This is a genomic window from Pseudogulbenkiania subflava DSM 22618, assembly GCF_900177275.1.
GTDB classification, from domain to species: domain Bacteria; phylum Pseudomonadota; class Gammaproteobacteria; order Burkholderiales; family Chromobacteriaceae; genus Pseudogulbenkiania; species Pseudogulbenkiania subflava.
Map to the genome: position 1 here is coordinate 260,936 of NZ_FXAG01000003.1, position 54,072 is coordinate 315,007.

At 61.6% G+C, this 54,072-nt stretch carries 60 protein-coding genes, 1 tRNA gene and 1 pseudogene (1 of these 62 running past the window's edge); 13 read left to right on the plus strand and 49 right to left on the minus strand.

Annotated features, from left to right (window positions below; translation table 11 throughout):
* Positions 1-262, minus strand: the 5' portion of a protein-coding gene (locus B9N72_RS04415; protein ID WP_085275217.1) for a hypothetical protein. The gene continues 179 nt to the left of window position 1, outside the view; the window shows 262 of its 441 coding nt (coding positions 1-262); the start codon lies at positions 260-262; its stop codon lies off the left edge, out of view.
* Positions 263-620: 358 nt separating this feature from the next.
* Between B9N72_RS04415 and B9N72_RS20605 the strand changes: the two genes are divergently transcribed.
* Positions 621-866: a hypothetical protein gene (locus tag B9N72_RS20605; RefSeq protein ID WP_143477744.1), complete on the plus strand. Its 246-nt coding sequence runs from the start codon at positions 621-623 to the stop codon at positions 864-866.
* Positions 867-988: 122 nt separating this feature from the next.
* Here the strand turns inward: B9N72_RS20605 and B9N72_RS04420 are convergent, their stop codons facing one another.
* From B9N72_RS04420 to mnmG, 22 genes are all read right to left on the minus strand, one after another.
* Entirely contained in the window at positions 989-1,357 is a 369-nt protein-coding gene (locus tag B9N72_RS04420; RefSeq protein ID WP_085275218.1) for a hypothetical protein, read from the minus strand.
* Between the two features lie 55 nt (positions 1,358-1,412).
* Entirely contained in the window at positions 1,413-4,514 is a 3,102-nt protein-coding gene (locus B9N72_RS04425) for an efflux RND transporter permease subunit (RefSeq protein ID WP_085275219.1), read from the minus strand.
* Between the two features lie 10 nt (positions 4,515-4,524).
* Entirely contained in the window at positions 4,525-5,625 is a 1,101-nt protein-coding gene (locus B9N72_RS04430; protein ID WP_085275220.1) for an efflux RND transporter periplasmic adaptor subunit, read from the minus strand.
* Between the two features lie 24 nt (positions 5,626-5,649).
* Complete coding sequence (locus B9N72_RS04435) at positions 5,650-6,177, minus strand: hypothetical protein (RefSeq protein WP_085275221.1); 528 nt, start codon at positions 6,175-6,177, stop codon at positions 5,650-5,652.
* Entirely contained in the window at positions 6,174-7,379 is a 1,206-nt protein-coding gene (locus B9N72_RS04440) for a TolC family protein (RefSeq protein ID WP_085275222.1), read from the minus strand. Before B9N72_RS04440 ends, B9N72_RS04435 begins: the two co-directional genes overlap by 4 nt.
* A gap of 99 nt (positions 7,380-7,478) precedes the next feature.
* Positions 7,479-7,841, minus strand: a complete 363-nt coding sequence (locus B9N72_RS04445; RefSeq protein ID WP_085275223.1) for a hypothetical protein — start codon at positions 7,839-7,841, stop codon at positions 7,479-7,481.
* Between the two features lie 559 nt (positions 7,842-8,400).
* Complete coding sequence (glmS, locus tag B9N72_RS04450) at positions 8,401-10,230, minus strand: glutamine--fructose-6-phosphate transaminase (isomerizing) (RefSeq protein ID WP_085275224.1); 1,830 nt, start codon at positions 10,228-10,230, stop codon at positions 8,401-8,403.
* Positions 10,230-11,021 carry a DeoR/GlpR family DNA-binding transcription regulator gene (locus B9N72_RS04455; RefSeq protein ID WP_085275225.1) on the minus strand — a complete coding sequence of 264 codons (792 nt, stop codon included), beginning with the start codon at positions 11,019-11,021 and terminating at the stop codon, positions 10,230-10,232. The genes glmS and B9N72_RS04455 overlap by 1 nt, the downstream gene beginning before the upstream one ends.
* Before the next feature lie 211 nt (positions 11,022-11,232).
* On the minus strand, positions 11,233-12,597 hold the full coding sequence (gene glmU / locus B9N72_RS04460; protein ID WP_085275226.1) for a bifunctional UDP-N-acetylglucosamine diphosphorylase/glucosamine-1-phosphate N-acetyltransferase GlmU: 1,365 nt from the start codon (positions 12,595-12,597) through the stop codon (positions 11,233-11,235).
* Between the two features lie 83 nt (positions 12,598-12,680).
* The gene (locus B9N72_RS04465) at positions 12,681-13,103 is read right to left on the minus strand and encodes a F0F1 ATP synthase subunit epsilon (protein ID WP_008952164.1); all 423 of its coding nucleotides are present in this window, start codon (positions 13,101-13,103) and stop codon (positions 12,681-12,683) included.
* A 15-nt stretch (positions 13,104-13,118) separates the two neighbouring features.
* Positions 13,119-14,513 (minus strand): F0F1 ATP synthase subunit beta, encoded by a 1,395-nt coding sequence (gene atpD / locus B9N72_RS04470; protein WP_085275227.1) that lies wholly within the window; start codon positions 14,511-14,513, stop codon positions 13,119-13,121.
* Positions 14,514-14,556: 43 nt separating this feature from the next.
* The gene (atpG, locus tag B9N72_RS04475) at positions 14,557-15,423 is read right to left on the minus strand and encodes a F0F1 ATP synthase subunit gamma (protein WP_085275228.1); all 867 of its coding nucleotides are present in this window, start codon (positions 15,421-15,423) and stop codon (positions 14,557-14,559) included.
* Positions 15,424-15,464: 41 nt separating this feature from the next.
* Positions 15,465-17,009, minus strand: a complete 1,545-nt coding sequence (gene atpA / locus B9N72_RS04480) for a F0F1 ATP synthase subunit alpha (protein WP_085275229.1) — start codon at positions 17,007-17,009, stop codon at positions 15,465-15,467.
* Positions 17,010-17,017: 8 nt separating this feature from the next.
* Positions 17,018-17,554, minus strand: a complete 537-nt coding sequence (locus tag B9N72_RS04485) for a F0F1 ATP synthase subunit delta (protein WP_085275230.1) — start codon at positions 17,552-17,554, stop codon at positions 17,018-17,020.
* 7 nt (positions 17,555-17,561) lie between these two features.
* Positions 17,562-18,032, minus strand: coding sequence for a F0F1 ATP synthase subunit B (locus B9N72_RS04490; RefSeq protein ID WP_085275231.1), 471 nt, complete (start codon positions 18,030-18,032; stop codon positions 17,562-17,564).
* 50 nt (positions 18,033-18,082) lie between these two features.
* Positions 18,083-18,370 carry a F0F1 ATP synthase subunit C gene (gene atpE, locus B9N72_RS04495; protein WP_008952158.1) on the minus strand — a complete coding sequence of 96 codons (288 nt, stop codon included), beginning with the start codon at positions 18,368-18,370 and terminating at the stop codon, positions 18,083-18,085.
* A gap of 58 nt (positions 18,371-18,428) precedes the next feature.
* Positions 18,429-19,238: a F0F1 ATP synthase subunit A gene (atpB, locus tag B9N72_RS04500; protein WP_085275232.1), complete on the minus strand. Its 810-nt coding sequence runs from the start codon at positions 19,236-19,238 to the stop codon at positions 18,429-18,431.
* 9 nt (positions 19,239-19,247) lie between these two features.
* Positions 19,248-19,610 carry an ATP synthase subunit I gene (locus B9N72_RS04505; protein ID WP_085275233.1) on the minus strand — a complete coding sequence of 121 codons (363 nt, stop codon included), beginning with the start codon at positions 19,608-19,610 and terminating at the stop codon, positions 19,248-19,250.
* Between the two features lie 91 nt (positions 19,611-19,701).
* Positions 19,702-20,556: a ParB/RepB/Spo0J family partition protein gene (locus B9N72_RS04510; RefSeq protein WP_085275234.1), complete on the minus strand. Its 855-nt coding sequence runs from the start codon at positions 20,554-20,556 to the stop codon at positions 19,702-19,704.
* A 3-nt stretch (positions 20,557-20,559) separates the two neighbouring features.
* Positions 20,560-21,351: a ParA family protein gene (locus B9N72_RS04515; RefSeq protein WP_085275235.1), complete on the minus strand. Its 792-nt coding sequence runs from the start codon at positions 21,349-21,351 to the stop codon at positions 20,560-20,562.
* A complete protein-coding gene (gene rsmG / locus B9N72_RS04520; protein WP_085275236.1) occupies positions 21,348-21,974 on the minus strand; it encodes a 16S rRNA (guanine(527)-N(7))-methyltransferase RsmG in 627 nt (208 codons plus the stop codon). The genes B9N72_RS04515 and rsmG overlap by 4 nt, the downstream gene beginning before the upstream one ends.
* Positions 21,971-23,863, minus strand: a complete 1,893-nt coding sequence (mnmG, locus tag B9N72_RS04525) for a tRNA uridine-5-carboxymethylaminomethyl(34) synthesis enzyme MnmG (protein WP_085275237.1) — start codon at positions 23,861-23,863, stop codon at positions 21,971-21,973. The genes rsmG and mnmG overlap by 4 nt, the downstream gene beginning before the upstream one ends.
* Positions 23,864-24,056: 193 nt before the next feature.
* On the opposite strand from mnmG, the gene B9N72_RS04530 reads away from it, so the two are divergent.
* The 4 genes from B9N72_RS04530 to B9N72_RS04545 all read left to right on the plus strand — a co-directional run bounded on the left by B9N72_RS04530 (position 24,057) and on the right by B9N72_RS04545 (position 27,900).
* Positions 24,057-24,806 carry a GNAT family N-acetyltransferase gene (locus tag B9N72_RS04530; RefSeq protein ID WP_085275238.1) on the plus strand — a complete coding sequence of 250 codons (750 nt, stop codon included), beginning with the start codon at positions 24,057-24,059 and terminating at the stop codon, positions 24,804-24,806.
* A 97-nt stretch (positions 24,807-24,903) separates the two neighbouring features.
* The gene (gene tsaA / locus B9N72_RS04535) at positions 24,904-25,605 is read left to right on the plus strand and encodes a tRNA (N6-threonylcarbamoyladenosine(37)-N6)-methyltransferase TrmO (RefSeq protein WP_085275278.1); all 702 of its coding nucleotides are present in this window, start codon (positions 24,904-24,906) and stop codon (positions 25,603-25,605) included.
* Positions 25,606-25,662: 57 nt separating this feature from the next.
* Positions 25,663-26,571: a Tim44 domain-containing protein gene (locus B9N72_RS04540; protein ID WP_085275239.1), complete on the plus strand. Its 909-nt coding sequence runs from the start codon at positions 25,663-25,665 to the stop codon at positions 26,569-26,571.
* A gap of 123 nt (positions 26,572-26,694) precedes the next feature.
* Positions 26,695-27,900 (plus strand): sensor domain-containing phosphodiesterase, encoded by a 1,206-nt coding sequence (locus B9N72_RS04545; RefSeq protein WP_085275240.1) that lies wholly within the window; start codon positions 26,695-26,697, stop codon positions 27,898-27,900.
* A 68-nt stretch (positions 27,901-27,968) separates the two neighbouring features.
* Here the strand turns inward: B9N72_RS04545 and B9N72_RS04550 are convergent, their stop codons facing one another.
* Genes B9N72_RS04550 through B9N72_RS04565 form a run of 4 tightly spaced genes read right to left on the minus strand, consistent with a single transcriptional unit; the run spans position 27,969 to position 30,607 of the window.
* A complete protein-coding gene (locus B9N72_RS04550; RefSeq protein WP_085275241.1) occupies positions 27,969-28,550 on the minus strand; it encodes a BON domain-containing protein in 582 nt (193 codons plus the stop codon).
* Between the two features lies 1 nt (position 28,551).
* Positions 28,552-29,142: a phosphoheptose isomerase gene (locus B9N72_RS04555; protein ID WP_008952146.1), complete on the minus strand. Its 591-nt coding sequence runs from the start codon at positions 29,140-29,142 to the stop codon at positions 28,552-28,554.
* A gap of 26 nt (positions 29,143-29,168) precedes the next feature.
* The gene (locus B9N72_RS04560; RefSeq protein WP_085275242.1) at positions 29,169-29,504 is read right to left on the minus strand and encodes a YraN family protein; all 336 of its coding nucleotides are present in this window, start codon (positions 29,502-29,504) and stop codon (positions 29,169-29,171) included.
* Positions 29,501-30,607, minus strand: a complete 1,107-nt coding sequence (locus B9N72_RS04565; protein WP_085275243.1) for a penicillin-binding protein activator — start codon at positions 30,605-30,607, stop codon at positions 29,501-29,503. Before B9N72_RS04565 ends, B9N72_RS04560 begins: the two co-directional genes overlap by 4 nt.
* Positions 30,608-30,667: 60 nt before the next feature.
* On the opposite strand from B9N72_RS04565, the gene rsmI reads away from it, so the two are divergent.
* The 5 genes from rsmI to B9N72_RS20615 all read left to right on the plus strand — a co-directional run bounded on the left by rsmI (position 30,668) and on the right by B9N72_RS20615 (position 33,356).
* Positions 30,668-31,501, plus strand: coding sequence for a 16S rRNA (cytidine(1402)-2'-O)-methyltransferase (gene rsmI / locus B9N72_RS04570; RefSeq protein ID WP_085275244.1), 834 nt, complete (start codon positions 30,668-30,670; stop codon positions 31,499-31,501).
* A 54-nt stretch (positions 31,502-31,555) separates the two neighbouring features.
* Positions 31,556-31,640, plus strand: a tRNA-Leu gene (locus B9N72_RS04575).
* Positions 31,641-31,858: 218 nt separating this feature from the next.
* Entirely contained in the window at positions 31,859-32,113 is a 255-nt protein-coding gene (locus tag B9N72_RS04580) for a hypothetical protein (protein WP_143477745.1), read from the plus strand.
* Positions 32,114-32,362: 249 nt separating this feature from the next.
* Positions 32,363-32,554, plus strand: a complete 192-nt coding sequence (locus B9N72_RS20610; protein ID WP_143477746.1) for a hypothetical protein — start codon at positions 32,363-32,365, stop codon at positions 32,552-32,554.
* Positions 32,555-32,558: 4 nt separating this feature from the next.
* Entirely contained in the window at positions 32,559-33,356 is a 798-nt protein-coding gene (locus B9N72_RS20615; protein WP_143477747.1) for a hypothetical protein, read from the plus strand.
* An 89-nt stretch (positions 33,357-33,445) separates the two neighbouring features.
* On the opposite strand, the gene B9N72_RS20620 is transcribed toward B9N72_RS20615, so the two are convergent.
* The 20 genes from B9N72_RS20620 to B9N72_RS04675 all read right to left on the minus strand — a co-directional run bounded on the left by B9N72_RS20620 (position 33,446) and on the right by B9N72_RS04675 (position 46,590).
* Positions 33,446-33,886: a hypothetical protein gene (locus B9N72_RS20620; protein ID WP_143477748.1), complete on the minus strand. Its 441-nt coding sequence runs from the start codon at positions 33,884-33,886 to the stop codon at positions 33,446-33,448.
* A 161-nt stretch (positions 33,887-34,047) separates the two neighbouring features.
* Complete coding sequence (locus tag B9N72_RS04590) at positions 34,048-34,341, minus strand: hypothetical protein (RefSeq protein WP_085275247.1); 294 nt, start codon at positions 34,339-34,341, stop codon at positions 34,048-34,050.
* 154 nt (positions 34,342-34,495) lie between these two features.
* Positions 34,496-34,687 carry a hypothetical protein gene (locus tag B9N72_RS20625; protein WP_143477749.1) on the minus strand — a complete coding sequence of 64 codons (192 nt, stop codon included), beginning with the start codon at positions 34,685-34,687 and terminating at the stop codon, positions 34,496-34,498.
* 45 nt (positions 34,688-34,732) lie between these two features.
* Positions 34,733-35,311, minus strand: a complete 579-nt coding sequence (locus B9N72_RS04595) for a hypothetical protein (RefSeq protein ID WP_085275248.1) — start codon at positions 35,309-35,311, stop codon at positions 34,733-34,735.
* Positions 35,308-35,517, minus strand: a complete 210-nt coding sequence (locus B9N72_RS04600; protein ID WP_085275249.1) for a hypothetical protein — start codon at positions 35,515-35,517, stop codon at positions 35,308-35,310. Before B9N72_RS04600 ends, B9N72_RS04595 begins: the two co-directional genes overlap by 4 nt.
* A 1-nt stretch (position 35,518) precedes the next feature.
* A complete protein-coding gene (locus B9N72_RS04605; RefSeq protein ID WP_085275250.1) occupies positions 35,519-35,989 on the minus strand; it encodes a hypothetical protein in 471 nt (156 codons plus the stop codon).
* A gap of 1 nt (position 35,990) precedes the next feature.
* A complete protein-coding gene (locus B9N72_RS04610; protein ID WP_085275251.1) occupies positions 35,991-36,299 on the minus strand; it encodes a hypothetical protein in 309 nt (102 codons plus the stop codon).
* A gap of 19 nt (positions 36,300-36,318) precedes the next feature.
* The gene (locus B9N72_RS04615) at positions 36,319-37,218 is read right to left on the minus strand and encodes a hypothetical protein (protein WP_085275252.1); all 900 of its coding nucleotides are present in this window, start codon (positions 37,216-37,218) and stop codon (positions 36,319-36,321) included.
* A complete protein-coding gene (locus B9N72_RS04620; RefSeq protein ID WP_085275253.1) occupies positions 37,215-37,451 on the minus strand; it encodes a hypothetical protein in 237 nt (78 codons plus the stop codon). The genes B9N72_RS04615 and B9N72_RS04620 overlap by 4 nt, the downstream gene beginning before the upstream one ends.
* A 2-nt stretch (positions 37,452-37,453) precedes the next feature.
* Positions 37,454-37,924: a hypothetical protein gene (locus B9N72_RS04625; RefSeq protein ID WP_085275254.1), complete on the minus strand. Its 471-nt coding sequence runs from the start codon at positions 37,922-37,924 to the stop codon at positions 37,454-37,456.
* A 3-nt stretch (positions 37,925-37,927) separates the two neighbouring features.
* The gene (locus tag B9N72_RS04630) at positions 37,928-38,413 is read right to left on the minus strand and encodes a hypothetical protein (protein WP_143477750.1); all 486 of its coding nucleotides are present in this window, start codon (positions 38,411-38,413) and stop codon (positions 37,928-37,930) included.
* 82 nt (positions 38,414-38,495) lie between these two features.
* Positions 38,496-38,909 carry a hypothetical protein gene (locus B9N72_RS04635; protein WP_085275256.1) on the minus strand — a complete coding sequence of 138 codons (414 nt, stop codon included), beginning with the start codon at positions 38,907-38,909 and terminating at the stop codon, positions 38,496-38,498.
* A gap of 176 nt (positions 38,910-39,085) precedes the next feature.
* Positions 39,086-39,382, minus strand: coding sequence for a hypothetical protein (locus B9N72_RS04640; protein ID WP_085275257.1), 297 nt, complete (start codon positions 39,380-39,382; stop codon positions 39,086-39,088).
* A gap of 270 nt (positions 39,383-39,652) precedes the next feature.
* Complete coding sequence (locus B9N72_RS04645) at positions 39,653-41,722, minus strand: AAA family ATPase (RefSeq protein WP_085275258.1); 2,070 nt, start codon at positions 41,720-41,722, stop codon at positions 39,653-39,655.
* A 3-nt stretch (positions 41,723-41,725) separates the two neighbouring features.
* The gene (locus B9N72_RS04650) at positions 41,726-41,938 is read right to left on the minus strand and encodes a helix-turn-helix domain-containing protein (protein ID WP_085275259.1); all 213 of its coding nucleotides are present in this window, start codon (positions 41,936-41,938) and stop codon (positions 41,726-41,728) included.
* A gap of 274 nt (positions 41,939-42,212) precedes the next feature.
* Complete coding sequence (locus tag B9N72_RS04655; protein ID WP_085275260.1) at positions 42,213-43,691, minus strand: site-specific integrase; 1,479 nt, start codon at positions 43,689-43,691, stop codon at positions 42,213-42,215.
* A 385-nt stretch (positions 43,692-44,076) separates the two neighbouring features.
* Positions 44,077-44,505 carry a YciI family protein gene (locus B9N72_RS04660; protein WP_085275261.1) on the minus strand — a complete coding sequence of 143 codons (429 nt, stop codon included), beginning with the start codon at positions 44,503-44,505 and terminating at the stop codon, positions 44,077-44,079.
* Positions 44,506-44,613: 108 nt separating this feature from the next.
* Entirely contained in the window at positions 44,614-45,027 is a 414-nt protein-coding gene (locus B9N72_RS04665) for a VOC family protein (RefSeq protein ID WP_085275262.1), read from the minus strand.
* A 301-nt stretch (positions 45,028-45,328) separates the two neighbouring features.
* Positions 45,329-46,075 carry an MgtC/SapB family protein gene (locus tag B9N72_RS04670; RefSeq protein WP_085275263.1) on the minus strand — a complete coding sequence of 249 codons (747 nt, stop codon included), beginning with the start codon at positions 46,073-46,075 and terminating at the stop codon, positions 45,329-45,331.
* A 137-nt stretch (positions 46,076-46,212) separates the two neighbouring features.
* Complete coding sequence (locus tag B9N72_RS04675) at positions 46,213-46,590, minus strand: hypothetical protein (RefSeq protein ID WP_085275264.1); 378 nt, start codon at positions 46,588-46,590, stop codon at positions 46,213-46,215.
* 117 nt (positions 46,591-46,707) lie between these two features.
* Here B9N72_RS04675 and B9N72_RS04680 point away from each other — a divergent pair, with 117 nt between their 5' ends.
* Positions 46,708-47,493 (plus strand): TatD family hydrolase, encoded by a 786-nt coding sequence (locus B9N72_RS04680; RefSeq protein WP_085275265.1) that lies wholly within the window; start codon positions 46,708-46,710, stop codon positions 47,491-47,493.
* A gap of 266 nt (positions 47,494-47,759) precedes the next feature.
* On the opposite strand, the gene B9N72_RS04685 is transcribed toward B9N72_RS04680, so the two are convergent.
* Complete coding sequence (locus B9N72_RS04685; protein ID WP_085275266.1) at positions 47,760-49,259, minus strand: TolC family outer membrane protein; 1,500 nt, start codon at positions 49,257-49,259, stop codon at positions 47,760-47,762.
* A gap of 81 nt (positions 49,260-49,340) precedes the next feature.
* On the opposite strand from B9N72_RS04685, the gene B9N72_RS04690 reads away from it, so the two are divergent.
* Together B9N72_RS04690 and B9N72_RS04695 are read left to right on the plus strand one after the other, a co-directional pair.
* Complete coding sequence (locus tag B9N72_RS04690) at positions 49,341-50,063, plus strand: transglutaminase-like cysteine peptidase (RefSeq protein WP_085275267.1); 723 nt, start codon at positions 49,341-49,343, stop codon at positions 50,061-50,063.
* 27 nt (positions 50,064-50,090) lie between these two features.
* Entirely contained in the window at positions 50,091-52,013 is a 1,923-nt protein-coding gene (locus tag B9N72_RS04695) for a bifunctional diguanylate cyclase/phosphodiesterase (RefSeq protein ID WP_085275268.1), read from the plus strand.
* Positions 52,014-52,084: 71 nt separating this feature from the next.
* Here the strand turns inward: B9N72_RS04695 and B9N72_RS21075 are convergent.
* Positions 52,085-54,072: pseudogene (locus B9N72_RS21075) on the minus strand (hypothetical protein); the annotation flags it as partial.

Consider the following 54,072-nt stretch of genomic DNA (forward strand, 5'->3'; position numbering starts at 1 on the left):
TGGCCATCGCATCGGTCATAGCCTGCATTTGCGCCTGCATCGCCTGTTGACGCTCGGCCGGAGTGTTGACTGAACGTGTCAGTTCTTTTGCGGCTTCAAGTTTGTGCAGTTGGTCCGAGACAGCGCTGTCGGATGGGGCTTGCGATTGGACACCAGTCGTCGCGGGTGTGGCTTTATCAACGTGGTGGGCTTCATTGGCCATGGCGATCGTAGCGACGCTGGCGAAGGCCAGTGCGTAGCCGTAAGTCAGTACCCGTTTCATAGAGGGACTCCTTGGGACGTAAAAAGGAACGGCAATGCTCAATCCCATAAGTGCTGGGATCGGAAATGGATGCAGGCACCGGCATACGCCAGTGTCCTGTCAGCAGGCGCTGCTAATTGTTGAGACGTAAAAACTGCAGGAAAACAGGGGGCTGTGAAGGAAAGAGCAAGGGCTGGCCAATGAGGATTGGCGTAAGAGGTAGCGAGATGAGGAACAGGATGATGGGTAGAATAGTCACTACTGCCGCATGGCCAAGGTCAAACGGAAGCAAGCTGCCTGATTGAGGCAGAGAGGTACTGGCCTGAGCACAGGACTGTACACACACCTCGTTATGCGGGGTGGTATCTGGACGAACGTTATGCTGCGTAACGGCAAGACCGAGAGGATCGGCCCTCCCCATTTCACTGGGCAGGCTCAAGCAGCCATGGATCGCACCCAGAACAAACGCAAACACCCACACCGCCAGAGTAAGGCGACAAAGCAGGCTGAGGTGTTTGCGGAATCTGTGCACAACGACACACCTGAAAATGGATACTTTCAATATAGCCGGCCCAATGTCGAGTGTTTTGATGCAGATCAAATATGGGGCAAGCTGACCGGATAGTGGACTAATATTATTTCTTAACGATAGCGAATGGCACGAGAGGCAGAGCATAATTCTTCGCCAAACAAGGCTGCTCTGCCCCCCTTGCCTTAACGCAACCTCAGCGCCATCCCGTCGGCACCTTATTTCAGTGTCAGGCGCACCTGCTCGGCGGCCTTGCCGGGCAGCGTCACCTTGACGATAGCCTTGGCACCGGCAGCCGCCTTGGCCTTAGCCGTCAGCTTGTTACCGCCAGCCGGCACCAGGGCTGCGGTAGTCTTGGCCGAGCCAACCAGCAGCGTGACTTCGCCGCTGGCACCCTTGCTGTCGACCGGCTTGCCGCCATGGTCGGTCAGATAGACGGCCAGCTGGTCCGCTTCGGCAACGAGTTCGACGCGATGACCCGACTGGGTCTCGGCCATTACACCCCCTTGTTGCGGCTTAAGATCGCCATCGGCGAAGGCCAAACCAGTGGAGAACGCGAGGGAGGCGGCGATCAGCAGGTGTTTCATGGTGTTTTCCTTTCCAGGGAATGATCCCCGGGCTATCGCCCGGGGCAGGTAAAAATCAGAACGCTTCGCTGCTATGGTCTTGCAGCAACTGACGTAGCGGCTTCTCGCCGAACAGCCAGAACATCAGCGGGGTCAGCAGCGTATCCAGCAGAGTCGAGCTGACCAACCCGCCGAAGATCACCACCGCCACTGGATGCAGAATTTCCTTGCCTGGCGCATCAGCGGCGAACAGCAGCGGCACCAGCGCCAGAGCGGCGGTGAGCGCCGTCATCAGCACCGGCGTAAGCCGCTCCAGCGAGCCGCGCACGATCAGACGCTGGCCGAAGGTCTCGCCCTCGAACTTGCACAGGTTGATGTAGTGGCTGATCTTGAGAATGCCGTTGCGCGTGGCGATACCGGTCAGCGTGATGAAGCCGACCAGCGACGCCACCGACAGCGTGATATCGGCCAGCCACATCGCGATCACGCTGCCGATCAGCGCCATCGGGATATTGCCCATGATCATCGCGCTGAGGGTGACCGACTTGTAACGGCTGTACAGGACCATGAAGATTAGCGCCAACGATACCAACGACAGCCCGGCGATCAGCTTGGTCGCCTGTTCCTGCGCCTGGAACTGCCCCTCCAGGCTCACGAAGTAACCTTCAGGCAGATGACTGTCGGCCAGTACTTGGCGAATATCCGCGATGATGCGGGCCATGTCCGAACCGTCGGTGTTGGCGGCGATGACGATGCGCCGCCGGCCGTTTTCGCGACCGATCTGATTCGGACCGTCAGACTCTTCAACGCTGGCGACCTGCGACAGCGGAATGCGCCCGTGCGGGGTGTCGATCAGGATACCCGCCAGCCCCGGCGTATCGCGCGCGCTATCCGGCAGGCGCACCACCAGGTTGAAGCGCTTGTTGCCGTCGACGATCTGCGCCACGGTGTCCCCCTCGGTCAGCGTCTCCAGCGTCTTCAACAAGGCTCCTGGCGAGACGCCATACTGCGCGGCCTTGCCATAGTCGAGTCGCACCTTGATCTGGGGGATCAGTACTTGCTTCTCGATCTGCAGATCGGTCAGCCCCGGAATGCGAGCCAGCTTGTCGCGCAGGCTCGCCGCCTGGCCGCGCAGCGTGTCGAGATCGTCGCCATAGATCTTCAGCGCGATCTGGGCACGCACACCGGACAGCAGGTGGTCGAGCCGGTGCGAGATGGGCTGACCGACGGTGGCCACCGCCGGCAGCGGGGCCAGCTTGGCACGAATGTCCGCCATCACCGCCTCGCGCCCACGCTCGGAGGGCTTGAGATCGACGTCCAGCTCGCTCGAGTGCACCCCCTCGGCGTGTTCGTCCAGTTCGGCACGACCGGTACGGCGGCCGACGCTCCTTACCTCGGGAACCTCCTTGATCAGGGCTTCGGCCAAGCTGCCAACCCGATTCGACTCGGCCAACGACGTGCCCGGGTTGAGCAGCAGCGATACGGTCAGCGTGCCCTCGTTGAAGGCCGGCAGGAAGGCGCGTGGGAACAGCGGCACCGTGGCGACCGTCGCCGCCAGCAGCACCACGGCAGCGGCCAGAATGAGCCTGGCACGGCTGAACGACGCTTCCAGCAGCTTTTTGTCCCAGCGCTTGAGCCATTGCACCAACCGCGAGTCGCCGTGCTCGATCTGCTTCATGCGCGGCAGCAGGAAGTAGCACATGACCGGGGTCACGGTGAGCGCCACCACCAGGCTCGACAGGATCGAGGTGATGTAGGCGACGCCAAGCGGTGCGAACAGCCGACCTTCGATACCCGGCAGCGCAAACAGCGGCACAAATACCAGCACCACCACCATGGTGGCGACCACGACACCCGACCGTACCTCGTTACATGCTACGGCGATCACCTTGATGATGCCGGTCACCCCCTTGGGCTTGTTTTGTTTCAGGCGGCGCAACACGTTTTCGACATCGACTAGCGCGTCGTCCACCAATTCGCCGATAGCGATCGCCAGACCACCCAGCGTCATCACGTTGATCGACAGCCCCATACTCTTGAACACCAGGGCGGTGATCGCCAACGACAGCGGGATCGCGGTCAGCGAGATCAAGGTGGTGCGTACGTTCATCAGGAACAGGAACAAGATGATCGCGACCATGATCGCGCCGTCGCGCAGCGCTTCCTGTACGTTGTCGATCGACGCCTCGATGAAGTCGGCTTGGCGGAATGAGATTTCAGGCTTGGAAACGCCGGGCGGCAAGGTCTTCGACATGCTGGCAAGCGCATCCTCAACTTGCTCGGTCAATTTGACCGAATCGGCGTTGGGCTGCTTCTGCACGCTGACGATGACCGCTGGCTTGGCACCGTAGCCAGCGTCGCCGCGTTTGAACGAGGGAGCGAACTTCACCTCGGCCAGTTGCTTCAACAGGATTGGTTGACCATTGACCAGCTTGACAGCGAGATTCTGCAAATCTTCCAGGCGCGTAGTGCGCCCCAGGTTGCGGATCAGGTATTCACGGGCGTTCTGCTCCAGGAAGCCGCCGCTGGTATTGCTCGAGAAAGCCTTCAGCGCAGTGTCAAGCTCCTCGAAGCTGACATCGAGCTGGCCCATCAACGCGGTATTCGGCTCGACACGGAATTGCCGCACCTCACCACCGATGGGGATCACCTGGGCAACGCCGGGAATCGACAACAGCCGCGGTCGCAACACGAAGTCGGCGTATTCACGCACCTGCATCGGACTGACCTTGGCCGGGTCGGCCGGCAGCGCAATCAGCATGATCTCGCCCATCACCGACGAGATCGGGCCCATATTGGGGCTGACCCCTTCCGGTAACTGTTCCTTGACCTCAGCCAGGCGCTCGGCCACCAACTGGCGGTTGCGGTAGATGTCCGAACCCCACTCGAACTCGGCATAGAGAATGGAAAGGCCGATGCCGGATACCGAGCGCACCCGGGTTACGCCCGGCATGCCATTCATCGCCGTTTCCAGCGGAAACGACACCAGTTGCTCAACTTCTTCCGGGGCCATGCCGCCGGCTTCGGTCATGATGGTAACGGTTGGCTTGTTCAGATCCGGGAACACATCCACCGGCATGTTCACAGCAGTAAGCCCGCCGTACACCATCAGGATGACGGCGAAGGCGAGCACGAACAGCCGGTTTCTCAGACTGGTATTGACGATCCAGCTAAACATGATCGTCTCCTCAGCGGATCTGGTTGATCAGCGTGGCACCGCTGGTCACCACTCGTGCACCAGGCTTCAGCCCTGCGGCCACCACGTTGGCACCGTCGAGCGGCGTCACCTGTACCGGCACGCCGCGGAATACTTCCGCCCGCTCGTGCACCCAGACGATGCTCTCGTTGGCCGAATTCCTGACCACGCTCGCCGCCGGCAGCGGCACACCCTTGACGCTGTCGCGGGTCTGCGCCACCACCTTGACCGCCTGGCCAAGCGCCAGTGGGTTTGCGCCTGCCTGCTTCAGTCGGAACAGCACCGGCAGCGCGCCATCGCGAAAGGCGGTGGCACCGCCGACGAAGGTCAGCGGCGTCTGCGTGCCGGAGAGGCTGGCATCGGTCAGCGAAGCAACGAGCTTGGCATCGTAGGCCAGCGCCTCGATCATCAGCCGGGCAGGGTCGACGATCTCGAACAGCACGTCGCGAGCCTCGACGACCTGGCCGCTGACGACGCTAGCCTGCGCAATCACGCCGCTCACCGGCGCGCGTAGCGCCTCGCGGCCGGTAGCCGCACCGAGCGCCGCCGCGCGCTGGCGCAGCCCAGCCAACTCGCTTTCCTGTGCTTCTACCTCCTTCTTCGGTACCGTACCGGACAGCTCCCGCAAACGGGCCAGCTGTTTCTCTGCCAGCCGGGCCTTGACCCCGAGATCCGCCAGCTCTGCGCTCTGGTTGGCGCGTTCGACGCTCGTCACCGCCGGCACCACATAACCCAGCACCTGACCCTTGACGACTTTCATGCCGGCTACCGGCAGCCCCTTCGGCCCGCCCTCGATACGGCCGGACTGAATCGCCTGCACGCGGCCGCCGGCGTTCGGGTCCATCACCACGTGGCCGTTGAGTTCGACGGTACGCGGCACGGCTTTTTCCTCACCGACCACGGTGCGGATGGCCAGCCGTCGTTGCGCATCCTTGGGCACGAACACGCTGCCGTCCGGCAGCCGTTGCGGTTTATCAGAAGCGATGGCGGCAGCCGGGTTGGCCGCCCCGCCGCTGTGATCTTCGCCACCGTGGGCGATGGCCTGACCCAGCCAGAGTGCCAGCAGGCACGCCAATAGTTTGTTCATTTTCATGTTCTGTTGTCCTTGTTCCGGCGGTCAGGCGGTATGACGAGTGGTGCGGCGCTTGAGCAGCACCGAGACAGCGCCCAGCGCGACCAGGGCGCCGCCGACCCACCACCACATCGTTCCCGAACCATGACTGGTTACGGCGGCCACCGGTTTGGTCGGCTCGGCCACCACCAGCGTGGTCTCGATCAGGTCGGTGTCGGCACCGGCCTGTACGGTAAGGACCAAGGGGTACTGGCCCGGCTTGGCGAACTGCGGTGCCTTGGCACGATAGCTGCCGTCCTCGGCCGCTTGCGCGACGGTCTTCCAGCTGCCGCTTTCGATTTCCACCTTGGCACCGGTCACCGGTTCGTTGCTGGCGTAGCGGTCGAGATAGACGGTGAGCTGACCACCCGCCGGTGTGACGAGTAATTCGAACAGTTCGGTGTGAGCCTCGGCACGCGGCGCCACGTTGGCCGAAACAGCCGGTTTGGCGCCATCGCCGTGATCTTCGCCGCCGTGGGCGAAAACAAGAACAGGGGCGAACAACAGCGTGAACAGCAGGGTTTGGCGGATCATGGCAGGGCTCCCACGGCCTGGTTGTAGCGGGAAACGGCACGCGCCGCCTCGGATCGGGTACGGGCGGCCTGGAGGCGAGCATCGGCGAGTTCGGTTTCGGCACGGATCAGCGCCGGCAACTCGAGTTGGCCGGCCTGGAACGCCTTGTCCACCCAGACGAAGCTCTGCTCCGCCAGTTGCAGGCGTTCCTGCTGCAGCGCCGCCGTTCCCCGGCTTTGCTCGAGTTCGGCCCGACTTGCCGCCACACTGGCCGCCAGTTTGCGCTGGGCGCTATCGCGCGCGAGCTGGGCCTCGATCAGTTCGGCGTTGGCGGCGGTGATGCGCGGCTGATTGCGTGCAGAGGATCCGAACGGAATCTTGATCGCGATCTTGGCGAGGTTCTGGTAGGCCTCTTCGCGGCTGTCGCGCTCGCGAGTCACGGTGAACGCCAGTTCCGGATTGTTGCGGGTATCCCCCGCCGCTTGCTGTAGCTTGGCTTGGGCTACCGAGGCCTTGGCGGCCAGCTCCTGCAGCTGCGGATGCTGTTCCGGTGCGATCTCGCCGGCCAGGATTTCATCCTGATCCGGCACCCGCGCCCCGCGCGACAAGGCAGCGAACTGCCCTTGGGCTCGGGTCAGCGCCGCCTGCGCGCGCAAGCGTTCACTCTTGGCCTGGCTCACCGTGCTGCGCGCCAGGTTCTGGTCCAGCGGTGCCAGATCGCCCGCCTTGACCCGGCGGGCGACGTCGGCCTCGAGCCGGCTGGCTTCCTTGAGCTTGAGGTCGGTGGCGTCCAGCTCGACTTGCGCGAGGCGGACTTCCCACCATGCTTCGCGCAGTTCACCAGCCAGCTGCCAGCGTTGCTGTGCCAAGCCTTGCATGCTGGCATCGCGCTCGCCTTGCGCCACGGCGCCAGCTCGGTCGCGCTGCCCCCATAGCCACAGTGGCACGCCGACTTCGGCTTCCCACTCGCGCCTGCCGGCGTTGCCATCAAGCTGGTCACTGCGGCCGGACAACGTCAGCGTGGGCGGTTCAGGCAGCCAAGCACGGGCGGCCGCGTCTTGCGCGTCGAATTGCGCCGTGCGGGCGGACTGGGCCGGCAAATAGGCAGCCCAGGCATGGTCGAGGGCGTCTTTGAGCGTGGCGGCGGACAGCGGGGCGGACAAGCCCAACCAGAGCGCGGCCACACCCAACGCCCCTCGATAAAACGGATGGGGGTAAGGCATGATGACCTCATCGAAATGGACAATGGCAATGCGTCACGACGACGCCGGCCGGCGCGATGAGGGCAGGAGAGGAAACTGGAGCTGCGTCAACGCGCCGGATCAGGCACGTTTTTTGGGAGGCCGCTCGGGAGGGGCCGGCGCATGGTCGTTGGGAAACTGATCCTCGCTGCCAGTCCACACAGAGGATGTCGGGACAATGGGATGAGGGAGGGACGGGAGGGACGGCACGCCCTTGGTAAAGCTGCAGGACTTGCAGCCGTCGAGCTTCACTTCGTCGCCGACCTTGTGAGTGTGCTGCTCGGAGTCACCGAAAATGCTGCGGTGCTCATGGATACTGACCTTCTCGACCACGGACGGATGGTCTCCCTCGCCTTCCTCCAACTGAGCGAAACCGGCCATCGCTGCGTTGAACGGCAGGGCGATGGCCAGTAACAGTAGCAGGAGGCAGCGCAGCAATTTCATGGGGGGTATTGTAGCGGGCTTGGTGAGCGGTGCAAAACGGCACGAAGGAATAAGAATGCTATACCTTGGTCGAATACGAAAAAGCGGCCTTGCGACCGCTCGATGTATCCGCAGCTATGGAAACCTTATTTCCTGCCACGGTAATTTTCAGGGTTGGCTTTGATGACACGGCCAGCATAGTCATCGAGTTCCTCTCGTGTCGCCTTCGGTGCTACCGCTCTGCACATGGTAACGGGACACCATCGAGATGATCGTCTCATCAGTCAGATATGGCATCACCAAACATGCTTCGGCATCGATAGCAGCGGGCGGGACGTTTTCTGGAAGGGAACGAGGGACGCGCTTGGAACTCACGGAAAACCTTACTTCAACCAAGAAGCTCTAGGCTTCAACACATCTTAAGCAACCGTGCCCCCAAGGATCCTTGAGGGCACTTTTGCATCACAGGCACTACTTGGCGGCAAACCAAGAGTGCAAACATATTTGTCACAGTGCAAACATAATTGTCACAGTGCAAACATTTTTGTCACTTATCATCATCAAGCAAAATATGTCAAAGTCATTCAACCGTCACGGATTTGGCCAAATTGCGTGGCTTGTCGACGTCGGTGCCACGCGCCAAGGCAGCGTGGTAGGCCAGCAGTTGCACCGGGATGGCGTGCACCACCGGGCTCAGCACGCCGACGTGGCGCGGGGTGCGGATCACGTGCACGCCTTCCGACTCGCTGAAGTGGCTGTCGAGGTCGGCGAAGACAAACAGCTCGCCGCCGCGCGCGCGCACTTCCTGCATGTTGGACTTCACCTTTTCCAGCAGGCTGTCGTTGGGCGCAATCACCACCACCGGCATGTTGCTGTCGACCAGCGCCAGCGGACCGTGCTTGAGCTCGCCCGCCGGGTAGGCTTCGGCGTGGATGTAGGAGATTTCCTTGAGCTTGAGCGCGCCTTCCAGGGCGATCGGGTAATGCAGGCCACGGCCAAGGAACAGCGCGTCGTTCTTGGCGGCGAACTTGTCGGCCCAGGCCTTGATCTGCGGCTCGAGGTTGAGGGCGTGCTGCACGCTGCCAGGCAGGTGACGCAGCTCGTCCAGGAACTGCGCCTGCTGCTCGTCGCTGACGCGGCCACGCACCTTGCCCAGCGTCACCGCCAGCGCGAACAGGGCGACCAGCTGGGTGGTGAAGGCCTTGGTCGAGGCGACGCCGATCTCGGCACCGGCGCGGGTGTAGAACACCAGTTCGGAGGCGCGCGGGATGGCCGATTCGCGCACGTTGCAAATCGACAGTGCGGCAGTGTGGCCCAGCGACTTGGCGTACTTCAGCGCTTCCATGGTGTCGAGCGTTTCGCCCGACTGCGAGATGGTGACGATCAGGTGCTTGGGGTTGGCCCAGGCGTCGCGGTAGCGGTATTCGCTGGCGATTTCGACGTCGCACGGCACGCCGGCAATGCTCTCGATCCAGTACTTGGCAGTCAGGCCAGCGTAGTAGCTGGTGCCGCAGGCGAGGATCTTGACGCCTTCCAGCGTCGGCAGCAGCGCGGCGGCGTTGGGGCCGAACAGCTCGGCCGAGAAACCGGCGTCGAGCACCGCTTCGATGGTGTCGGACAGCGCCTTGGGCTGCTCGTGGATTTCCTTCTGCATGAAGTGGCTGTACGGGCCCAATTCGAGCGAAGCCAGCGAGACGTCGGAGACGTGCAAGGCGCGCTCCACCGGCTGGTCGTCCTTGTCGATCAGCTTGACGCCGTCGCGGGTGATATAGCCCAGGTCGCCCTCTTCCAGGAAGATCACGCGGCGCGTGGCGGACAGGATAGCGGAGACGTCGGAGGCGATAAAGTTTTCGCCTTCGCCCAGGCCCACCAGCAGCGGGCAGCCCATGCGGGCGCAGATCAGTTCGTCAGGGCGGTCCAGCGCGATCACGCCGATGGCGTAGGCTCCGGTCAGCTCACGCACGGTACGGCGTACTGCCGCGAACAGGTCGGGCGACGTCTGGTAATAGTGATGCACCAGGTGGGCGATGACTTCGGTGTCGGTCTGCGACTCGAAGCGGTAGCCCAGGGCGCGCAGCCGCTCGCGCTGCTCTTCGTGGTTTTCGATGATGCCGTTGTGGACCACGGCGATCTGGCCGTGCGAGACGTGCGGGTGGGCATTGGGTTCGGTCACACCGCCGTGCGTTGCCCAGCGGGTGTGGCCGATACCGACCTGACCGTCGAGGCCTTCGGCCACGGTCGCGCTTTCCATTTCGGCGACACGGCCGACACGGCGCACGCGGCGGATCTCGTCGCCCGCCAGCACGGCCACGCCGGCCGAGTCGTAACCACGATATTCGAGGCGCTTGAGGCCATCGACCAAGACCGGAACCACATTACGCGATGCGATCGCGCCGACAATGCCACACATTATTTTCTCCTTGAACTGTCAATGGACGAAGGCGCGCAAATCAGCGCGATGCCTTTCGCCCGTATCTTTTCCCTGGCATCCATGGCGAGGGCATCGTCCGTGACCAGGGTATGAATCCGCTCCCACGGCAACTCCAGATTGGGGATGCGGCGGCCAATCTTTTCCGACTCGACCATGACGATCACTTCGCGTGCCACTTCGGCCATCACCCGAGAGAGGCCCACCAGTTCGTTGAAGGTGGTGGTGCCCCGTTCGAGATCGATGCCATCCGCACCGATGAAGAGTTGGTCGAAATCATAGGAACGCAACACCTGCTCCGCCACCTGTCCCTGAAAAGACTCGGAATGCGGATCCCAGGTGCCGCCGGTCATCAACAGCGTCGGTTCGTTTTCCAGCTCGCACAGCGCTCCCGCCACCTTGAGCGAATTAGTCATCACCACCAGCCCGCGCTTGTTGCCGAGCAAGGGAATCATGGCGCTGGTGGTGGTGCCGCTGTCGATGATGACACGGTTATGGTCGCGAATCCGCTCTGCAGCGGCGCGGGCAATAGCTATCTTTCGTTGTGAAACCTGTTCGGCATCCTCTTCGATCACCATTTCATTGGGCAGGGAGACGGCTCCGCCATAACGGCGCAGCAGCAGTCCTCCCGTTTCCAGCAAGGCCAGATCCTTACGGATGGTCACTTCGGATGTTGAGAAACGTTTCGTCAGCTCGTCGACACTCACCTCGCCACGCTCCTGAACCAGGGCGGCAATGGCATGGCGTCGCTGTTGAGTATTTCGTTTCGTCATTCACTTGTTTCGTTTCGAAAGTTTCGTGATGATAACAGCGTGGAATCTTGCCTGGCAAGATGGAGCAGGAGACGCTCGTCAGTCTTTATATGACACAACCACCTAGGTGTCGCACAGGAGTCAGTTATCCCAATGAAAACGGCGCCCGGCTTTCTCTTCCAACGGAGAAAACGGGGCGCCGCGTACTCGGTTGGGCACCGAGTGCTAGGGTTCAGCCTTTCTTCTGCGGCCGCTGCCAGCCGGCAACCGTGGTCTGGCGCGCGCGCGCCACGGTCAGCGCCTCGGCCGGCGCAGTTTTGCTGATCACCGAACCGGCGCCGATGGTGGCGCCATCCTCCACCGTCACCGGCGCCACCAGCATGGTGCCGGAGCCGACGAAGGCATTGTCGCCGATCACGGTCTTGAACTTGTTGACGCCATCGTAGTTACAGGTCACCGTGCCGGCGCCGATGTTGCTGCCACGACCGATCTCGGCGTCACCGATATAGGTCAGGTGATTGACCTTGCTGCCAAGGCCGATCTTGCTCTTCTTCACTTCGACAAAGTTGCCGATGTGTACCTGATCGGCCAGGTCGGCACCAGGTCGCAGACGGGCGTAAGGGCCGATCTTGCAGCCGGCACCGACCACCGCGTCTTCCAGGTGCGAGAACGGCGCGATCTTGCTGCCAGCCGCTACCTTGACGTTCTTCAGCACACAGTGGGCGCCGATGGAGACGCCCTCGCCCAGCTCGACCTCACCCTCGAACACGCAGCCGACGTCGATGCTGACGTCCTGCCCGTGACGCAGCACGCCACGGATGTCGATGCGCGCCGGGTCGGCCAGCGTGACGCCGGCTTCCAGCAGGGCACGCGCCTGGTTCTGCTGCAGGATGCGCTCCAGTTCGGCCAGCTGCACCTTGTTGTTGACGCCGGCGGCCTGCCACGAGGCAGGCACTTTCACACCATGCACGCGCACGCCGTCACGCACCGCCAGTTCGATCACGTCGGTCAGATAGTATTCGCCCTGGGCGTTGCCGTTGGACAACGCGCTGAGCCAGCCGGCCAGACGGGCATTCGGCAGCACCAGCATGCCGGTGTTGATCTCGCGGATGGCCTGCTGCTCGGGCGCACAGTCCTTGTCTTCGACGATAGCGCGGATGCTGCCGTCACCATCGCGCACGATGCGGCCGTAACCGGAAGGGTTGTCGAGAACGTCGGTCAGCAATGCGACTTCGTCGCCGGCGGCCGCCACCAGATCCAGCAGTGTCGACTGGGTAATCAACGGAACGTCGCCGTACAGTACCAGCGTCTTGCCGTCGGCCGGCAAAGCCGACAAGGCCATCTTCAGCGCGTGCCCGGTGCCCAACTGCTCGGCCTGCTCGGCCCAGCTCACCGCCGTTTCACCGATCACCGCCCGCACCTTGTCGCCGCCGTGGCCGTAGACCACCACCAGCGTTTCCGGATCGAGTGAGCGGGCGGTGCGGATCACCCGCGCCAGCATCGGTTCGCCCCCGATCGGGTGCAGCACCTTGGGCAGGGAGGAGTACATGCGCTTGCCTTTGCCGGCAGCGAGAATGACGATACTGAGTCGGGCCATGAGCGTTGACTATGCGTTAAACAATGAAAAAAGGCTGCCACAATGTGGCAGCCTTGCACTATACACGATTTGCTCGCGTGCTTTTAGTGGACACGCTTTCTGAGGTAGTCGAGCGCCTTCAGCTCGGCAATCGCCACCGCCAGAGCGGCGTGGGCTTTTGCCGTGTCGAGGTCGTCGACCGACTTCTTCAACGTTTCCTCGGCGGCACGCTTGGCCTCGTTGGCACGAGCCTCGTCGATATCCTCACCGCGAATCGCCGTATCGGCCAGAACAGTGATGTGGGTCGGTTGCACTTCCATCATGCCACCCGACACCGCCACCAGTACCTCGTCCTTGGAGCCCGGCACTGTCAGACGCAGTACACCGGGCTTGATACGGGTCAGCAGCGGCACGTGTCGCGGATACACACCGATCTCGCCTTCCTGGGCCGGAGCCACGAGGAATTCTGCCTCACCCGAGTAGATGAGCTGTTCGGTGCTGACCACTTCCACATGCATCTTGGCCATGAGCCCTCTCCTTGGTTACAGGGACTTGGCTTTCTCAGCAGCTTCGTCGATGGAGCCAACCATGTAGAACGCTTGTTCCGGCAGGTGGTCGTACTCACCGCTGAGAATGGCCTTGAAGCCCTTGATGGTGTCACGCAGCGACACGTACTTGCCCGGCGAACCGGTAAATACTTCGGCCACGTGGAACGGCTGGGAGAGGAAGCGCTGGATCTTACGAGCACGCGCCACGACCAGCTTGTCCTCTTCGGACAGTTCATCCATACCCAGAATTGCGATGATGTCGCGCAGTTCCTTGTACTTCTGCAGGGTGGTCTGTACACCACGCGCCACAGAGTAGTGCTCTTCACCCACCACCAGCGGATCCAGCTGGCGGGAAGTGGAGTCGAGCGGATCCACCGCCGGGTAGATACCCAGCGAAGCGATGTCACGCGACAGTACCACGGTCGCATCCAGGTGGGCGAAGGTGGTGGCCGGGGACGGGTCGGTCAAGTCATCGGCAGGGACGTAAACGGCCTGGATGGAAGTAATCGAACCTTCCTTGGTCGAGGTAATACGTTCCTGCAGACGGCCCATTTCCTCGGCCAGCGTCGGCTGGTAACCCACCGCAGACGGCATACGACCCAGCAGGGCGGATACTTCGGTACCGGCCAGGGTGTAGCGGTAGATGTTGTCCACGAAGAACAGAACGTCGCGGCCCTTGCCGTTTTCGTCCTTCTCGTCGCGGAACTGTTCCGCCATGGTCAGACCGGTCAGCGCCACGCGCAGACGGTTGCCCGGCGGCTCGTTCATCTGGCCGTAAACCATCGCCACTTTGTCGAGGACGTTGGAGTCCTTCATTTCGTGGTAGAAGTCGTTACCTTCACGAGTGCGCTCACCCACGCCGGCAAACACGGACAGACCCGAGTGCGCCTTGGCGATGTTGTTGATGAGCTCCATCATGTTCACGGTCTTGCCCACACCGGCACCACCGAACAGACCCACTTTACCGCCCTTGGCGAACGGGCACAGCAGGTCGATCACCTTGATGCCGGTTTCCAGCAGTTCGGTTGCGCTCGACAGTTCGTCGAACTTCGGGGCCGGCTGGTGAATGGCACGACGGGTTTCGGTCGCTACCGGGCCGGCTTCGTCAACCGGGTTACCCAGCACGTCCATGATACGACCCAGGGTGACGGCACCTACCGGCACGGAGATCGCTGCGCCGGTGTTCACTACTGCCATGCCACGCTTCAGGCCGTCCGAGCTACCCATCGCAATGGTACGCACCACGCCGTCGCCCAGCTGCTGCTGGACTTCAAGCGTCAGATCGGTGTCGACCAGCTTCAGGGCATCATAAACCCTTGGCATGGCATCGCGCGGAAACTCCACGTCGAGTACCGGGCCAATGATTTGTACGATTTTGCCTTGGCTCATTATCGGTTCCTAACTCAATAAACTTTTACAGTCTGTTACCGGCTTACACCGCTGCGGCACCGGACACGATTTCGGACAATTCCTTGGTAATCGCTGCCTGGCGCGACTTGTTGTACACGAGTCGCAGCTGCTTGATGGCGTTACCCGCGTTGTCGGTGGCGGACTTCATCGCCACCATACGGGCAGCCTGTTCGGAAGCCATGTTTTCGGCTACCGACTGGTACACCACCGATTCGATATAACGCTTCACCAGGAACTCCATGACGTCGACCGCATTCGGCTCGTAGAGGTAATCCCACGAGTGCGTGTGCTCGACCACCATGTTGTCCGGGGACAGCGGAAGCAGCTGTTCCAGGGCCGGCTCCTGCTTCATCGTATTGATGAAACGGGAATACACGATGTAGACCGCGTCCAGTTCGCCATCGGCGTACTGCTTCAACATCACTGTAAGCGGGCCAATCAGTTTGTCCATCTTGGGCACATCGCCCAGATGGACCGCGCTCGCCGTCACGTTCAGGCGGGTGCGCTGGGCGGCAGAAAGACCTTTCTGACCGAGGCAGCACACGTCGACCTTGACGTCGGCATCTTGCAGTTCTTTCACCTTGGAGAAGAAGCGCTTGAGGATGTTGGCGTTCAAACCGCCACACAAGCCCTTGTCCGAGGTAACGACAATGATGCCGGCGCGCTTGATGACGTCGCGACGGGCAAGCAGTGGATGCTCAAGATCCGCATTAGCCTGAGCGAGGTGCGCCATGACGGTACGCACCTTCTCGGCGTAAGGACGGGCAGCGCGCATACGCTCTTGCGTTTTGCGCATCTTGGAGGTTGCCACCATTTGCATCGCGCGGGTGATCTTCTGCGTGTTCTGCACGCTTCGGATCTTGGTGAGAATCTCTTTTCCGACTGCCATTTCCTGAACCTTTCAGTTGACTACAACGTTGGCCGAAAGGCTCAGTTGAAGCTGTAGCCAGCCTTGAACGATTCGATCGCCTTGGCCAGTACCTTCTCGTGGTCGTCAGACAGGTTACCGGAGGCGTCGGTTGCCTTCAGAACGTCGGCGTGGTTAGCACGGACGTAGGCCAGGAACGCGGCTTCGAACGCCAGCGCCTTCTTGACCGGCACGTCTTCGTAGTAACCCTTGTTCACCGCCCACAGCGTCAGCGCCATTTCGGCGGTCGACAGGGTGGCGAACTGCTTCTGCTTCATCAGTTCGGTAACGATCTCGCCGTGCTGCAGCTGCTTGCGGGTGGCTTCGTCCAGATCGGAAGCAAACTGCGAGAACGCAGCCAGTTCGCGGTACTGGGCCAGCGCCAGACGGATACCGCCGCCGAGCTTCTTGATCACCTTGGTCTGAGCCGCACCACCGACGCGCGATACCGAGATACCGGCGTTGATGGCCGGACGGATACCCGCGTTGAACAGGTCGGTTTCCAGGAAGATCTGACCGTCGGTAATCGAAATCACGTTGGTCGGAACGAAGGCGGACACGTCACCAGCCTGGGTTTCGATGATCGGCAGAGCGGTCAGCGAGCCGGTCTTGCCTTTGACGGCGCCCTTGGTCAGCTTCTCGACTTCGTCTTCGTTGATGCGCGAGGCGCGTTCCAGCAGACGGGAGTGGAGATAGAACACGTCGCCCGGATAGGCTTCGCGGCCGGGCGGACGGCGCAGCAGCAGCGAGATCTGACGGTAGGCAACGGCCTGCTTGGACAGGTCGTCGTACACGATCAGCGCGTCTTCACCGCTGTCGCGGAAGTATTCGCCCATGGTGCACCCGGAGTACGGTGCAATGAACTGCAGCGCGGCAGCTTCGGAAGCGGCAGCGGCCACCACGATGGTGTGACCCATGGCGCCGTGTTCTTCCAGCTTGCGTACCACGTTGGCGATCGACGAAGCCTTCTGGCCGACGGCGACGTAGATACAAATGACGCCGGTGCCTTTCTGGTTGATGATCGCGTCCAGAGCCACGGCGGTCTTGCCGGTCTGGCGGTCGCCAATGATCAGCTCACGCTGGCCGCGGCCTACCGGAACCATCGAGTCGATCGACTTCAGGCCGGTCTGCATCGGCTGGTCAACCGATTTACGGGCGATCACACCCGGAGCGATCTTTTCGATCGGGGAGGACAGCTTGGCGTTCAGCGGGCCCTTGCCGTCGATCGGCTGACCCAGCGCGTTCACCACGCGACCTACCAGTTCCGGACCGACCGGAACTTCCAGAATGCGGCCGGTACACTTGACTTCGTCGCCCTCGGAGATGTGCTCGTATTCGCCGAGAATTACGGCGCCCACGGAGTCACGCTCCAGGTTCATGGCGAGGCCAAAGGTGTTGCCCGGGAATTCGAGCATTTCGCCCTGCATCACGTCTGCCAGGCCATGGACACGAACGATGCCGTCGGTCACGGAGATCACGGTACCTTTGGTACGGGTCTCGGAGCCTTCGGCCAGGTTCTGGATCTTGGCTTTGATCAGATCGCTGATCTCAGAGGGGTTCAACTGCATGATCTCTCCTAATTCTTGAGGCTTGCTGCCATGGTGTGCAGTTTGCCGCGCACGGACGCGTCGATGACGTCGTCGCCGATCAGCACCCGTACCCCGCCAATCAACTCGGGGGCCACATGCACGTCAAGACGCACGGACTTGCCGTACTTCCTGGAAAGCATGCTGGTGAGTTCGGCCGTTTGCTCGTCGCTGAGCGGGAAAGCGCTTTCGACAGTCGCGTCGATGGCACCTTCAGCCTCGGCCTTGAGCAGCTCGAACTGTTCGGCGATGAACGGCAGCAACGTCAGGCGACGGTTCTCGATCAGCGTGCCGACGAAGCGTTTGACGTCTTCGCTGGCGCGCTCGCCGAGTACGCCCAGCATCAGCGCCTCAACCTCTTGTGCGGTATGTTTCGGATTGGTAACCACGTCGGCTACGTCCGGGTTGCTCACCATGGCAGCCAGCCAACCGAGAGCCTCGGACCAGGCATCCAGTCGCTGCTGCTCGGTGGCAAGGCTGTATACCGCTTGGGCGTAGGGCCTTGCTACGGTAATGAGTTCTGCCATGAGTTAATTAAAACTCCGCTTTGATGGAGGCAAGCAGTTCAGCGTGCTTGGCCTTGTCGATCTCGTGGCGCAGGATCTTTTCCGCACCGGCTACTGCCAGCGAAGACACATGCTCGCGCAGGGTCTCCTTGGCACGCAGCACTTCCTGATCGATATCGGACTTGGCTTCAGCAACCAGACGGGCACCCTCGGTACGGGCCGTTTCTTTCGCTTCTTCCACGATCTGGGAGGCGCGCTTTTCGGCGGCCATCACGATTTCGGTCGCTTGCTGCTTGGCTTTGCGCAGCTCGTCGCCGGCACGCTTTTCAGCAGCTTCCAGATCCTGTTTGCCACGCTCTGCCGCGGCCAAGCCATCAGCGATACGCTTGGCACGCTCGTCCATCATGTTGGTCAGCGGAGGCCAAACAAACTTCATGGTGAACCATACCAGGATGGCGAAGGTAATCGCCTGGCCCAGTAGTGTCGCGTTGAATTCCACGCTTGTTTTCCTCCAGTGTGGTGACTACAACAACCGTTTACGCTTAGGAATTAAGCGCCAGCTTTCAGGGCAGCAACAGCAGCGGCCAGGAACGGGTTGTTGAAGGTGTACAGCATGGCAACGCCCACACCGATCATGGAGATCGCATCCAGCAGACCAGCGATGATGAACAGCTTGGTTTGCAGAACCGGGATCATTTCCGGCTGGCGAGCGGAGGACTCCAGGAACTTGCCGCCGAGGATGGCGAAGCCCAGAGCGGTGCCGATAGCGCCGAAGCCAATGATCAGGGCAGCTGCCAGAACGGTCATCGACTGGATCTGAGAAACGAGAGCTTCCATTTATATATCTCCTAAAAGGTATTGCAAGGATGGTTGGTAAAAGGGTTTGAAAAATCGTTTAGTGGGCTTCGACGGCCAGGCTCAGGTACACCGTGGTCAGCATCATGAACACGAAGGCCTGCAGCGTGATCACCAGGATGTGGAAGATGGCCCACGGTGCGCCGAGCAGCCACTGGGCGCCCCACGGCAGCAGCGCGATCAGGATGAAGATCAGTTCGCCGGCATACATGTTGCCGAACAGACGCAGAGAGAGCGAAATCGGCTTGGCGGCCAGTTCGACCATCTGGAAGGCGAAATTGATCGGGGCCAGCAGCAGCGCCAGCACCGGGTTGTGGGCATGGAACGGAGCGGTCAGCAATTCCTTGCCCCAGCCTCCCAGCCCCTTGGCCTTGATCGAGAAACCGATGATGTAGAGCACTACCGACAGCGACATGGCGAAGGTGGCGTTGACGTCGGCGGACGGCACCACGCGCAGGTAGACGTGATGTGGGTCGTGACCGAGGGCGGCGCCGATGTTGGCGGCGATCCACGGCAGCAGGTCGACCGGCAGCATGTCCATGGCGTTCATCAGGAACACCCAGCAGAAGATGGTCAGCGCCAGCGGGGCCACCACTTTGCTCTTGCCATGGAAGATTTCCTTGACCTGGGTATCGACCAGTTCAATCAGCGATTCGACGAACAACTGCAGACGGCCCGGGTTTTCCACCTTGGCGTTGCGGGCTACCGAGGCGAACACGCCAAGAAAAACGAAGCCGAGCAGCAGCGAGATGCTGAAGGTGTCGACGTGGATGCTCCAGAAGCCGCCTTCGTGTGACGAGTTCCAGAACGTCAGGTGGTGCTTGATGTACTCTGTAGCGTTGCTAGCCATTGCACTTTCTCAATTTTTGATTAGAAGCCCGAACCAGTAGCCGGAAGTGGCTGTCATATATCCACCAAACAGTCCGACTGCGGATAAATCCTTGAAAAATACCAGGGCCGCCCCAAACATCAGGAGAGTGGTGAAAAACTTCACCGCCTCGGCCTTGAAGTGCGCCCTCATCAGCACCGCCGGAGGCTCATGCCGGCGCGCGAAGGCGATCTTGCCGTAGAGCAGGGCCGGAATAATGGCACACAGCCCGCCAATCATGACCGAAACCGGGAGAATCGGGGTAAAACCGCCGATCACCGCCGCCACCAGTACCGCCACCAGGGTCAGCATCACCTGCAGGCGCACGACTCGTTTTACTTCCCGATTGATCATGTCAGCAATGCAAAAAAATCGACCGATTATAGGCTTGGGGCTTGATACCAGTCAACAAAATCCCCAATTGACATACCTGCGCCGTTGCGAATCAGGCGCTTGATTTTGCTTGCAGTTTTGCCAGCACGACATCCAGCTCGTCGAGACTGGAGTATTCGATCGTCAACTTGCCGTGGCCGCGTGCGCCGTGGCGGATGCTGACGGCGGCGCCGAGCGACTCGGACAGGGTTTCGGCGAGACGCTGGATGTCAGGGTCGAGACGGGGTTGTGGCTTGCCCTCGGGGCGGGGCGCGTTGAGGCGCTGGATGCGGCGCTCGACTTCGCGCACCGACCAGCCCTGCTCCACCACTTGCTGCGCCAGCGCGATCTGGTCGATCACCTCAAGCGGCAACAGGGCGCGGGCGTGCCCCATTTCCAGCTGCCCCTGATGCACCAGGGTCTGTACCGGTTCCGGCAGAGCCAGCAGGCGCAGCAGGTTGGAGACGGCGCTGCGCGAGCGGCCGACGGCATCGGCGGCGGCTTCGTGGGTCAGGCCGAATTCGTCGATCAGGCGCTGCAGGCCGCGCGCTTCCTCGATGGGGTCGAGCTCCTGACGCTGGATGTTCTCGATCAGCGCCATCGCCAGCGCGGCCTCGTCCGGCACCGACTTGATCACCGCCGGCACCTCGCTGAGGCCGGCCTTGCGCGAGGCACGCCAGCGCCGCTCGCCGGCGATCAGCTCGTAATCGCCGAGCCCGATCTCGCGCACCACTACCGGCTGGATCACGCCCTGCACGCGGATCGAGGCCGCCAGTTCGTCCAGCGCGTCTTCGCTCATGTGCGTGCGCGGCTGGTATTTGCCCGGGCGGATGCTGTCGATGGGCAGGGTTTGCAGGCGGTCGTCCGCGCCGTCAACGGTGGCTAGGAGCGCGTCCAGGCCGCGCCCGAGTCCTTTGAGTTTGGCCATGTGTCAGTGCGAGAGTGAAGGGGTTGCGGATTCTAGCCGAGCCGTCAGCTCGGCGGCCAGCGTCAGATAGGCCTGGGCGCCGCGCGAGTTGCGGTCGTAGATCAGCCCGGGCAGGCCGTGGCTGGGCGCTTCGGCCAACCTGACGTTGCGCGGGATGACGGTGTCGAACACCTTGTCGCCGAAATGGCGCGCCAGTTGTTGCGACACCTGCTGCGACAGGTTGCTGCGCGCGTCGAACATGGTGCGCAACAGGCCGAGGATCTCGATCTTGGGATTGACCGCGACGCGCACCTTGCGCAGCGTGGTGACCAGGTCGGACAGGCCTTCCAGCGCGTAGTATTCGCACACCATCGGAATCAGCACGCTCTCTGCGGCCACCAGGCCGTTCAGGGTGAGCAGGTTGAGCGACGGCGGGCAGTCGACGAAGATGTAGTCGTACTCGCCCAGCACCTCGCCCAGGGCGTTCTTCAGCCGCGCCTCGCGCGCCAGTTCGTGCACCAGCTCCAGCTCGGCACCGCCGACGTCGCGGTTGGCCGGCAGCACGTGGTAGCCGCCCTCCTTGGCCGGCTGGCGCGCCTCGGCGACGGAGGCGTCGCCCAGCAGCACTTGGTAGACCGAATTGGTCAGCGAGCCCTTGGCGATGCCGCTGCCCATGGTGGCGTTGCCCTGCGGGTCGAGGTCGACGATCAGCACGCGCCGCCCCATCTCCGCCAGGCCGGCGGCCAGGTTGACCACGGTGGTGGTCTTGCCGACGCCGCCTTTCTGGTTGGCGACTGCGATCACGCGGCAGGTCATTGCGCCACGATCCTCACCAGATGACGCTCGGCGTCGAGGCCCGGCACGGTGAGCGGCACCACTTCAGCAACACCGAAGCCTTCCGGCAGCATGGCGATTTCCTCGTAGGGGTAGACCCCTTTCATGGCGACGTACTGGCCGCCCGGCGCCAGCAGGTGGCGGGTGAGCTTGACGAACTCGGCCAACTCGGCGAAGGCTCGGCTGGTGATGCGATCGAATTTCTGTTCCGGCTGGTAGGCTTCGACGCGGTTGGTCACCACCTCGACATTGTCGAGCTTGAGCTCGATCACCGCCTGGCGCAGGAAGGTGGTCTTCTTGTGGTTGGAATCGAGCAGCACGACCTGGAGGTCGGGACGGGCGATCGCCGCCGGGATGCCAGGCATGCCGCCGCCGGAACCGACGTCCAGCAGGCGCGTGCCGCCGGCCAGCTGCGGCACCAGCGTCAGGCTGTCGAGCAGGTGGTAGCTGACCATGCGCTCTTCTTCGCGCACCGCGGTCAGGTTGTAGGTCTGGTTCCACTTGGCCAGCAGTGCGAGGTAGGACTCGAGCCGGGCGATTTGTTCTTGGGTCAGGTCGAGCTTCAGTTCGGCCAGACCGTGAGTCAGTTCTGCAATATGTGTCATGCGGTTTTTTTCGCGTCGGCAAAGCCGCGTTTAAGGTGAACCATGAGGAGGGCGACCGCGGCCGGGGTGATGCCCTGGATGCGCGAGGCCTGGCCCAGGGTTTCCGGGCGCTGGCTGTTGAGCTTCTGCTGCACCTCCTTCGACAGCCCCTTGACCAGGCTGTAGTCGATGTCGGCCGGCAGGCGCACGTCCTCGAGATTGTCGCGGCGGGCCAGCTCGTCGTTCTGGCGGTCGATATAGCCTTGGTATTTGACCTGAATTTCCACCTGCTCGGCAACCGCGCCGTCATCCACGCCGCCACCGGCTTCGGCCAACGTCATCAGCGCGGCGTAGCTGACGTCGGGGCGCTTGAGCAGGTCGTGCAGGTTGTATTCGCGTTCGATCGGCTTGCCGAGCAGCTGCGCCACGGCGGCCATGTCGACCTTGGCCGGGTGCAGGTAGGTGGTTTTCAGGCGTGTCTTTTCCGCCTCGACCGCGTCGCGCTTGCGGCAGAAGGTGTCCCATTGCGCGTCGCCGACCAGGCCCAGGCGACGGCCGGCCTCGGTCAGGCGCAGATCGGCGTTGTCCTCGCGCAGCTGCAGGCGGAATTCGGCGCGGCTGGTGAACATGCGGTAGGGCTCGGACACGCCCTTGGTGATGAGGTCGTCGACCAGCACGCCAAGGTAGGCTTCGTCGCGGCGCGGGCACCAGCCGTCCTGGTCGCGACTGTACAGCGCGGCGTTGAGGCCGGCCAGCAGGCCCTGCGCGGCAGCCTCTTCGTAGCCGGTGGTGCCGTTGATCTGGCCGGCGAAGAACAGGCCCTGGATGCTCTTGGTCTCGAGCGTCGATTTCAGTCCGCGCGGGTCGAAGTAGTCGTACTCGATGGCGTAGCCGGGGCGCAGGATGTGGGCGTTTTCCATGCCGCGGATCGAGCGCACCGCCGCCAGCTGAATGTCGAACGGCAGGCTGGTCGAGATGCCGTTGGGGTAGAACTCGTGGGTGGTCAGCCCTTCCGGCTCCAGGAACACCTGGTGGCTGTCCTTGTCGGCAAAGCGGTTGATCTTGTCTTCGATCGACGGGCAGTAGCGCGGGCCGACGCCTTCGATCACCCCGGTGAACATCGGGCTGCGCTCGAAGCCCGAGCGGATGATGTCGTGGGTGCGCTCGTTGGTATGGGTGATCCAGCACGGCAGCTGCTGCGGGTGCAGGCTGCGGCTGCCGCGGTAGGAGAACACTGGCTCCGGGGTATCGCCCGGCTGCTCTTCCATCACCGAGAAATCGACGGTGCGGCCGTCGATGCGCGGCGGGGTGCCGGTCTTGAGCCGGCCCACCGGCAGGTCGAGCTCGCGCAGGCGCGCGCCCAGCGTCGAGGCCGCGGCATCGCCGGCGCGGCCGCCGGTGTAGTTTTCCAGCCCGACGTGGATCTTGCCGGAGAGGAAGGTGCCGGCGGTGAGCACCACGGTCTTGGCGCGGAAGGTGATGCCGATGGCGGTGATGGCGCCGGCGACGCGGTCGCCTTCGATCAGCAGGTCGTCCACCGGCTGCTGGAACAGCGTCAGGTTGTCCTGGTTTTCCAGCACGTGGCGGATCGCCGCCTTGTACAGCACTCGGTCGGCCTGGGCGCGTGTGGCGCGCACCGCCGGGCCCTTGGAGGCGTTCAGGGTGCGGAACTGGATGCCGCCGATGTCGGTCGCCAGCGCCATGGCGCCACCCAGCGCGTCGACTTCCCTGACCAGGTGGCCCTTGCCGATGCCGCCGATCGACGGGTTGCACGACATCTGGCCCAGCGTCTCGATATTGTGGGTCAGCAGCAGCGTGCTGCACCCCATGCGGGCCGCCGCCAGGGCCGCCTCGGTACCGGCGTGGCCGCCGCCTACCACTATTACGTCGAAGGTTGTCGGATAAATCATGGCTGGTGAGCGCGCTGCGAACGAAAAACGGCGTATTTTACGTCAAAACCGCTGTTCTGATAAGTGATTGATTTGCTTGATTCTCCCTGTCACGGCGGCGACCACGCACCGTCACGCCACTGTCATCGCGACGACACGGTTTCGTCAAACAGGCGCTTTAGCATGGTCCTCACGTCACGAGGGAGACCACTCCATGCTGCTCAACGAAAGCCTCGCCCCCCGCAGCAAACCGCGCCTGAGCGTGCGGCTTGCCGATAACCCGCAGGATATCCGCCGCGCCCAGAAGCTGCGCTTCGACGTGTTCGCCGGCGAAATGGGCGCCCGGCTCGGCTCCAGCCACCTCGGCATCGACTGCGACGACTACGATGCGTTGTGCGACCACCTGATCGTCGAGGACGCCACCAGCGGCATGGTGGTCGGTACCTACCGCATGCTGCCGCCGGCGGCGGCGCGACGCGCACCCAGCCTCTACTCCGAACACGAGTTCGACCTCGGCCGGCTGGCGCACGTGCGCGACCGCCTGCTTGAGGTCGGCCGCTCCTGCGTGCACCAGGATTTCCGCTCCGGCGCGGTGATCGCGCTGCTGTGGGCCGGTCTGGCCGACTACGTGCAGCAGCAGGGCTGCGACTACCTGGCCGGCTGCGCCAGCGTCAGTCTGGCCGACGGCGGCCACCAGGCGGTCAGCCTGTATCGTCAGATCGAGGCCAAGCACCTGGCACCGGCGGAGTGGCGCGTCACACCGCACCTGGCGCTGCCGCTCGACCGCGTACGCGACGACGCCGCACCGGCGCCGCTGCCTCCGCTGATCAAGGGCTATTTGCGCGCCGGCGCCTTCGTCTGCGGCGAGCCGGCCTGGGACCCGGATTTCAACTGCGCCGACTTCTTCATGTTGCTGCCGATGGACCGTCTCAACGGCCGCCATAACCGTCACTTCGTCGGCTGACGGGAACGTAGCGAACACGGGGTTGGCCGAGGGCACATCGGCCAACCTTTTGCGCATCACCGGTGAAACGGCGCGCGACAGGGCCTACAATGGCGCCATGCAGCCCTACACCTTCACCCCCATCGGCCTGATCCGCTCGCCGTTCAAGGAAAAATTCGGCATCCCGCGCCAGCCGGCGCTGGCCAAGTCGGCCCGCATGACGCTCCAGCTGCTGCCGCCGTTCGACCAGCCCGACACTGTGCGCGGCCTCGAGGCGTTTTCCCACGTCTGGCTGCAGTTCGTGTTCCACGACACGCTGGCGCGCGGCTGGTCGCCGCTGGTGCGCCCGCCGCGCCTGGGCGGCAACGCCAAGGTCGGCGTCTTCGCCAGCCGCTCGACTCACCGCCCCAATCCGCTCGGGCTGTCGCTGGTGCCCTTGCTCGGCATCGACACCACGGCCGGTGTGACGCTGCAGCTGGCCGGCGCCGACCTGCTCGACGGCACGCCGGTGCTCGACATCAAGCCCTACATTCCCTTCGTCGAGGCGGTGCCCGACGCCCTGGGCGGCTTCGTCGACGGCCCGCCGCCGACGCTGACGGTGCGCTGGAGCGACACCGCACGGCAGCAGCTCGCCAGCCAGCCGGCCGCCACCGAACTGGCCTCCCTGATCGAGGACGTGCTGGCGCAGGACCCGCGCCCGGCCTACCAGGACGACCCGGAACGGGTCTACGGCGTGCGCCTCTATCACAGCAACGTGCGCTTCCGCATTGCCGCGGGCGTCGCCGAAGTACTTGAAATCGCCACCGTCGCCCCGAACTAACCGATGTTGCATTGGTCATATCCGGGCAACACACCCCCTCTCACTGGAGAAACAGACATGACACCGCGTGCGAAGACGACCGTACTCGCCTTCACCCTGGTTACCCTGCTGGCGGCCCCGTTCAGCGAAGCCGCCCGCCTCGGCAAGAGCCGTAGCTCCGGCATGATGCGCTCGGCGCCGACCCCGTCCTACCAAGCACCCGCCCCGCGCCCGCTGCCGAGCGCACCGGCGCCGGCACCGGTCAAGAAAGGCCCGGGCATCGGCACCGCCATCGCCGCCGGTGCGGCCGGCGCCGCCGCCGGCTACATGCTCGGCTCGGCCATGCACAACAACAACGCCCCCGCCTCGGCGCCGGCCACGCAACCGGCCGGCTCCAGCATTCCGTGGGGCACCATCGCCCTGCTCGGCCTGCTGCTGGTGGGGGGCCTGATGCTGTTCCGCCGCAAGGCCGGCAATCCGGCCGGCCAGGTGCCGCAAACCGCCGGCATGCCGAATGGCATGGCCCAGGAAGCGGCACGCTTCGAGCCGATTCCGAAGATCGGCTCCGGTTTCGGCACCACGCCGTCGTACGGGGGTGCGCCGATGGCAGCCTCCAGCCTTGCCCGCCTGCCGGACGGCACTGAAACGCCCAACTTCCTGCGCCAGGCCAAGGCCACCTTCCTGCACCTGCAGAGCCTGAACACGCCGGACAGCCTGGAGGAAATTCGCAAATACCTGACCCCGGACCTGTTCGAGGCCCTGCGCGCCGACATCGCCGGCAACGACGACGTGGCCGACTTCCCGCAACTCGATTGCCAACTGATCGAGGCGGTCGAAGAAGGCGGCCGCTACATCGCCAGCGTGCGCTTCTCCGGCAGCGTCAGCGAGACGGTCAACGCCGCCGCGGTGCCGTTCGGTGAAACCTGGCACTACATCAAGGACAAGAACGGCAGCCGCTGGCTGCTGGCCGGCATCCAGCAAGACTGAGCGGTCTGAATCGCCAAGCAAAACGGGCGCCATGCGGCGCCCGTTTTTCATTTGCCCCCCGACTGGGCTAGACTGGAATACCGTTTGCTTGATAGCGCAGACAGGAACCAAGGATAGTACTCGATGACCCTCTCTGCCCCCCCGACTCCCCGCTTTGCCGGCCTGACCCTCGGCAGCCACTTCCAGCCGATCTACAGTTTGCCGCACCGCCGCACCGTGGGCATGGAGGCGCTGCTGCGCGCCAGCCGCGACGACAAGCCGCTCGACCCGGTCGAAGCCTACCAGGGACTCGACTCGCTGGAGCAGCGCCACCAGCTGGACCTGGCCGTATGCCAGCACCACATCCGCGGCTTCAACACTTTCCCGCACGAAAACCGCTGGCTGTTCCTCAACATGGACGCCGCCTCGCTGGCGCAGCCGGCCCATGCCGAAGCGCTGGCCAGCAGCATCATCCAGGCCGGCCTGCCGCCCTCCAGCGTGGTGCTGGAAGTCCCTGAGCGCGCGCTGGAATCGCAGGAGCAGCTGATCGACTGCGTCAAGCTGCTGCGCCAGGCCGGCTTTTTGATCGCCATTGACGACTTCGGCGTCAACCACTCCAACCTGGACCGGGTGTGCATGCTCGAGCCCGACCTGGTGAAGTTCGACCGCAACCTGCTCAGGAGCGCGGTCAACCAGACACGCACGCGCAACCTGCTGCCCCGTCTGGTCCACTTGATGCACGAAATTGGTGCACTGGTGGTCGAGGAAGGCATCGAAACCGAGAAGGACGTGCTGATCGCGCTGGAATCCGGCTGCGATCTGGTCCAGGGCTACTACATCTCGCGCCCGCACGAACAGCCGGAAAATGATATCATCATCACCCCGCGCATCGATGCGCGCTGGGACGAACTGATGGTGCGCGAACTGCTCAAGCGCAAGCTGACGCGACGACAACTGGAACTGGCACGGCAATCCTTCGTGCAGACCGCCATCGCGCTGATGCAGGGCACGCCGTTTCTGCATGCCGCCACGCCGATGCTGAACATGCCGGACGTGATCCGCTGCTTCCTGCTCGACAGCGCGGGACGCCAGATCGGCCAGAATCTCAACTCGCTGCAGCCATCGGCGCCGGAAGACCCCAAGCTCGCCCCGCTGACCGACACCACCGGGGCGATCTGGTCTCGCCGTGCCTACTTCCAGCACGCCATCGACCAGCCCGGCGTGCTGTACATGAGCGACCCCTACCTGTCGATGACCGACACCCGCAGCTGTGTGACGTTGTCGATGGCGATCGAGATCGACGAGGCGATGCACGTGCTGTGCGCCGATGTGCTGGTGGCGCGCAACTGAACGAAGACGTCTGCCGACGCAAAAACGGACCGCGCTGCGGTCCGTTTTTCATGGTGAAACCGTGCGCCTCAGGGCTGCACTTCGCTGATGTATTCGAACAGCGTCACCACTTTCTGTACCCCGGAGGTCTGGCTCACCACCTTGGCAGCGGCCTCGCCCTCGGCCTGGGTGACCAGGCCCATCATGTAGACCACGCCGCGCTCGGTCACGATCTTGATAGTCTGCGGCGAGAAGCCCTTGCCGTCGAACAGACGGGTACGGACCTTGGTGGTGATCCAGGTGTCGTTGTTGCGCTCGGACAGCGCCGAGGAACCCGCCACCACGGTATGGTTGTAGACCTTGCGCACGTTGGGCGTGCCACGCACGATCAGCTCGGCCTGCTCGCGTGCCGCTTCCGAGGGTACTTCGCCGCTCATCAGCACGGCCCGGTTGTAGCTGGCGATGTTGATGTGGGCCGAAGGCAGCTTGGCGCTCACTTGGTCCGAGGCCTTCAGCTCGATGGCCTGGTCATCGATATAGGCCCCGCTGGTGCGGCGATCGGTCGCCACCGCCGCCCCCGCCGCCGCACCGCCCACCACGAGCGGCACGCAGGCGCTCATCCCTACGCTCAACAGGGCTACGCTGGCCAGCAGCACGAGTTTGCGTCGCATGTCATTCCCCTCCCAGCAGCATGTAATCGATGGCGTCACACAGGGCGTGGATCAGCAGGATGTGGACTTCCTGGATACGCGCGGTACGCGAAACCGGCACGTTGAGCTGGATGTCGTCGGCGCTGAGGATCTCGCCGATCTTGCCGCCGTCCTTGCCGGTCAGCGCGATCACACCCATGCCGCGCTCGTGGGCAGCGTAGATGGCTTCGATCACGTTGGCCGAATTGCCGGAAGTGGAAATCGCCAGCAGCAAGTCGTTGGTATGGCCCAGCGCGCGCACCTGCTTCGAGAACACCATGTCGAAGTCGTAATCGTTGCCGATGGCGGTCAACGCCGAGCTGTCGGTGGCCAGCGACAACGCCGCCAGACCCGGACGCTCCTTCTCGAAGCGGCCGACCATCTCGGCGGCGAAGTGCTGGGCGTCGGCGGCGGAACCGCCATTACCGCAGGCCAGAATCTTGCCTTCGTTCATCAGGCAGGCCACCATCCGTTCCGCCGCAGCCGCGACGGCCGGCGACAGCTGCTCCATCGTCTCCTGCTTGGCCGCGATGCTTTCCAGAAAGTGTCCGTTGACGCGTTCGATCAGGTCCATGTCCATCCTTTTGTATCCGACGTAGCTTACGCCAGTATGTTCTTGAGCCATTCGGGGGCTCCGTTACCGTGCGACAGCACGGCATCAAAGCGGCAGGGGGCGTCGATACCCCTGGAACTGAGGTAGACCCCTGCCGCCAGCGTGAGTTTCCGCAACTTGGCCGGCGTGATGCTGGCGGCGGCGCCGCCGAAGCGCTGATCGGCACGGTGGCGCACCTCGACGAATACCCAGTATTCGCGGTCGCGCATCACGAGGTCGATCTCGCCGCCCTTGCATTGCCAGTTGCGTTCGACCAGCCGCAACCCCTGCTGCTGCAGGAAAGCCAGCGCCCGGTCTTCAGCCTGCCGGCCCAGTTCGTTCATTGCAGGCCGTCCGCGCCGAGCACCGCCAGCGGCAGCTGGCGCGTGAACTGGCGGTCGCGCCCGAGCTGGAGGTCGCCGGTCACGCCGTCCAGACGCAGCGAAGCCGGGCTCGCCTTGGGATTGGCCAGCAGCAACGCCAGCCGGTAGGCATCGATACCCAGCGCGTAGAGGCGCTCGGTCTGCATCGTCAGTGCGCCCTCGGGACGCGGGTAGCGCCTGACCGCCTCATGCTGCGGCAACAGGAACCACGGCATGTCGATCAGACGCACATTGTTGAGCGCCGCCGGTGGGTGGCGGCTGTTCAGCTGCGAGGTAGCGTACGTTGGCAGATCGGCGGGCAAGGCCTGCTTGACCGCCGCCGCCTCGCTGTCGTCGACGGCGAGGAACACTGCGTCACCTTGCGCCGCAGCGGCCGACAGGGTGGCCGGGGCGGCACCGGCCAGTTCCACCACTCGGGGGCTCTTGCCTCCCAGCCCCTGCCAGCGCTCGACGAAGGCCTTGCGCAGGCGCGCCGACAGCGCATCTTGCGACGCCACCAGCAGCGGGTTGCGTCGCCCGTCGTCGTACATCATCCCGGCGATCTGTTGCGCCTCACCCTCGACGACCAAGGCCAGACTGTAGAGCTTGGGATTGGCCGGCACACCGGGATCCAGTGCGTTGAGCGCCAGCGTCGGCACTTTCACCAGCGGCGCCACGGCGGCAATGCCGGGCCGCGTCAGGGGGCCGATCACGACGTTCACGCCGGCGGCCAGTGCCGCCTGGTAGCGAGCCGCCACGTTATCCTCGTCGGCAGCCTCCACCACGACGTCGGCCTTGCCGTCGACTGCGGCGGCAGCTTCGATGCCCTGGCGCACCACCTCGGCGGCGTCGCCGAGACGGGCAGACCCTAGCGGCAGCAGCACGCCGATGCGCGGTTTGGCACGAGGCGCCGGCGCGACGACGGGCTTGCCCGCTGGAGCCGCCACCGTGTGCGGCGCGCTGGCAGCGGCCCTAGCCTTGAGCGGCGCCGCATTGAGTTGGATGATATAGTCCGGTACCTGTGCCTGGGCCGCGCCCAGCCAGGCCGTCAACACGCCAACCAACAGCGAGGCCATTCTTTGCATACGTCGTTTGCTCACTTGCTTGAATCTGCTCGGGAAAGTTTCACTCGCGGCACATTATATGTGGTGGCCACGCCCATTGGAAATCTGGCCGACATCACCGCGCGCGCGCTGGCAGCCTTCAGCGTGGCGGACGTGATCTGCGCCGAGGACACCCGCGTGACCGGCCACCTGCTGTCGGCCTACGGTATCAGCGCCAAGCTGGTGAGCCTGCGCGAGCACAACGAGCGCGCCATGGCAGAGCAGGTGATCCGCTGGCTCTCCGAGGACAAGATTGTGGTACAGGTGTCCGACGCCGGCACCCCGGCGGTGTCCGACCCCGGCGCCCGCCTGGCCGAAGCGGTGCATCGCGCCGGCCGACGGGTGTGCCCGATCCCCGGCCCGTCGGCCGTGGTGGCGGCGCTGTCCGCCAGTGGCCTATCAACAACTTCCTTCCTGTTCCACGGATTCCTGCCACCCAAATCGGGCGAGCGGCGCCGGGTGCTGGCCGGCTGGCGTGACGCGCCGTTCTGCGTGGCCTGCTACGAGGCCCCGCATCGACTGCTCGACACGCTGGAAGACATCGTCGCCGAACTGGGGCCGGAACGGCCGCTGATGCTGGCGCGCGAACTGACCAAGACCTTCGAAACCATACGCCATCTGCCGGCCGGGGCGATGCGGGACTGGGTGACGTCCGACAGTAACCAGCAGCGCGGCGAAATCGTGCTGATCATCGATGCCGCGCCTCCGCTGGATGAACCGGAAGCCCTGGACGAACAGACCCTGCACACACTGGCGGTGCTGGCTGCCGAGCTGCCCACCAAGCAGGCCGCCACGCTGGCGGCACAGATCACCGGCGCCAACCGCAAAGTGCTGTACGATCGCGCCCTTGCCATGAAGAATGCGGATAAGGACTGACGCGCCACGCATTTACAAGCGCGATGGCATTGGGTAAACTGCCTTCTCTTTCCTGCCCGGGTGGCGAAATTGGTAGACGCAGGGGACTCAAAATCCCCCGCCGCAAGGTGTGCCGGTTCGAGTCCGGCCCCGGGCACCAAGCCTTACCAGATAAGGCTCGCAGGGAAACACGATCAAGCGCCGCAAGGCGCTTTTTTGTTGCCTGTCGCCCGGCTCTGGTGTCTATTCGTTGTCTAGACGGCACCGCCTGGGGCGCGAGACTAGGCACCAGACACCAGCAGACACCGTTCTCCCCTCCTCCCAGCGTGCTAAACAAGAATGGCGACCATGTGGCCGAACCACGCAAAGGAGGAGATCATGCAGCACGCCAGCACGAATTTCGTTTGGCGGGGAACGTTCAGCGTTACCGGCGGCATCGCTGAATTCACCATCGACTATGGCACGAAAAGGGCAGAGATCAGGCTGGAAAATCTGGAAATTCCTGACGACCCGGCAACACCATGGAAGCCCTTCTATCAGGAGCGCATGAAGGAATTGTTCGAAGCGATCTTGGATAAAAACACGAGTTGGCAGGATCAGTTCCCACCGCCCACCACGGACGATACCGCATAACGAAAAAGCCCGGTCAATCACCGGGCTTTCTATTCCTGGCTGTCACATCGGTGCTACTAAAGCCAAGTGTCCACGCGGAGGGGCTACCGTGGGTGCACAGCATAGTCTAGGATTAGGTTGAGGAGCCCACAATGACATTGGAAAGGCTTTGCAAAGGCTAGACCTAAGCACATACAATGGCGTCGAGCAGTAGACTTCTACCGCGATAGCGACCAGAGAAGCAGGTGACGTAACCTGTGGAGGCCTGATATGTCGAATGCAAACAAAACACCTGAACTTTCGAAACTGGAAAGATTTGCTAAGCGACTACGTGAAAATTCCGATATTTACAAAATCGACCCGAAGTATGGAACTATACGTTTAGACGCTTCCAATCCAAAAACAGTAAAAGAAATTCAGCAGGTTGCAAAAAAATTCTTCAAAGCAATTCATAATAAATAAATGAATGGCAGCCCTTCTTATATTAATCATTTTTACAAGCGGGTACACGTTCATTCAACAGTACCCGCTTGCTCGCTATAAACAATCACGGTTATCTGGACAAGAAGCCTATTCCCACATTGGCATCTATGGCGTGCTCTTCGCTTTGTCTGCCTGGCTTATAGTTCTTTTTGCCGGGCGCACCCTTTCCGCCCATGGCTATTATTTACTACCACCAGGCAAAAATAGCGGAACAATATTTAGCCAACATTGGACTGAAAAAAATGTTTCCCTAGGCATTTGGGTTACCCTATCACATCTATTGCCATTCATCCTTGGGCGAGCCATTTCTTTCATACCCAACACGGGGATAAAACTAGTAGCGCTAGCTTATTCGGACAGCTTTAACTCACTACTTTTAGAATCCACAGCAGATTTTAGACCAATACAAGTTACTCTCAGCTCTCGAAAAACCTATGTTGGCATAGCAATGTCGCAAATCATGAGAGATGATTTTACAAAGGATGAATATTTCGAGGTACTCCCTCTTCTCAGTGGGTATAGAGATAAAGACACGCTTGAGTTGAAGATTATCAGCGACTACGAAAAGTTCTACCAATCATTGGCAGAAACTGGCAAGGAAGGTAAAGACGAAGAAAAAGGGGTGGAACTAGACACCTTCAAAGTGGTTGTTCCAGTTTCAGAGGTAAAGAGTGCGGCCTTTTTCCGACCCAAAGCTCACCAAGCAATATCACTCTCTGAAGAGGACAAGGAAGAAAAGATTCCTCATGTCCCTTTCAGAAAAAGGATGCATAAAAAATAGACCCCACTCGGGGTCTATTTTTTGTGCATAGTGTACTGCTGTACATGCCTACTTTCGGCCATCTTGCTGAGTTGATTAGTTAGGTATTTTTACTTTCCGATATTGGCATCATACCCGAGATATAGCATGGGCAAGTCCGGAAAATGAAAAAATTCATCGCCAGTCAATTTTTTTACGGAAATGCTCTCTAGAACCTCTAAACTTGTTGGGTGTGGCTTTGTGGGAGATATCGGGAAACCATCCATGTTGGTGAGTGCCATGGGGATATACTCTAGATGCCTACTGAGCAATAGTGTACGGTGCCTACCATTAATAAATCTTGCTACGCCATTAGTCAGATAAAACTCTGGTGCATGAAACTGATAGGACTCGTCAGCACATTGCTCAAACCAGTGTTCATGGTATGCATCTCTGATTATTTTAGATTTTCGCTTTTCTAGGTCCAATTCATCCACGACTCTCATGAACTGCTCTACACAGATCAGGAAGAATTCGTCTTTTGCATTTGGAGGCTGTAAAGTCACTCGCATTTATTTACCTAACTATTAGCATGAGGGGCTGGTAAAATGCGCTACTTTCCCCTAGCCCCTCTCAATGGAAATATTAGAGGACAAGCATAGCTTTCCCAAGCCTATACTTCGGCAAGGGTGCTCACAAATTCCGCTAAAGCGGACGCCCCTCTCCTCCTGTGCTACGGCTGCGCCTCATCAGCAAAATGAACCGCATGGGAAAATGGCAATTCGAATCGGCTGATTTTTTCCACCAACTCTACCTCGACGATTAACAGGTCGCCCTCTTCGTCGTTTTTTACACGCCAGCAGGTAGCAATTTCCTGGATAGAACCATCTTCGACTGTGGTTACATGAATCTTGCGCTTGTCGTTCGGATCAACTATTCGTGCCCTTTCAAGTTGAGCAAGGGCGGTACGGGTGTGCGGAGATGCATATTTCGGGATGAAGGTCAGCTCGTCGGAGGTATTCATCATGGGCACCTGTTCTGTTAATAGCGTTCAGGCTACTGCCTTCAGAATCAGGGAGCAACAAGAAAATATGGGGCAATAGAGTTTCACCTATCTTTTTAGATAAAACACTATATTACGCTCCTGTTGTTTATTTGGTCTTTGCCACCGTAGGGAGAAGTTATCCTCCCCATCGTTCCCGTTCCCCGCCGAGAATGGTTTTGACACGGAACGTCGAGGGTGACGTACCGAAGTCGCTGCCAGGTGAAACCGTTGGCGAGGCGGCGTCATGGATTGCGGCGGCAGCGAGGATGACGGCGGGCATGTTGGTCGAAGCGGTGGTGGCGGTGGCGGTGGCGAACGGATTGTTCATCGGATTCTCGCGGGTAGCTGGCCCTGGCCAATTAGGCCGGGGTTTCTATATCAGGTTGCGGCGTTTTTTGATGCCCTGTTCTGCCGCACTTCCATGGTATGTCGTCATGTCTTGCTCAATAGTGTTCGCCACCAGTTCACGCGCCGCCGCCTGTCTGGCCTGTTCTTCCAAGCTATCCGTGGATACGTCAATCGGCGCGGCGGCAGGCGGTTCGTAAGGCGGTGGTGGCACCGGCTTGGCCGGCTGATGCTCGATAGTGCGTGCTGGCAATGGGCTGTCCTGCGCGTGGATGGCTTGGGCCAGCATGAAAGCAACATAACGCGCTGCTTCAAAGTCGGAAAGGTTGTTCACATTGACGACGGTCGCCGGCACCGCCTCTTCGGGTTTGGGGACTGGTGGCGCTATCCGGCTGAAGCATTGAGACAGGAATGCCAGAGGATGTTCTTTGGCGATCTGTTCAAGCCATTTCACCCCGCCCATGGCGAGGTACGTTTGGAAAATCTCGGTGCGAAGCTGTTCCCTGACAGCCTCAGGTGCAATCGGCTTGCTGTTCTTTGCGCCTTTCTTGCGCCCACTGTTCGGCGCTTTGGGCAACCCCGGAGGCCGTCCGCGCACGCCGCTCATGTCGTTTCCCCTGTGGTGTCCAGCTTCATGAAAATCAGATCGATTTCACCGTCGTCCCGATACTTGAAATGCACCGCTGCACCACGGCGGGGCAGGTTTGCCAAAATCGATGCCGGGATCAGCGTCGCCATGGCATCGGCCAGCGCCATTGCCTCTTGGTAGCAGCCAATCAGCGTGGAGTCGTCTGCCTGATACAGCGTAGCCATGTCAGCATCTCCTCGGCGGCGTCACCAGCAGGCCGGCGATCCTGCCGCTGCTGTCGCGGCGTGTGACTCTGGTACCAAATCCGTCAGAATTCGCCACTGTGGAAATTCGCCCGTTTGCGTCGCGTGCAATTTTAAAGTCCATGTTGCCCAAGCTGAACCCGGCCACCCGGCCGAGTTCGTTGTAGTGGAACACGACGGGTATCTCGCCAGCCGGGATGGGCCAGACAGGCGGGCGCGGCGCGACGGCGGCCTCGGCCCGGTGAGCCGTCGCCGCTGGCGCTGTGGGCCGTTCAGGGGCTGGTGCTGGGGTTTGCACTTGTCGCAGCAAAGCCTGCATACGCGGGCTGCGCGGGGCCATGGCAGGGGCTTCGGGCGCGTGGCCTGCCTGTGCAGCTACGACGGCGTTGGCCAGTCGGGCGATGTCGGCGTCTGTGAGGTTGGACTTGCGGCTGAGGCGGTCGAGGAGGGTCATTTCAACTGCTCCCTACCGACACAGTGGCATTCAATGGGCCGTTAAATCCCGTTGACGTTGAAATCGAAGTGACCCTGTGCATACTTATTGCGCTGGTGCCAGCCGTTGACTGATTGATGTTAATCAGCAGATCGCCCACCCGCATTCCCACGGCGGCACTGCCCGGCGAGCCGAAACCGCACCCGGCAAAAAACCCAGCGGCTTCAATCGCGGCGTGCGCGTGCGTGCTTTCATAACTCCAAATTGACCCGGCGCTGGCAATTCCGAAATCGAGAATTTTGCGAACCGGGTTTGTCGTGCTGTAAGCCATGGTATTACACCCTCTTAATTTAACCGCCGTCGCGAGCCGTATATAGTTCGCGAAGTCTGGCCTGTAACCGCTCGTCGGACAGATACTTTTTCCGGTCGGTCCGCATCAGATTCTCGATCTGCGCGATTTCGGCGGCCAATGCTCCACCGGACGGCAGGTTATTAGCCCCGATTGCCTGTTTGTATAACATTTCGACCACATCCGCGTTATTCAGTGCAAGTTGGCCACCCGGCAAAATGGCATTTTCAAAGTGCTCACGCTCAATGGCCGATAATCCGGCGAAGTACCGGCGTACAACCCGCATATTTGTTGCGAACTGGAAACCCCATCGGGTGCGGAGTTCATTTTCGCCAGCTTGGCGGTCTTGTTCTGCACGTCGTTCGATCTGATCCCATTCTTTATCGGAAATTTCGCCGGCTGTAGGTTGTGGCTGTTGCTGCGCCTTTTTGGAAACTTCATTGAGCCACCACAGCGCCGTGACCACGAACCTTTGCGGTGCGCCCGCGCGCCACATGGTATTGGCGAATGAAGTGACTGCCGGCATATCGGCCTTTGGTATGTGGAATCCCTCAAGGTTATATTTATGTCGCTTTTCAACGTGGCCCATCGGCAACAGTGCACTGCTCTTCAGCCAATTCGCCGCGATATTTGCCAGCGCTGGATCGAGTCGCATATACGCGGCGTCGGAAACAAAGGCGTCGGCCAATTGGTTAATGCCCTGCTGGGCCTGTTGCGGACTGCCGGGGAAATCAGCGCCGAATATTTGAACTGGCGCGTCGGCATAAGACTGATGTTCCGACAAGAAATCGGGTGTCGGCACCAGCCATTCGGAATCGGTCGGCACCAATGGGGTATCTGGCTGGTACGGCTGAAGGTCGCCGCCTTCATCGAATGGAGCCAAACTGTAATCATCGCTCATTGGATTTTCCTTTCGATCAGGATTTGCCTGTCAGCATCCACACTTATCTGCACATTTCGCTCGGCCAGTAGTTTCTTCATTGCCTTCGAATAAACCAAGCGCAAAACCTGATAAGGCGGGCGCTGGAGCTGGTCTTCACCCAGCTGGATTTCCAGCTTCCGATTTAAGTCGGCAGCACTGCCGTAGAACGGAGCGATTTGACTGATCGCGTCAGCGATGGTGGATAAGGACATGGTTAGTTCTCCCTGTCACATAGCGCGCGCATGGCGAGCCAAGGGCGCATGCATTGCGGATGGAGAAACGACCCAGGCACCGGCTGACGATAAATGTCCAACTCAGGTTTTAATTCTTGACCTGCAAACCCTTTGCTATCAGCTAGGCACCAACGACATTGAGTTCCGGGACTGATAGGCCTGTGATTTAACCGGCGACGGGCGATGGCAACGTCCATCGGCACGACAAGGCTGACCAAGTGCCAAACTTTCGCCGTGTCCATGAAAAGTGCAGTCTCAAATTCATTTTCAAGCCGCCGTTGTGTTTCCGCACGTCGGAGAAAATTATCGAGACGGTCAGGTGACGGCGAATCACTCCCCATTGAATACGCCACGAACGTGATAATGGTTTCCAGGCTGCCCTTAAAAGCAAAGTAATGCATGGCGACAAATTTCACATGGGCTAGCACTTTTAGCTGAAGGTCGGCATCCATTCATCACCCCCTCAGCGTGGCGTGGTCCAGCAAATGGGTCAAAGCGGCATCCCGGTTCGGGAAATTTGTACCCATGATTACACCATCACACAGTCGATGTACCGTCCACTGACTGTCAGGGCCGTCGTAACTGATAGAGAATCCTGGTGGAAGTTTGTCGTTGATTACCAAGAGAGGCATTAAAGGCTTGAACAGCAACTCTTCAACGTGGCAATAGCCGCGCCCGCAGTCAGTTATCAACAATTCCGCGTAAAACGACCGGTCGGCAGCAATTACCGAGATGGTGTCGAACGGCAGCATGTCTTGGCTTACGACAGACCAATAGTCGCTGTCCAGAAGGCGCTCCCGAGTCACGCCACGATCAGCGACCGCCCGCCACGAGTTGTTGGCGGTTTCTCGCAACTTGAAAGCGTTTCGCATCAGCGGCGGGGTTTTTTTGCGCGGGTTTTCAGTTTCGTCGGGGGTTGTGGTGGCGGGGGTGCTGGCCATGATGTGCTCCGTGGTTTGTGGGTCCATGAAGCTTCGACAATGGCAGTTTCAAGATTTGCGGCCTGCCAGAACTGGGATGCAGCTATTTGAGCTTTTTCATTTCCGCCCTGATGATCTTCTCGCAGGGCACTCGCTTAAGGCCGTACCGCTCGGGGGCATTACGCAGAATGAAGGATTGCACCTTCTCCACCGTCAGCATATCGGCGGTGGCTCCGAATTCGAGCATCCTGCCCAACGCCAGCCGCACGCCAGCATGGACCGCTTCTCCCCGGGCTTCATTGCGCTTGGCCGTTGCTGATCCCCGCCCCTTGTTGGCACACAATCGCTCACTACGCTGTTTTTGCAGATGCCAGCGTGCCCAGTCAGGCACTGGGTCGTTGGACGCCAGGATAAGGTCCACAGCGGCCTCCTGGCCCCACTCAACCAGGGTGGCTAAGGCTTTCTTGTCGCCGGCTTGGGCTTTGACGATCAGGCGGCGAATTTTGGGCAAGTTCATGACTCAAGACCCAACCTAGACAACGAACAGACACCACACGCCCCGCTCACCCCACAAGAAACCCTTGCCAGCCTTGATTTACGGCGAGGAGGTGGGGGACTGAGAATCCCGCGCCGACTGAAATAGGGCTGATTTCTTACTGCACAGAGCGCGACGCAATTTGAAACTGTATGCCGCTAACCAAGGTTTTCATCATCACCACACAGCAGGCGCATCATCACTTCGGTCAGGGTTTCACCGGGGCGTCGCAAGTTTTCTATTGCCTCAAAGGCTTCAGGTGGCAACCAAACCTCCAACTGTTTCAAGCCTGACTCCCGACAGCGTTTACGGTAGCTTCTCGCCCACTCGGCTTTTTTGCTGATGGATTTCGCATTGCCTAGCTCCAGCCAGCCGGCTTGCCTCAATCGCGCCGCATCCGTTTCCGACATGATCGTTTTGGCATTCGATGGGTGCACCAATTTCACCGCTCGCATCGCATCCTCTCCTTCTCAGTCCACCCCCCCGCCCATCAGGGGAGTTTTGTCCATTTCAAACTTCCGCCCCTGTCCGGGTTCCCCCTATAGGGGGGAAACCCCGGACAAAATGGGGTTTCTGTCCGGTGTTATGACAATTTGTCCGGGTGTCTCAAACCCGCGCCCAGCAAGGCTTTGCTGGGTGTCCTGTCCGGCATTTTGTCCGGGACATTTTTGTCCGATAGCCCCCCGGACAGAGGTGGTGTTTTGTCCGGCAACTTTTGTCATATTTCACCCCCCCTTGGACTGCATTTTTTCCACGATTCCCCGGAAGTCATGCACCCCTGCCAACATCCCTTCGGCGGCAAGATTTTTCCCCGCCTCGGTGAGATAAAGCTTCCCACCGCGCTCGCCCACCAGCCGGCTGCGTCCCCGCCCCGACTTTTTCATGGCCGGCAAATAGGTTTCGCCTACTGTGGTTTTCCCGATGCCGGCGAAGTCGCCAATATCCCGGTAAGACGTAAGCCCATTCTCAATGGCCATGCAGATCAGGATTTCGGCGACCTCCGCACCTGTCGTAGCGGAAGGCTTGGCGATCACCGACGTAATCGGATTGCCCAAGCTGTCCTGCATGCCTTTGATTTCTTTCGTCTGATATTTCCAATGCAGATCATCGAATGGTGGCCCTCGGCGTTTGCCCTGCATCAGCGTCACCGTGCCGTTTCTATTCACCACAGCCCAAATGCCGTCGAGCGTACCCGCTGCCGCACCGCTGCCGCGCCAATTGAACAAATCATCGTCGCCCTTGGGCGGGTGGTGCAGCACCATTACCGCGCTGCCATAGGGCCTGATCAGGTAGTCGCGGACATTGCCAAACCATGTCATCACGTCGCTGGCCTTGTTTTCATCTTCGCAGGGTGAATTGGCGATGAAGGTATCCACGACTACAAGGCCGGGGGGCAAGTCATCCCATTCTTGGCGCTGTTTTTCCATTTTCATGGGGTCATTGAAGAGAACTGGTTCATCAATAAAAACGAACCAGTCGTCCAGTTGAACAGGGTCGATTTTGTTTTCCTGACACCACAACTGGATTCGCCATTTCACCTCCTCTGGATTTTCGGCAGCGATGTAATAGACACGGGTACGCACCACTCGCCGTTTTCCCAAGGGCAGTCCCAGGGCGACACGCAATGCCAGATCGAGCTGCACCAGGGTTTTACCGGCGTTGGGGTGGCCCAGCAGGGCGATAAGAAAACCCTTCGGCAAGACGCCTTCGATCAGCCACTCAGGCGGCTTGATGTCAGCCAGGATTTGCGACAGGGGTTTGTGACGGAAAGGTGGATCGCTCTGTGGGGCACCCGTTTTCGCAATCGGACCAATCAGGTTAGGGGGCTTATATTGCTCGATCACTTTTTCCAGTTGGCCCTTCATGCTTCTGCGGTAGGCACGCTCGACTTCCTCTTCGGCGAATTTGGCGGCCTTGGTTTCGTCGTCGTGGCGATGGTCAAGCGTGAATTGCCACAGCGCCGGCTCATGCAGCATCGTGGCCAAGGCGTCTTCCCGGCTGACGCCTTGCTCGGACAGGTGAATCAACAAACTATGCACGACGGCGGACCGATTAATTTCCGGCTGGCCGGCACCGGCTATAAGTTTCGTGTGCTCCGGCTTCAGCTTGTATTGGTCCAAATCGACCGGCGTACCCCCCGTAATAGGTGGTGCGCTGTCGTGGCGCACCGGATCGGCAGGCTTCAGCAATGGCGCAAGAACGTCCAAGGCGTCGTCGTCGAGCACGCGGATTGGTTTGGATATACCCTGTACTTCGAAGGTGATTGTGAGCTGCCTAGCCCCACTGCCAAGGTAAATTTCGGCATGGTCGCAGTTGGGCAATTCGATCTTGGCGTTGTCCTTGTACTGCCGCGCCCACTCTTCAGACACCAGACAGAAAGCCCGCCCCCCCCTACCACTGGGCGAAATCTCGGTGTAGGTATTCAGCTGCTCCAATAGCTCAATCGGGCCGGTCACTTTATCGACATCGATGCCGACCAAGCGGTAAATATCGCCGGTATCCGGGTCAGGCAAGCGGACACCACCGCTCAGATTGAGACAAACCCCCGCCACGCCTTGCTGGGTTTCCAAAACTTCGAGCAAGGGTTTCCAAAGCAGCGGACTATTAACACTGACATTGCTTTGGCCGTTATTTGGAATTTTGTTGATGTGGCCAGCCCAGACCGGCAATAGGATTACCGGGCCGAAACAGGCTTCAATTTGCTCGGCATTGAGACTATGCTTAGTTTGTAAATCGTGATGCAGTCCCTTTCGCCCCGGTTCCTCCCCCGGGGCGCTTCCGTTTACGGTAGCCATGGCTCACCCCCTGCCCGATTTTTTGACGTAGGCGGGAATTTCCGGACAACCTTCCTTGGCGAGACGTTGGATTTCTTCGAGGGGAATGCGGCGATCTGCGCCGATCTTGGTGAATTTCAGGAAGCCGGCATCCATCAGTTTATAAACTTGGGCGCGGCAAATACCGAGAGCTTCGGCAGCCTCCGGAATTCGGAAGGCCAATTTAGGGATAGACATGAAGAGACTCCTGATAAACGCTTTCACGGCAAGCACAGTGGCTCGCGCTGTCCGGTATTCGTTTATCAGGTCTTGTTGCGCCCGGTCTGGTGTCGGGGCCGTGCAGTCAGCACGCTAGGGGGAGATCAGTATATGCGCCGGTTTACCCGGTTCGCAGCGCCGCGCCAGACATTACCACGGGCCGCTGGGTTATCGCGGCCCTGCTACCAACCGGATGGAAACAGAGCAGGGCCACCAGTTAAAACTAATCCTGTTTACTTGGCTTTGCAAGTGTTTACCGAGTTCCACGTCTTCGAATCGGCACCACGTTGGACGGCATGGCTGCCTCGATCACCGGTTCCGGCTCGATTTCCATTAATGACTGCAATTTTTCCGCCCATTTATCCAAAGCCTCTCGTTTTTCGGCCAGATAATCGTGCATGTCATAGTGCGTATCCTGCACCCCGCCGATGCCGTGACTGAGCACCCGCGCCCGAACGTCCTTGCTGACACCGAGTTCGGCCAGCATGGTTTCCGCCGAGCGGCGCAGGTCGGCCAGGGTGAATGGCCCTCTGGCGGTGTGTTCGTCCACCATCGCCTTGGCGATATCGCGCACGACTTCGGATAGCCTTTCCGGTTGCAGTTGCACCTCGCGCAGTGCGAACAGGTAGGCTTTGTGGCCATTGGTCTTCTTCAGCTGCTGCACCAGGGGGAAGGCAAGGACGTTGAGCGCCACAAGATGGGGGCGCGGCTCGCTGCGCTGACCCTTGATATCTTTCAGCAGCAGCGTGCGGCGCACCGAGTCGAAGTCGGCTGGCGCGACCCGAAGCAACTGCGTCGGGCGCTGCCCCCCGGTGAACAGGCACAGGCGCACGCCGTCGGCGGCGAGTCCGGTTACGGCATTTAGCTTGGCCAGGAAAACGCGCAGTTCGTCGTCATTAAGATGGCGGGTGCCTGAACCACTCAGCGCCTTGTACTTCTTGGCCGGAATGGCGGCGGCTGGGTTGGCGTCGAGCGCGAAGCCGGCGAGTGGGGTGTCGTCGCCGCGTTCCTCCTGGGCAGCCAGTGCGGCATTGAAGGCGGCAATCAAGAATGCTCGCAGCTTGCGCGCCGCATTGCCGACTCTCCTCTTGGGGCCATCATCGCGTTCCTTTTGGACTTTGGCTTGCAGCCGGTCTTTCAGCCGACCAAGGATGGTGCCGATATGTTTGCTTGTGATCTGCCGCGCCGGGGTGTCGGCCAAATCAGGAAAGGCTTCAAAGACGTTCAGGCGGAACGTGTTTTTCACTTCCTTCACGGAAGGCTTACCGTCAGTTTCGAGCTGGACGACGTAGGCATTACACAGGGCACGCAGACTGCCGGCCTTGGTCTTGGCCGCTTCGGCTGCCTTGACCGCCTTCGCAGCGTTGGCTGCCGCTTCGGCTTCGGCTTCCTTGCAAGCGATGTACGCGGCCAGATCATCGCGGTGCCCGTCGCGCAGGTAGCCCGACCAGCATTCGGCTATCTTCCAGGCTTTGAGCCAGCCGACTTTGCCATCCTGGCTCTCATCGACGCTGCCGATGTGAATCGGAATCTGTTTCTGCTGCCCCTGGCTGTCGGTAAACCGGAAGTAGAACCAAGTGTGACCCGCCCTCGTAACTCGTACCTTGAAGCTCCCGCGCCCGCGCCCGAAGTCGTCGGTCAACGACTGCTCTTTCTTGGTTCGAATGGCGTCGGCAACCCTCTCGTCAATCAGCTTGTTGAACCGCTCCTGGGTAATGATGGCCATGCCCATGGTGTCTACTCCTCTGTATCCCCTGCCTCTCTGGTGTCTATTCGGTGTCTAGTTCAGTGCTAGACAAGCATCTACACAGAGCGACATCCATATACTAAGAGTAGCCAGAAAGCCTTTATTTACAAGTAATTGCGGCAACGCGAGGAAACTTAAGGAAACACCGAGGAGGTCTATGTGGAGGACTCAAAATCCCCCGCCGCAAGGTGTGCCGGTTCGAGTCCGGCCCCGGGCACCAAGCCTTACCAGATAAGGCTCGCAGGGAAACACGATCAAGCGCCGCAAGGCGCTTTTTTGTTGCCTGTCGCCCGGCCGGTTCCGACCCGCCACCTGTGCCCGACGCCACTCCTCTTTCCCGCCGACCCGGTATGCCCGGCGGGGCCAACACTCACCCTTCGCGGTGTGCCGTGGCCTGCGCCTGCATCTCGGTGAAGCCGGCGGCCGCCTGTTGCACGTCGGCGGGAAAGTCCTCGAACTCCTGCACCTGGCGGATTTCGATCACCTCGTTGGCCGAAGCCGGGCAGCGCTTGGCCCAGTCGATGGCTTCTTGCCGCGACGCCACCTGGATCATCCAGTAGCCGCCGAGCACTTCCTGCACTCCGGGAAACGGCGCTTCCGTTACCGTGGGCTGGCCGCCTTCGAACGAGACGCGCGCCCCCATCGACGGTGGGTGCAGGCCGTCGAGAGCGAGCAACACGCCGGCCTTCTGCAGTGCCTCGTTGTATTTCATCATCGCGGCCACGGCCTCGGCACTCGGCATGGCGCCCGGTTCGGCGCTCTCGTAGCCCTTGGGAATCATCAGCATCATGAATCGCATCGCTGCTCTCCTTGGATAGGTGGCACAGGGGGACGCGCCGCCAACGGCTTCAACCGATCGGGCCGGCGCCTCCCCTCCTGACACTGGGGAGTACGGCAGAAGCGGCTCTCACGCCGGCACGATGATCATCCACGACACGCCGAAGCGGTCGGTGAGCATGCCGAAGCACGGCGAGAAGAAGGTCTGGCCCAGCGGCATCTGTACCTGGCCGCCTTCGCTCAGGGCGGCGAAGCGCTGCTCGGCCTCGCGCTGATCGGCCACCGACAACGACAGGGCAAATCCCTGGAAATTCGGCTGCCCCTGGCAACGGCCGTCGGAGGCCATCACCACGCTGTCGCCGATGCGGAAGCTGGCGTGCATCACTTTGTCCTCCGACCCCGGCGGCACCATGTCCGGTGGCGGGGGCTCGGGGCTGTCCTTGATGCGCATCAGCATCTCCACTTCGGCACCCAAGGTGCGGCGATAGAACTCGACCGCTTCTTCGCAGCGGCCATCGAAAAACAGATAGGACTGGATTTGCATGACGTCTCCTTAGGGAGAGATCGAAACGATACGGGGATGTGCCGGGGCGGGGAATACCCGGCAAGCGGCACCACGGACTGGCAGGGTAGCGACGGGCAGGCTCGACCAGGTCAGGCCAGCTCGAAGCGCTCGACTCACGGCTCGGCGGCGAGAGGTCGGCACCGTGCGACTTGTGCCAGGCACTAACTATAGACGGTGAAAATGACGGTTGGCTGACTGAATTCAGGTGGAGCAAACGGCGACCCTGCTCACATGGCACTGCCGCGCATGGAACGCTTGCCGAAGGGAGCGGAGCCCATATTCAGTTGCGGGCGGGTGCCATGCTGAAACTTTGGACACCGTCGAACCGCGATAATTCTTCCGCCAGTTCCGACAGCGAAGCGCCCTCGTTCTTGTTCAGCACCGTGGCGGTGAAGTGCCACTCCGGCTGACCGTCCTGGTAGCTGATCGACAGGCTGCTGCCGGCGATCTCGTAGCCGCGCTCCAGCGCGGCTCGGCGCAGGGCGTGTTCCTGCGGCACGAAGTCTTTCTTGAAGCGCAGCACCACGCCTATGGCCGGATGCGAGGGTAGCCATTGTTCCAGGCGCGAGACCAGGATCATCGACAGCGCGCAGATCACGGTGAGCAGGATGGCGGCGGCGTAGAAGCCGATGCCCACCAGTACCCCGATGGCGGAGCAGGCCCAGATCGAGGCGGCGGTGGTCAGGCCGCTGATGTTCAGGCCGTCCTTCATGATGACCCCGGCACCGAGAAAGCCGATGCCGGTGACGATGCCCTGGATCACCCGGGTGGGGTCGCCGCTGCTGCTCATCATATGCCCGCCGTACCAATACCCCGGATAGCCGACCACCACGGTCAGGGCCGCCGAGGCCATGCACACCAGACCGTAGGTGCGCATGCCGGCGGCGCGGCCGCGATAGGCGCGCTCGTAGCCGACGACGATGCCGAGCAGCAGCGCGCCAACCAGGTTGAGCACGATCACGACGTTGACGTCGACCGAGGTTTCGGTCCAATAACCGGCAAAGAGCGGGAGGGAGAGGAGATTCATGGCGATCAGCGTGGCACCGTGGTGTTGAAGAGTCGAATTGTATACTGCCTGCCGCCGTCTCTTGCGCCGGCAGACGGCCCCGGCATGGTAAGGATGAGGCGCGCGGGCCGAGCCCTGGTCAAGGGGGGCCGTTCGCCTCACACGATTTTGCAGCGCACCCAGGCATCTTCATCGAAACCATAGAGGGCGCACAGCCGGTGATAGCCGTCGGCGATCACCACCTTGCCGTTTGCCTCGTCGCGCACCAGCAGCAGTGGCGAGAGGCCGTCCCCCTTGCGAATCTTGGCCCGGTCCTTTTCCACATGGGAATTGCTGATGCCGAGCAGGGACAGCCGGGAGGCTCGAAAGATGTCCTTGGCCCGGAACTGCCCCAGGGGCGCCGCCCGCAGGCGCTGCACCACCTCGGCCACGCGGTCTTCACGCCACAGCAGGGCAAGATAGGAGGTAGCGGCGACATAGTCATGCGCTGCCACATCGGGAAGCCAGAGGATGTCGGCCGTCGAAGGTTTTGCCATCGGAGACTCCGTTTGTGCCGCGTCGTTTGATGCGCCTGCGCATGCCCGGCTTGGCAAGGCGCAGGCGGGCCTTGTAGGCTGATACTTTACTACCCCCTCTTCCCGGTTCTGCACACCATGTTCCGCCTCCTACCCGACGACGATTGCCTGATCGATTCGCACTGCCACCTCGACGCGGCGGAGTTCGACGGCGTCCGTGACGAGGTCGTGGCCGAAGCAGTCGGACTCGGCATCGGTCAAATTCTGGTGCCGGCCGTCAACCAGGCCACGTTCGCCCAGACGCTGGCGATGCGCGAACGCTACGGCTGCTGGCTTGCTTTCGGGCTGCATCCGGTCTACCTGTCGCAGCACGTGGATTCGCACCTGGCCGAACTGGAACAAAGGTTGGCCGAAGACCGGCCGGTGGCGGTGGGCGAGATCGGGCTCGACTTCTACCTACCCGACCTCGACCCGGTGCGCCAGGAGGCGCTGTTCGTGGAACAGCTCAAGCTGGCGCGCAAGCATGGCCTGCCGGTGGTGCTGCACGCGCGCCGCTCGCAGGACCGGCTGCTGAAATACCTGCGCCAGGTGCCGATCGTCGGCGGCATCGTCCACGCCTTCAACGGCAGCGAGCAGCAGGCGGCGGCCTTTCTGGCGCTGGGGTTCAAGCTGGGCTTCGGCGGCGCCATGAGCTTTCGCGGCTCCGAGCGCATCCGCCGACTGGCAGCCACCCTGCCCTTGTCCGCGCTGGTACTGGAAACCGATGCGCCGGACATGCGCCCGGAATGGGCGCAGGCGGTGCCCAACCGGCCCGCCAACATCGCGCGCTACGCCGGGATACTGGCCGAACTGCGCGGCACCACCACAGAGGCGGTACGCTCGGCAACCCGTCGCAACACGCTGGAGGCGCTGGGGCTCGGCTGACCTCGATGGCCCGGCCGAGTCCCGTGGAAACCGCCCGATGTCACATCGGGCTCCCGATAAAAAGCGTTGTCGAAGTTACCTGTTGCAGCTTCCGCAAAGCCCCGCCGTTGCGCGCTTTCCGGCTCATCGCCGAAACCCCGGAGCGAGCGGGTTTGCGGTGCTCTCTGGGCCGTTTTCAACAGGTAACTCGGACAGCGCCACAAAAAACGACCCCCGTGTGAAGTGCGTGCAACACGGGGGTGTCCAGATAAAACAGCAGGAGGAAATCAGCCGCTCTTCTTGGTCGTGGTTTTCTTGGCGGGCGCTTTCTGCGGTTTGGTGGCTTCGGGAACGATGGCCGGCGGTGCATCCATCGTGGTGGTGGCCCCCAGGGTCACCGGCTGGATGGCATTCTTGTCGATGGTCGCACTCGGCACCAGCGAGGTGTCGCAGGCCTGCCACTCGTCGGACGGGCTGCCATCGAACGTGAGCGACTCCTTCGGCTTGACCTCCAGCGCCTCCAGCAGCATGCCGGAGCTGGCCAGTTGCCGCGCTTGCGCCAACAGCAGGTCGCTCTCGGCATTGATCACGGCGCGCTTGGCGTCGTACAGCTCGTTCTCGCTGTCCAACAAGTCGAGCAGGGTACGCTGGCCGATCTCGAACTGGCTGCGGTAGGCGTCGCGCGCTTTCTCGGTGGAGAGCGAATGCAGGCGCAGCGGGTCGATCTGCTCGCCGATGCGACGGATATCGTTGTAGGCGATCTGGACCGTCTGGTGGATGTCGCGACAGGCTTTCTGCTGCAGGTCGCGGGTTGCCTCGCGGCGCTCGGCGGAGGCCCGCAGACGGGCGCGATCGGCACCGCCACGGAACAGGTTCATATTGAGCACCACCTCGATCACACCGATCTTGTGCACGCCCCCCACGCCATCCAGATTGTTGGTGTGTTCATACTGGGCGCGCAGGTCGGCGGTGGGCGAGAAGGCGCCCTTGCGCACGTCGACCTCGGCCGTGGCGGCGCGCACGCTCTCCACGGCGGAGAGGTATTGCGGGTTGCGCTGGAAGGCCTGCTTGAACATGTCGCTCGGTTCCTGCTTCGCGACCGTGAACGGCGCCGGCTTGCTCAGATTCATCGGTGGCGGCATGCCGACGATGCGGGTGAAACGTACCGTCACGTCGTGCAGGTTGGCTTCTTCGGTGATGAGGTTCGATTCTGCCAGCGCCAGACGACCGGTGGCCTGTTCCAGGTCGACGCGCCGCCCCACTCCGGCCGCGACCTTCTGCATCAGTTGCTGGTGAATCCCCTTGTGCACGGCGTAGTTGTACTGGGCCAGCTCGAGCAGCTGGCGGAAGCGCAGCACATCGAGGTAGGCGCGCGTCGCTTCCAGTGCCTGGTTCTCCGACTCGGAGAGGAAGTCGAAATAGCTGGCACGCCGGGTATGATCGAGCTGGCGCACCAGGTTCACGGTGGAGAAGCCCTTGAACAGGTTCTGCTGCAGCCCAGCCGACCAGCCATAGCGGTCAAAATCTTGGTTGCCCCCCGACAGCGGCGGCTCGTTGTGGTCTTCATGGGCGTACTTGTAGTTCACGTCGACGGTCGGGAAGAACTCGGAACGGCCGATGCCGATTTCCTCGGTAGACTGGCGGAAGGTGCGCCACTTCACCTGCACCTCAGGATTGTTCACCACGGTATTCTCTACGGCGCTTCTTAAATCGGTCACTTCGGCACACAATGCTCCACTAGCAAAGCCCAGGCCGAGTAACGCGAGGCTTATTTTTCGCAGTTTCATGGCTACGTCCTATTATGAAGATCAGTTAAGTGCTGCACGCTCGTCTACGCTACATGCCCATTGCAACCAGGACCACGCCAGATGGCACTTTGTCATAACCGACACCGCCGCAACGCCCAGCCAAGTCCTCGGACATGGAGGGCGCGGTCGACCCTGCTGATTTGGGCAATCATCAGTCTGGTCTCGGCTTGCGCAACGCCGAAAAGTGACGCTGCACTGGATTTTTCCCGGCAATTCCAGGCCATTCAGAAATTCGGCCCACGTGGAGTCGAGAACTACGAAGCATGGCGGTCGCTTATCTCTGTTTTAGGAAACCGTACTGAAAATGCCAAGGTAATTGAGGTCAACGAGTTTTTTAACCGCCGCATCTTGTTTCGCGATGACACAATCGTCTGGCATCAGGACGACTACTGGGCCACACCGATCGAAACCCTGGGCAAGGGGGCCGGCGACTGCGAGGATTTCGTTATCGCCAAGTACATGACGCTGACCCTGCTGGGCATCCCCGCCGCCAAGTTCAGGCTGACCTACGTGCGTGCCTTGCTGGGCGGGCCCGGCAGCACCCTCAGCCAGGCGCACATGGTGCTGGCCTACTACCCCGCCCCGGAGGGGGAGCCACTGGTGCTGGATAACCTGATTACCGACATCAAGCCCGCCTCGCAGCGCCCCGACCTGGTGCCGGTCTTCAGTTTCAACAATGATGGTGTCTGGATGCCCGGCAACAACGCTCGCCCGGCCGGCAACGTGCAGCGTCTGACGCGCTGGATGAACCTGCAGGAACGGATGCGGGCGGAAGGTTTTTGACATGGCGGCGAGAGCGGAGGGAGGACGATGAAACGAGCCCATATGACGCTGATCGAACAGGTCTGGCTGCTGGTGGCGATGACGCTGTTCACCACTGTCCTCGCCAGCCTCACGGTCAGCCTGCTCACCGCGCGCGACTACCTGTCGCAGCAGCTGTATGCCCAGAGCGTCAGCGGCGCCAATGCCCTGGCGCTGTCGATCAACCAGTACCAGGCCGACCCGGCGATGAGCGAAACGCTGATCAACGCCACCTTCGACAACGCCCACTACCGCCTCATCCGCTGGACTGGGATCGACGGCAAGACCCGCCTGGAACGGGTCAACCAGCAGCTGGAGGAACAGGTGCCGCGCTGGTTCCAGCAGCTGCTGCCGCTCACTCCCCGCCCGGCTTCGGCCAACCTTTCCCGGGGCTGGCTGCAGGCCGGCACCATCACCGTCGAGGCGCAAACCAGCTACGCCTGGATCGCGTTGTGGCAGGGCTCGCTGCGCATGCTGGCCTGGCTGTCGCTGGCGGCGCTGCTGACCGGCGCGTTGGCCACCATTGGCATCCGCTACATTCGCCGCCAGCTGCACCAGGTGGTCCAGCAGGCCGAGGCGCTCAGCGAGCGCCGCTTCGTCACCATGGCGGAGCCCGGCACCCCCGAGCTGTCGGCCGTGGCACGCGCCATGAATACGCTCTCCGGGCGCATCAAGTCGATGCTGGACGAGGCCGCACGCCATATCGACCAGCTGCGTGCCGCCACCCTGTCCGACCCGTTGACCGGCCTGGCCAACCGTTCGCGCTTCGAAGAGCGCATGATCGGCGAACTGGCCGACCCTCAAGCCATCGCCGAAGGCGAACTGATGCTGGTGCGGCTGCCCGACTTGGCCGACGCCAACAAGCGGCTCGGCGGCGACGCGGTCAACCGCCGGCTCAAGCACGTGGCCTTGGAGCTGCAGCAGTCCGCCAGCGGCCAGGCCGGCTGGCAGGCCGCCCGCCTGCGCGGCGCCGAGTTCGTGTTGCTGATGCCGGGAGCCGAACCACAGGCGGCGGAACGACTGGCCACGGAGCTGGGGCAGCGCTGGCAGGAGGCCAGCGACTCGGCTGCCAGCGGCTGGCGCGCCGCGCTCGGCCTCACCCGCTATGCCCAGCATGACACCTTGCCGGCGATCCTGCTGCGCGCCAACGAGGCCGTGACCCTGGCCGAACAACAAAGCGGCAAGAGCTGGTGCCGCTACGACCCGGATGGCGGCGCGCTGCCGAGCAGCGATTTCGACTGGAACAAGCGGCTGCGCGAGGCGCTGGCCGGCCACGCCTTCCGTCTCGCCTTCTACCCAGTGGTGAATGGCGAGGGCGCCGTGATCCATCAGGAAGGCATGATCACGCTACCGCAGCAGGGGGCCAGCGCGCTGCGTGCCGGCACCCTCACCGCCCACGCCGCCCGTCTCGGCCTGAGCCCGGCGCTGGATCAGGAAGCCATCGAGCAGGCCCTGCTCTCGCTGGCCGGGCAGCGTGTCATCGCCGTCAACCTGAGCGCGCCCTCGCTGGATGCCCCCTACGCCTTCACCGAGACGGTACGTGACCGGCTGCAGGCCAGCCTGCCCAAGGGCAAGCTGGCGCTGGAATGGCTGGAGCCGGGCCTGGCCGAACGCTGGCCCGCGTTCCAGGGCTTCTGCCGGTCGATTCGGCCGCTGGGCGTGCGCATCGGGCTGGAGATGACCGGCGAGCACTTCAACCTGCTGGCCCGGTTGCACGAGGTGTCGCTCGACTACCTGGTGATCGACGGCGCGCTGATCCGTGGCGCCGAGAGCGACCCCGGAGCGCAGCTGCTGCTGTCCAACCTGCTGCAGGTGGCACGCATGCTCGACCTCGATGTGTACGCCAAGGGCGTGACGACCTCGGCGGAGGGCCGCCAGCTGCTGCAGGCCGGCGTGGACGGCATCACCGGGCCGGGGGTGAGTGCGGCCTGAGTCGTCCACAGTCGTCCCGGCAAAGAAAACGGGCCTCGCAGGGAGGCCCGTTGCAGTTGATGCAGACAACCTCAGATGAAGGTATGGGTCACTGTATTCTCGACGTTGATCGTCACCGTCGTCCCGCTGACATCGAGGTGGAACTGAGTGTATTCGACCCCGCCGATGTTGACCGTCGTGCCCGCCGGTGCCGTGGCCGGATCGACAACGTCGATGTTCACCGCGTCCCCGCTCTGGCCACGCACAAACAGCGTGTGATCCGCGTTGTTGGTGAAGTTGAGCACATCCTCCGGCCGCAGCTGCAGCGTGGTATGGGTCGCTGCCCCGTTCATCTGCAACTGCTCGACATCGCTCAGCTTGGCACCGGTCAGGTCCACCAGCCCGGCGGTGTCGAAGCGCACGGTATCCACGCCGTTGCCACCATCGATGGTGTCGCCGATGCCGTAGATCAACAGATCGTTGCCATCTCCCCCCACCAGCACCGCATGACCGATCGAGCCGTCCAGAGTGTCGTCGCCACCGTAGCCGAAGACGTAGGGATGGTCCACCGTTGCCACCAGGTTGATGTTGGGCGAGTCATCCCCCACCACACTACGATCAGCCGGATAGAGCGTGGCGTCGATCTGGCTGGCCACGGTGTCACCGTCGCCATCGCTCGCGGTAACTCCGAACGACAGGTCGATCGGCTGCCCCGGAGCCTCTTGACTGTAAGAGAAGGCTCCCAGCGAGAAGGTATCAGTGTCGGTGGCACCGGCCACGTTCACCGCGCTGAAGGTATCGGTCGAGCTAATCTGGTAGCTCCAGCCATCGTGCATGCCGGTGATCAGGATGCTGTTGCCCAGATCGGTGATGCTCAGCCCCTGTGTGTTGTTGGCCACGATGTTGTGGCTGGCATCGTAGATCGTGATATTGGATACGCTGAGATTCAGCTGTGTCTCCCCGGCATCGGTGGTCCCGTAAATCTGGTCGTTGTCGGCCACGATCGCCGTCAGCGTCAGATTAGCCGTGGAGTTTGGATTGCCGGTGATGTACACCAACTGCTCGAAGCCGGACACCGTATTGTGGTCGGTGTAGCTATAACCGTTCTTGTCGATCGTCAGTCCGTTGACGAAGTCGATGCGCACATTGTCGGTGCTGTTGAGGGTCTGACCATTGCCCACCCCGATATCATCCTTATCAGTATTTACCGGGCCCGAGGTCGACGACAGGATCACGTCCTGCGTCGTGCCACCGACATCCGTTATGCCTTTGATGGTGACGCTGCCACCACCGATACTGCTGAGATCGGTCACCTGCACATCACCCATTCCGCTGGCAATGATGCCGAAAGTGGTCAGTGTATAGCTGTCGGTGAGCGGATCGATGTCGACGATGAAGCCTCTGACCTCGGGGTCGCCATTGGTTGAGTAAAACTCATTCGTCGTTGCGATCAGCTCGGTTTTATCCACTGCAAGCGTTACTGGATCTCGGTAATAGAACAGATACAGCTGCTCGGCAACACCATTCACCTCGACCGTTAATAGATTGCCATTGACATCATGGGCAGCCAGCCCTTCGACGATAGGTGTGCCATTGGCTTGGGTAAATATCACGGACCCTACCCCATCCGCTCCGGTATGGCCGGTGAAGTTCAGCTCGTCGGTGACGCTATGGGTGGTAGCTGTCTGGTCGACCATATGGGCGGTGTCCGGGGTGAAGGCGGACGGCACGTCGTCGACGATGTTGATGACCAGATTGCCAGCCGGTGCGCTATCGCCGTCGGCGTCGGTGACCACCACCGCGAAGCTGGCATTCGTGTTGTCGCCGGCGGTGTTGTCGAGCAGCGTGTAGCTGTAGCTGATGGTGCCGATGCCGGTGGCGGCATCGTAGACATAGCTCGCCGTCAGTTGGCCCGTCGTGCCGTTTGGCAATGTCTCGACGGGGAACGTCGTCGACGTGCCGGTCAGCACATGGCCGCCGAGCGACACGGCTTGAATGCCATCCGGCGAGGTGAAGCCGATGCTGCCGGAGGTGGTCTCGGAGGTGGCGGCCGAATTCGAACCGGCCGGTTCGCCGACAC

Bases quoted from the DNA above. Each gene is read 5' to 3' on its own strand.
- B9N72_RS04595 (WP_085275248.1), bottom strand. From the start codon at position 35,311: ATGAGCGGCGTGCGCGGACGGCCTCCGGGGTTGCCCAAAGCGCCGAAC.
- atpB (WP_085275232.1), bottom strand. From the start codon at position 19,238: ATGGCTAGCAACGCTACAGAGTACATCAAGCACCACCTGACGTTCTGG.
- B9N72_RS04680 (WP_085275265.1), top strand. From the start codon at position 46,708: ATGTTCCGCCTCCTACCCGACGACGATTGCCTGATCGATTCGCACTGC.
- glmU (WP_085275226.1), bottom strand. From the start codon at position 12,597: ATGGCCCGACTCAGTATCGTCATTCTCGCTGCCGGCAAAGGCAAGCGC.
- B9N72_RS04655 (WP_085275260.1), bottom strand. From the start codon at position 43,691: ATGGGCATGGCCATCATTACCCAGGAGCGGTTCAACAAGCTGATTGAC.
- tsaA (WP_085275278.1), top strand. From the start codon at position 24,904: ATGCAGCCCTACACCTTCACCCCCATCGGCCTGATCCGCTCGCCGTTC.
- B9N72_RS04640 (WP_085275257.1), bottom strand. From the start codon at position 39,382: ATGCGAGCGGTGAAATTGGTGCACCCATCGAATGCCAAAACGATCATG.
- B9N72_RS04665 (WP_085275262.1), bottom strand. From the start codon at position 45,027: ATGCAAATCCAGTCCTATCTGTTTTTCGATGGCCGCTGCGAAGAAGCG.
- mnmG (WP_085275237.1), bottom strand. From the start codon at position 23,863: ATGATTTATCCGACAACCTTCGACGTAATAGTGGTAGGCGGCGGCCAC.
- B9N72_RS04420 (WP_085275218.1), bottom strand. From the start codon at position 1,357: ATGAAACACCTGCTGATCGCCGCCTCCCTCGCGTTCTCCACTGGTTTG.
- B9N72_RS20605 (WP_143477744.1), top strand. From the start codon at position 621: ATGCTGCGTAACGGCAAGACCGAGAGGATCGGCCCTCCCCATTTCACT.
- glmS (WP_085275224.1), bottom strand. From the start codon at position 10,230: ATGTGTGGCATTGTCGGCGCGATCGCATCGCGTAATGTGGTTCCGGTC.
- B9N72_RS04505 (WP_085275233.1), bottom strand. From the start codon at position 19,610: ATGATCAATCGGGAAGTAAAACGAGTCGTGCGCCTGCAGGTGATGCTG.
- B9N72_RS04550 (WP_085275241.1), bottom strand. From the start codon at position 28,550: ATGCGACGCAAACTCGTGCTGCTGGCCAGCGTAGCCCTGTTGAGCGTA.
- B9N72_RS04620 (WP_085275253.1), bottom strand. From the start codon at position 37,451: ATGTCCTTATCCACCATCGCTGACGCGATCAGTCAAATCGCTCCGTTC.
- B9N72_RS04515 (WP_085275235.1), bottom strand. From the start codon at position 21,351: ATGACCTGCCGCGTGATCGCAGTCGCCAACCAGAAAGGCGGCGTCGGC.
- B9N72_RS04670 (WP_085275263.1), bottom strand. From the start codon at position 46,075: ATGAATCTCCTCTCCCTCCCGCTCTTTGCCGGTTATTGGACCGAAACC.
- B9N72_RS20620 (WP_143477748.1), bottom strand. From the start codon at position 33,886: ATGCGAGTGACTTTACAGCCTCCAAATGCAAAAGACGAATTCTTCCTG.
- B9N72_RS04600 (WP_085275249.1), bottom strand. From the start codon at position 35,517: ATGGCTACGCTGTATCAGGCAGACGACTCCACGCTGATTGGCTGCTAC.
- atpA (WP_085275229.1), bottom strand. From the start codon at position 17,009: ATGCAGTTGAACCCCTCTGAGATCAGCGATCTGATCAAAGCCAAGATC.
- B9N72_RS04465 (WP_008952164.1), bottom strand. From the start codon at position 13,103: ATGGCCAAGATGCATGTGGAAGTGGTCAGCACCGAACAGCTCATCTAC.
- B9N72_RS04695 (WP_085275268.1), top strand. From the start codon at position 50,091: ATGAAACGAGCCCATATGACGCTGATCGAACAGGTCTGGCTGCTGGTG.
- B9N72_RS04650 (WP_085275259.1), bottom strand. From the start codon at position 41,938: ATGTCTATCCCTAAATTGGCCTTCCGAATTCCGGAGGCTGCCGAAGCT.
- B9N72_RS04605 (WP_085275250.1), bottom strand. From the start codon at position 35,989: ATGACCCTCCTCGACCGCCTCAGCCGCAAGTCCAACCTCACAGACGCC.
- B9N72_RS04440 (WP_085275222.1), bottom strand. From the start codon at position 7,379: ATGCCTTACCCCCATCCGTTTTATCGAGGGGCGTTGGGTGTGGCCGCG.
- B9N72_RS04435 (WP_085275221.1), bottom strand. From the start codon at position 6,177: ATGATCCGCCAAACCCTGCTGTTCACGCTGTTGTTCGCCCCTGTTCTT.
- B9N72_RS04645 (WP_085275258.1), bottom strand. From the start codon at position 41,722: ATGGCTACCGTAAACGGAAGCGCCCCGGGGGAGGAACCGGGGCGAAAG.
- atpE (WP_008952158.1), bottom strand. From the start codon at position 18,370: ATGGAAGCTCTCGTTTCTCAGATCCAGTCGATGACCGTTCTGGCAGCT.
- B9N72_RS04540 (WP_085275239.1), top strand. From the start codon at position 25,663: ATGACACCGCGTGCGAAGACGACCGTACTCGCCTTCACCCTGGTTACC.
- B9N72_RS04630 (WP_143477750.1), bottom strand. From the start codon at position 38,413: ATGGCCAGCACCCCCGCCACCACAACCCCCGACGAAACTGAAAACCCG.
- B9N72_RS04610 (WP_085275251.1), bottom strand. From the start codon at position 36,299: ATGGCTTACAGCACGACAAACCCGGTTCGCAAAATTCTCGATTTCGGA.
- B9N72_RS04560 (WP_085275242.1), bottom strand. From the start codon at position 29,504: ATGAACGAACTGGGCCGGCAGGCTGAAGACCGGGCGCTGGCTTTCCTG.
- B9N72_RS04635 (WP_085275256.1), bottom strand. From the start codon at position 38,909: ATGAACTTGCCCAAAATTCGCCGCCTGATCGTCAAAGCCCAAGCCGGC.
- B9N72_RS04545 (WP_085275240.1), top strand. From the start codon at position 26,695: ATGACCCTCTCTGCCCCCCCGACTCCCCGCTTTGCCGGCCTGACCCTC.
- B9N72_RS04430 (WP_085275220.1), bottom strand. From the start codon at position 5,625: ATGAAAATGAACAAACTATTGGCGTGCCTGCTGGCACTCTGGCTGGGT.
- B9N72_RS04530 (WP_085275238.1), top strand. From the start codon at position 24,057: ATGCTGCTCAACGAAAGCCTCGCCCCCCGCAGCAAACCGCGCCTGAGC.
- B9N72_RS20610 (WP_143477746.1), top strand. From the start codon at position 32,363: ATGTCGAATGCAAACAAAACACCTGAACTTTCGAAACTGGAAAGATTT.
- B9N72_RS04425 (WP_085275219.1), bottom strand. From the start codon at position 4,514: ATGTTTAGCTGGATCGTCAATACCAGTCTGAGAAACCGGCTGTTCGTG.
- B9N72_RS04555 (WP_008952146.1), bottom strand. From the start codon at position 29,142: ATGGACCTGATCGAACGCGTCAACGGACACTTTCTGGAAAGCATCGCG.
- B9N72_RS20625 (WP_143477749.1), bottom strand. From the start codon at position 34,687: ATGAACAATCCGTTCGCCACCGCCACCGCCACCACCGCTTCGACCAAC.
- rsmG (WP_085275236.1), bottom strand. From the start codon at position 21,974: ATGACACATATTGCAGAACTGACTCACGGTCTGGCCGAACTGAAGCTC.
- B9N72_RS04660 (WP_085275261.1), bottom strand. From the start codon at position 44,505: ATGCGATTCATGATGCTGATGATTCCCAAGGGCTACGAGAGCGCCGAA.
- B9N72_RS04675 (WP_085275264.1), bottom strand. From the start codon at position 46,590: ATGGCAAAACCTTCGACGGCCGACATCCTCTGGCTTCCCGATGTGGCA.
- B9N72_RS04580 (WP_143477745.1), top strand. From the start codon at position 31,859: ATGCAGCACGCCAGCACGAATTTCGTTTGGCGGGGAACGTTCAGCGTT.
- B9N72_RS04590 (WP_085275247.1), bottom strand. From the start codon at position 34,341: ATGATGAATACCTCCGACGAGCTGACCTTCATCCCGAAATATGCATCT.
- B9N72_RS04485 (WP_085275230.1), bottom strand. From the start codon at position 17,554: ATGGCAGAACTCATTACCGTAGCAAGGCCCTACGCCCAAGCGGTATAC.
- B9N72_RS04685 (WP_085275266.1), bottom strand. From the start codon at position 49,259: ATGAAACTGCGAAAAATAAGCCTCGCGTTACTCGGCCTGGGCTTTGCT.
- atpG (WP_085275228.1), bottom strand. From the start codon at position 15,423: ATGGCAGTCGGAAAAGAGATTCTCACCAAGATCCGAAGCGTGCAGAAC.
- B9N72_RS04455 (WP_085275225.1), bottom strand. From the start codon at position 11,021: ATGACGAAACGAAATACTCAACAGCGACGCCATGCCATTGCCGCCCTG.
- atpD (WP_085275227.1), bottom strand. From the start codon at position 14,513: ATGAGCCAAGGCAAAATCGTACAAATCATTGGCCCGGTACTCGACGTG.
- B9N72_RS20615 (WP_143477747.1), top strand. From the start codon at position 32,559: ATGGCAGCCCTTCTTATATTAATCATTTTTACAAGCGGGTACACGTTC.
- B9N72_RS04615 (WP_085275252.1), bottom strand. From the start codon at position 37,218: ATGAGCGATGATTACAGTTTGGCTCCATTCGATGAAGGCGGCGACCTT.
- B9N72_RS04510 (WP_085275234.1), bottom strand. From the start codon at position 20,556: ATGGCCAAACTCAAAGGACTCGGGCGCGGCCTGGACGCGCTCCTAGCC.
- B9N72_RS04625 (WP_085275254.1), bottom strand. From the start codon at position 37,924: ATGGATGCCGACCTTCAGCTAAAAGTGCTAGCCCATGTGAAATTTGTC.
- B9N72_RS04690 (WP_085275267.1), top strand. From the start codon at position 49,341: ATGGCACTTTGTCATAACCGACACCGCCGCAACGCCCAGCCAAGTCCT.
- B9N72_RS04565 (WP_085275243.1), bottom strand. From the start codon at position 30,607: ATGCAAAGAATGGCCTCGCTGTTGGTTGGCGTGTTGACGGCCTGGCTG.
- B9N72_RS04445 (WP_085275223.1), bottom strand. From the start codon at position 7,841: ATGAAATTGCTGCGCTGCCTCCTGCTACTGTTACTGGCCATCGCCCTG.